The organism is Shewanella sp. S1-58-MNA-CIBAN-0166 (genome assembly GCF_040310085.1).
Classification (GTDB): Bacteria; Pseudomonadota; Gammaproteobacteria; order Enterobacterales; family Shewanellaceae; genus Shewanella.
On the sequence record NZ_JBEOPN010000030.1, the window covers coordinates 1 to 57,671 of the forward strand.

The 57,671-nt window shown below is 40.6% G+C and carries 45 protein-coding genes; 11 read left to right on the top strand and 34 right to left on the bottom strand.

Going from position 1 to position 57,671, the window contains the following annotated elements; genetic code table 11:
* Positions 1-181: 181 nt before the first annotated feature.
* From AAEY99_RS16595 to AAEY99_RS16610, 4 genes are all read right to left on the bottom strand, one after another.
* A complete protein-coding gene (locus tag AAEY99_RS16595; protein WP_259397274.1) occupies positions 182-481 on the bottom strand; it encodes a hypothetical protein in 300 nt (99 codons plus the stop codon).
* Between the two features lie 123 nt (positions 482-604).
* Positions 605-892, bottom strand: a complete 288-nt coding sequence (locus tag AAEY99_RS21820; protein WP_502959508.1) for an immunity protein Imm33 domain-containing protein — start codon at positions 890-892, stop codon at positions 605-607.
* Between the two features lie 33 nt (positions 893-925).
* Positions 926-2,085, bottom strand: a protein-coding gene (locus AAEY99_RS16605) for an IS3 family transposase (protein WP_502959507.1) whose coding sequence is annotated in 2 segments (ribosomal slippage) — positions 926-1,812 and positions 1,812-2,085 — 1,161 coding nt in all. Because the reading frame shifts where the segments join, the coding sequence is not laid out codon by codon here.
* Positions 2,086-2,171: 86 nt separating this feature from the next.
* The gene (locus AAEY99_RS16610) at positions 2,172-2,726 is read right to left on the bottom strand and encodes a hypothetical protein (RefSeq protein WP_351011258.1); all 555 of its coding nucleotides are present in this window, start codon (positions 2,724-2,726) and stop codon (positions 2,172-2,174) included.
* 608 nt (positions 2,727-3,334) lie between these two features.
* Here AAEY99_RS16610 and AAEY99_RS16615 point away from each other — a divergent pair.
* Positions 3,335-3,673, top strand: a complete 339-nt coding sequence (locus tag AAEY99_RS16615) for a cytosolic protein (protein ID WP_351011300.1) — start codon at positions 3,335-3,337, stop codon at positions 3,671-3,673.
* Positions 3,674-4,353: 680 nt separating this feature from the next.
* Here AAEY99_RS16615 and AAEY99_RS16620 read toward each other — a convergent pair.
* The 18 genes from AAEY99_RS16620 to AAEY99_RS16705 form a co-directional block, all read right to left on the bottom strand.
* Positions 4,354-5,124, bottom strand: coding sequence for an SGNH/GDSL hydrolase family protein (locus AAEY99_RS16620; protein WP_351011259.1), 771 nt, complete (start codon positions 5,122-5,124; stop codon positions 4,354-4,356).
* A 102-nt stretch (positions 5,125-5,226) separates the two neighbouring features.
* Entirely contained in the window at positions 5,227-6,135 is a 909-nt protein-coding gene (locus AAEY99_RS16625) for a haloalkane dehalogenase (protein WP_351011261.1), read from the bottom strand.
* A 142-nt stretch (positions 6,136-6,277) separates the two neighbouring features.
* On the bottom strand, positions 6,278-7,450 hold the full coding sequence (locus AAEY99_RS16630) for a vWA domain-containing protein (protein WP_351011263.1): 1,173 nt from the start codon (positions 7,448-7,450) through the stop codon (positions 6,278-6,280).
* A gap of 6 nt (positions 7,451-7,456) precedes the next feature.
* Positions 7,457-8,290, bottom strand: coding sequence for an AAA family ATPase (locus AAEY99_RS16635; protein WP_101087184.1), 834 nt, complete (start codon positions 8,288-8,290; stop codon positions 7,457-7,459).
* A gap of 74 nt (positions 8,291-8,364) precedes the next feature.
* Complete coding sequence (locus AAEY99_RS16640; RefSeq protein ID WP_351011264.1) at positions 8,365-10,479, bottom strand: molybdopterin-dependent oxidoreductase; 2,115 nt, start codon at positions 10,477-10,479, stop codon at positions 8,365-8,367.
* Positions 10,480-10,703: 224 nt separating this feature from the next.
* Positions 10,704-11,702 (bottom strand): NADP-dependent oxidoreductase, encoded by a 999-nt coding sequence (locus tag AAEY99_RS16645; protein ID WP_351011266.1) that lies wholly within the window; start codon positions 11,700-11,702, stop codon positions 10,704-10,706.
* A gap of 84 nt (positions 11,703-11,786) precedes the next feature.
* Complete coding sequence (locus tag AAEY99_RS16650) at positions 11,787-12,851, bottom strand: patatin-like phospholipase family protein (protein WP_351011267.1); 1,065 nt, start codon at positions 12,849-12,851, stop codon at positions 11,787-11,789.
* 54 nt (positions 12,852-12,905) lie between these two features.
* Positions 12,906-14,576 carry an AMP-binding protein gene (locus AAEY99_RS16655; RefSeq protein ID WP_101087180.1) on the bottom strand — a complete coding sequence of 557 codons (1,671 nt, stop codon included), beginning with the start codon at positions 14,574-14,576 and terminating at the stop codon, positions 12,906-12,908.
* 89 nt (positions 14,577-14,665) lie between these two features.
* Positions 14,666-15,847, bottom strand: coding sequence for an acetyl-CoA C-acyltransferase (locus AAEY99_RS16660; RefSeq protein ID WP_101087179.1), 1,182 nt, complete (start codon positions 15,845-15,847; stop codon positions 14,666-14,668).
* Positions 15,848-15,968: 121 nt separating this feature from the next.
* Positions 15,969-16,889, bottom strand: coding sequence for an SDR family NAD(P)-dependent oxidoreductase (locus AAEY99_RS16665; protein ID WP_350978449.1), 921 nt, complete (start codon positions 16,887-16,889; stop codon positions 15,969-15,971).
* Between the two features lie 74 nt (positions 16,890-16,963).
* Positions 16,964-17,425, bottom strand: a complete 462-nt coding sequence (locus tag AAEY99_RS16670; protein ID WP_351011269.1) for a MaoC family dehydratase — start codon at positions 17,423-17,425, stop codon at positions 16,964-16,966.
* A 385-nt stretch (positions 17,426-17,810) separates the two neighbouring features.
* Positions 17,811-19,616 carry an acyl-CoA dehydrogenase gene (locus AAEY99_RS16675; RefSeq protein ID WP_351011271.1) on the bottom strand — a complete coding sequence of 602 codons (1,806 nt, stop codon included), beginning with the start codon at positions 19,614-19,616 and terminating at the stop codon, positions 17,811-17,813.
* Positions 19,617-19,719: 103 nt separating this feature from the next.
* Positions 19,720-20,481, bottom strand: coding sequence for an SDR family NAD(P)-dependent oxidoreductase (locus tag AAEY99_RS16680; protein ID WP_351011273.1), 762 nt, complete (start codon positions 20,479-20,481; stop codon positions 19,720-19,722).
* Between the two features lie 168 nt (positions 20,482-20,649).
* Positions 20,650-21,684 (bottom strand): phosphotransferase family protein, encoded by a 1,035-nt coding sequence (locus AAEY99_RS16685; protein WP_351011274.1) that lies wholly within the window; start codon positions 21,682-21,684, stop codon positions 20,650-20,652.
* Between the two features lie 198 nt (positions 21,685-21,882).
* Complete coding sequence (locus AAEY99_RS16690; RefSeq protein WP_351011276.1) at positions 21,883-23,094, bottom strand: acyl-CoA dehydrogenase family protein; 1,212 nt, start codon at positions 23,092-23,094, stop codon at positions 21,883-21,885.
* A 90-nt stretch (positions 23,095-23,184) separates the two neighbouring features.
* A complete protein-coding gene (locus AAEY99_RS16695; RefSeq protein ID WP_192114953.1) occupies positions 23,185-24,309 on the bottom strand; it encodes an NADH:flavin oxidoreductase in 1,125 nt (374 codons plus the stop codon).
* Between the two features lie 58 nt (positions 24,310-24,367).
* On the bottom strand, positions 24,368-25,138 hold the full coding sequence (locus AAEY99_RS16700) for an SDR family oxidoreductase (RefSeq protein WP_192114954.1): 771 nt from the start codon (positions 25,136-25,138) through the stop codon (positions 24,368-24,370).
* A 54-nt stretch (positions 25,139-25,192) separates the two neighbouring features.
* The gene (locus AAEY99_RS16705) at positions 25,193-25,927 is read right to left on the bottom strand and encodes a histidine phosphatase family protein (protein ID WP_351011278.1); all 735 of its coding nucleotides are present in this window, start codon (positions 25,925-25,927) and stop codon (positions 25,193-25,195) included.
* A gap of 354 nt (positions 25,928-26,281) precedes the next feature.
* On the opposite strand from AAEY99_RS16705, the gene AAEY99_RS16710 reads away from it, so the two are divergent.
* Complete coding sequence (locus AAEY99_RS16710) at positions 26,282-27,196, top strand: LysR family transcriptional regulator (RefSeq protein ID WP_101087170.1); 915 nt, start codon at positions 26,282-26,284, stop codon at positions 27,194-27,196.
* Between the two features lie 185 nt (positions 27,197-27,381).
* Here AAEY99_RS16710 and AAEY99_RS16715 read toward each other — a convergent pair whose 3' ends face one another.
* From AAEY99_RS16715 to AAEY99_RS16725, 3 genes are read right to left on the bottom strand one after another with little or no spacing between them, the layout of a single operon-like run.
* A complete protein-coding gene (locus AAEY99_RS16715; RefSeq protein ID WP_351011280.1) occupies positions 27,382-28,515 on the bottom strand; it encodes an HDOD domain-containing protein in 1,134 nt (377 codons plus the stop codon).
* On the bottom strand, positions 28,512-30,497 hold the full coding sequence (locus AAEY99_RS16720) for an EAL domain-containing response regulator (protein WP_335691949.1): 1,986 nt from the start codon (positions 30,495-30,497) through the stop codon (positions 28,512-28,514). Before AAEY99_RS16720 ends, AAEY99_RS16715 begins: the two co-directional genes overlap by 4 nt.
* A gap of 4 nt (positions 30,498-30,501) precedes the next feature.
* Positions 30,502-31,104, bottom strand: coding sequence for a response regulator (locus tag AAEY99_RS16725; protein WP_101087167.1), 603 nt, complete (start codon positions 31,102-31,104; stop codon positions 30,502-30,504).
* Between the two features lie 100 nt (positions 31,105-31,204).
* Between AAEY99_RS16725 and nosR the strand changes: the two genes are divergently transcribed.
* Both nosR and AAEY99_RS16735 read left to right on the top strand, forming a co-directional pair.
* Positions 31,205-32,539 carry a response regulator c-di-GMP phosphodiesterase, NosR family gene (gene nosR, locus AAEY99_RS16730; RefSeq protein WP_351011282.1) on the top strand — a complete coding sequence of 445 codons (1,335 nt, stop codon included), beginning with the start codon at positions 31,205-31,207 and terminating at the stop codon, positions 32,537-32,539.
* Positions 32,540-32,629: 90 nt separating this feature from the next.
* Entirely contained in the window at positions 32,630-35,734 is a 3,105-nt protein-coding gene (locus AAEY99_RS16735) for an ATP-binding protein (protein WP_351011284.1), read from the top strand.
* Here the strand turns inward: AAEY99_RS16735 and AAEY99_RS16740 are convergent.
* Genes AAEY99_RS16740 through AAEY99_RS16750 form a run of 3 tightly spaced genes read right to left on the bottom strand, consistent with a single transcriptional unit; the run spans position 35,723 to position 37,970 of the window.
* Positions 35,723-37,015 carry a sensor histidine kinase gene (locus AAEY99_RS16740; RefSeq protein WP_351011286.1) on the bottom strand — a complete coding sequence of 431 codons (1,293 nt, stop codon included), beginning with the start codon at positions 37,013-37,015 and terminating at the stop codon, positions 35,723-35,725. The two genes, AAEY99_RS16735 and AAEY99_RS16740, sit on opposite strands and share 12 nt — an antisense overlap.
* A 14-nt stretch (positions 37,016-37,029) precedes the next feature.
* Positions 37,030-37,608 (bottom strand): chemotaxis protein CheC, encoded by a 579-nt coding sequence (locus AAEY99_RS16745; protein WP_101087163.1) that lies wholly within the window; start codon positions 37,606-37,608, stop codon positions 37,030-37,032.
* A complete protein-coding gene (locus AAEY99_RS16750) occupies positions 37,605-37,970 on the bottom strand; it encodes a response regulator (RefSeq protein WP_351011288.1) in 366 nt (121 codons plus the stop codon). Before AAEY99_RS16750 ends, AAEY99_RS16745 begins: the two co-directional genes overlap by 4 nt.
* Positions 37,971-38,155: 185 nt before the next feature.
* Here AAEY99_RS16750 and AAEY99_RS16755 point away from each other — a divergent pair, with 185 nt between their 5' ends.
* Both AAEY99_RS16755 and AAEY99_RS16760 read left to right on the top strand, forming a co-directional pair.
* Positions 38,156-38,701, top strand: coding sequence for a heme NO-binding domain-containing protein (locus AAEY99_RS16755; RefSeq protein WP_162023172.1), 546 nt, complete (start codon positions 38,156-38,158; stop codon positions 38,699-38,701).
* Entirely contained in the window at positions 38,694-39,602 is a 909-nt protein-coding gene (locus tag AAEY99_RS16760) for a sensor histidine kinase (protein WP_351011289.1), read from the top strand. The genes AAEY99_RS16755 and AAEY99_RS16760 overlap by 8 nt, the downstream gene beginning before the upstream one ends.
* A 22-nt stretch (positions 39,603-39,624) precedes the next feature.
* Here the strand turns inward: AAEY99_RS16760 and AAEY99_RS16765 are convergent, their stop codons facing one another.
* On the bottom strand, positions 39,625-40,515 hold the full coding sequence (locus tag AAEY99_RS16765; protein ID WP_182743452.1) for a dienelactone hydrolase family protein: 891 nt from the start codon (positions 40,513-40,515) through the stop codon (positions 39,625-39,627).
* A gap of 192 nt (positions 40,516-40,707) precedes the next feature.
* The gene (locus AAEY99_RS16770) at positions 40,708-41,667 is read right to left on the bottom strand and encodes a helix-turn-helix domain-containing protein (RefSeq protein WP_101087158.1); all 960 of its coding nucleotides are present in this window, start codon (positions 41,665-41,667) and stop codon (positions 40,708-40,710) included.
* A 215-nt stretch (positions 41,668-41,882) separates the two neighbouring features.
* Here AAEY99_RS16770 and AAEY99_RS16775 point away from each other — a divergent pair, with 215 nt between their 5' ends.
* Genes AAEY99_RS16775 through eat form a run of 3 tightly spaced genes read left to right on the top strand, consistent with a single transcriptional unit; the run spans position 41,883 to position 45,632 of the window.
* Complete coding sequence (locus tag AAEY99_RS16775; protein ID WP_101087157.1) at positions 41,883-43,286, top strand: ethanolamine ammonia-lyase subunit EutB; 1,404 nt, start codon at positions 41,883-41,885, stop codon at positions 43,284-43,286.
* Positions 43,286-44,179, top strand: a complete 894-nt coding sequence (gene eutC / locus AAEY99_RS16780) for an ethanolamine ammonia-lyase subunit EutC (protein ID WP_101087156.1) — start codon at positions 43,286-43,288, stop codon at positions 44,177-44,179. The genes AAEY99_RS16775 and eutC overlap by 1 nt, the downstream gene beginning before the upstream one ends.
* Positions 44,180-44,228: 49 nt before the next feature.
* Complete coding sequence (gene eat, locus AAEY99_RS16785) at positions 44,229-45,632, top strand: ethanolamine permease (protein ID WP_351011291.1); 1,404 nt, start codon at positions 44,229-44,231, stop codon at positions 45,630-45,632.
* A gap of 537 nt (positions 45,633-46,169) precedes the next feature.
* On the opposite strand, the gene AAEY99_RS16790 is transcribed toward eat, so the two are convergent.
* The 4 genes from AAEY99_RS16790 to AAEY99_RS16805 form a co-directional block, all read right to left on the bottom strand.
* Positions 46,170-47,072 carry a homocysteine S-methyltransferase family protein gene (locus AAEY99_RS16790; protein WP_351011292.1) on the bottom strand — a complete coding sequence of 301 codons (903 nt, stop codon included), beginning with the start codon at positions 47,070-47,072 and terminating at the stop codon, positions 46,170-46,172.
* A gap of 577 nt (positions 47,073-47,649) precedes the next feature.
* Positions 47,650-50,367: an EAL domain-containing protein gene (locus AAEY99_RS16795; protein WP_351011293.1), complete on the bottom strand. Its 2,718-nt coding sequence runs from the start codon at positions 50,365-50,367 to the stop codon at positions 47,650-47,652.
* Positions 50,368-50,929: 562 nt separating this feature from the next.
* Positions 50,930-51,706, bottom strand: coding sequence for a hypothetical protein (locus AAEY99_RS16800; RefSeq protein WP_351011295.1), 777 nt, complete (start codon positions 51,704-51,706; stop codon positions 50,930-50,932).
* A gap of 255 nt (positions 51,707-51,961) precedes the next feature.
* On the bottom strand, positions 51,962-53,104 hold the full coding sequence (locus tag AAEY99_RS16805; RefSeq protein WP_351011296.1) for a PcfJ domain-containing protein: 1,143 nt from the start codon (positions 53,102-53,104) through the stop codon (positions 51,962-51,964).
* Positions 53,105-53,407: 303 nt separating this feature from the next.
* Between AAEY99_RS16805 and AAEY99_RS16810 the strand changes: the two genes are divergently transcribed.
* Together AAEY99_RS16810 and AAEY99_RS16815 are read left to right on the top strand one after the other, a co-directional pair.
* Positions 53,408-55,009, top strand: coding sequence for an ABC-F family ATPase (locus tag AAEY99_RS16810; protein WP_101087233.1), 1,602 nt, complete (start codon positions 53,408-53,410; stop codon positions 55,007-55,009).
* Positions 55,010-55,300: 291 nt separating this feature from the next.
* A complete protein-coding gene (locus tag AAEY99_RS16815) occupies positions 55,301-57,541 on the top strand; it encodes a peptidase U32 family protein (protein ID WP_351011298.1) in 2,241 nt (746 codons plus the stop codon).
* The last annotated feature ends 130 nt before the right edge of the window (positions 57,542-57,671 follow it).

Consider the following 57,671-nt stretch of genomic DNA (forward strand, 5'->3'; position numbering starts at 1 on the left):
TCTCATAGTTTGTGACATTACTTGTAGGTGTGGAATTGCAGGCTGACAGTAGCAAAGCTAAGACGGTTGCCAATATTGTTTTTCTATCCATGAGCTCGAAGCCCTCCTTTAAAGCTAACGCTTTAAATATGGGCCGCGTGCTGTTTGCGCGTCCCGGCCCAGCTTGCTGGGCGAACATAATTTACTTGTTAGTACGATATGCTGCACCAACGCCTAATGGGTCTATTTCAATCTGAGACGTAAACCTTACGTCTGCTATTTTAACTACACCGTGCTTTACAAACTGGGCTACTATTTCGAAAGCTTCAGAAGCTTTCGCTTCAGTGACATTGATTGAACTTTGATATATCACAACGATGTCGGATTGAATGGTATCTTCAAAGAGTTTACTAAACTTCATCTCGTCCAGTTCTTCACTATCATTAAAAACCCGCACCCAATTACCACAAGGCCCTATTCTGCCGTGTGATAGTTTGTGCATGAGTGTGATAATTTCTCGATTCGTCATTTATCGTACTAACGCCTGCATTTACGGCAGTTTTGTAACGAGGAACGAGCGTAAAAACTGTCCAAGCCACGAAGTGGCTGATGCAACATGCACTTGTTACATGTTGGTGAGCGATGAGTCATGCCATACATCCTCATAATCATCAGCTATTAAAAATCTATACCCTGGGGGTAATGCTAAATATTGTTCTATTTCTGGTAAGTATTCTTTTATATGGCTCACGTGTAGCGGTTTGAAAAATTCAGTTTCTTGGCTCATTTCTTCACCGCACCAAATATACCAACCGCACGTTCCATTCTCTGATTTATGACGTAATCCATTAATTGGGAGTTTGCCTAGCGTCTCGATAGCAAGCCCAAGCTTCTCTGCTTCAGAAGAAGGTATAAAGTGTAATGGTCAAGTATTTCTGGAGAGATTTTAAGCCGCTTTTTTTAACTCATTATATTTTTGATGTGGCGTCTTATAATCTATTGCTGAATGTCTGCGTTTGTAATTGTAGAACTGGATATATTGCTCAACCACACTGACTACAGAACTGTGATTGATAAAGGCTAAATGGTTCAATCTTTCAGTCTTTAAACTCCTAAAGAATCGTTCCATCACGGCATTATCCCAACAATTTCCTCTACGACTCATACTTTGTTCAATGCCTAAGTGCTTTAGCTTTTCTCTGAACACGTTAGCAGAGTACTGGCAACCCTGGTCTGAGTGAAACATCAACTCCTGTGTATTTGGCCTCTGACGTTGTATCGCGTTATTTAATGCCGCTGTCGCTAACGCGGCATTGGGTTGGCTTGATAAGGCATACCCAACGATTTCTTTCGTTCCTAAATCAAGTACGCAGGCTAAATAACTCCATCCTTGGTGTGATTTTATGTAGGTAATGTCACCCACCCAATGAGTGTTATAAGTCGTAGGGTTAAACTGCCGTTTAAGCAAATTGGGTGCGTAAACATGTTCGTCACCAGTGTTAGGATAGTAATGCTTTTTCTTTGGCCTAATCGCTTTTAATCCCAAATTTTTCATTACTGTAGCAATGGCGTAAACCCCGACTTTACACTCTAAATCTAATAAGTCTGCATGTATTCGACGTTTGCCATACGTCGCATTTGAATCAGAGAAGGCTTGCTCTACAAATTGTATCAGAGTCTGTTTTTCAACGCTTTGTGGTATCGGTTTGTAATAAAAACTACTGCAACTGATCTCGAATACGCGGCACAACTCACTCATTCTAAAGCCTGGGTTTGCTTTCTTTACTTCGCGCATCATTTTAAGTTTTGATTGTCTCGAATGAAGAAAGCTGCAGCCTTTTTTAAGATATCATTATCCCTCATTGCTTGTTTTAGTTGGGCTTCTAGCAGTTGAATTCTTCGTTGTTCTTCAGTTAATGCTTTGGCATTTTCTGGTGTTTTACCGGCTAATTCAGCTTGGTACTGCACTTTCCATCGAGACACCGCAGATTTACCCGCACCTGACATATCTTCAATTTGCTTGTTCGTGTAACCCTGTTCGACCATCAGCTTGGCATATTCTAATTTTTGAAGAGAGCTGACAGTGATTTTCGTTTTTCTAATCATGATAAATACCTTTAAGATTTTGCTTATTTTAAGCTATAAATCTCTACAGTTTCATTAGACCATTACAAGTCCTGTTGAATTGCTTGTTAGCATACCTGAGCACGATCATAGATTGCTTCATCGATTTGCTCTGAAAAGGAACAATCCGAGATATATAATGCATAAGGAAACATTGAACTTGCAACAATAAACGGCATGCCTGATTTTTTAGTGATTTCAATTCCTGCATGCAAGGTAGCTTGATTATTTGCATTAGAAGGTATTTCTGAAGCTAACCCCTCACTTTGTACCATTGCACCTAAAGTTTCACCAACCATTTTAGATTTAACTTCTGCATTGGCAGCAACAGTCCATTCTGATTTACTCAATATATTTACACCTAACTCAGGTGAAAAATCTGAACCATCTAATTCAATTTCAGGAGATACAGATAAATTTTGTTCTGAAACGGTTATAGGGAAAACTTCAAACCAATGTGCTACATACTCTTCCTTTATTCGAATAGTTACTGTCTTTCCATTTATTAATATAAATGACACTACCGATGGATATAAGCCACTCTTGTATATTTTTATCTTTTCGATACCGAGGCTCAAAGATAGCAATAATTTTTTTTCTTCTTTGCTGATTTCAAAGTGCATGCTGAACCTTTGGGTATGCTAACAGCTTATTGAAGGGCAAAAAAAATTAAAGTCGCCCTTTTAAGTTATTGATTAATATCATCCTACATTTACTATCTTCTTGATGTAAAGCAGTTTTATTTAACGCCACTGACAAATAAAAGCGAGGTAGCGCGTTAAAAGTGGACTCAATATTCAACAGGAAATAAAAACACTTTTATTTCAATGTATTACAAAATATACAAATTATTTATCGTACTACTTTAGTTTACTTATTAGCCGATTTAACTTAAAAAACACTAAAAAACCATTACAACTGTTTTTGTATACAGTACACACAACATAAAGGTGGGAAATATGGCTTACACAGGATACTTATCCGATATTTATAAGCCAGATACTGATGAAGTGTTAAGCAGTACGATCCCCATCGAAAATTATGGACTTTTTAGTATTTTTCGTCTGGGATGATGTGGCCACAAGTTCATATTTTAAACAAACTTTGGGGCAAAGACGTGTTTCAAGGTGGCCTAGTGAATGACCGTAAATTGCACAGAATTACTAAATCTCTACTATGTTCTGCCCCTGATAATGTTAAAATCTCCGCATCAGAATTACCGAGAAACTCAATGTTTATCCATCATGTTAACGGCATCGACTGGCTAGTGATCACAGCTTTTGAAGAACTGAAAACTATGTTTATCGAAGAAGCAGGTACGATACCCTCTTGCTTCTCTACCGCCAGCGAATTGAACCTGGTTGATCAGGCAAAGCGAACTTATAGATATTTGCCTACTCTCAGCGGCGTAATCACCGATATCGGTATATATCAAAGACAGGGTAACGAAGAAGATTTGGACCCACAGCTTGCCTTCTTAGTTGAAGGGCATGGTCGGGTATTTATCTATCACGGCGGCTTTGTAGCTTTTGTGGATGACGAGCAAACCTTTATTACCCGAATAGACTGAAAATTATTCAGTAAGTTGAAATTGACGAATTGGCATCCCTAGCAAGGAATGGGGCATAAATTAGTCAGCCGGCCATAATTTAAAATGGACGGGTTTAACTATGAACTTGAGGACGTTGAAGACTCTTTATACAAGAATGCGTGATGCTCACATGGCCTTTCTCGCACATCTGACCGATAAGGATATTGGAAATGTCATTAGGATGTAGGGAACATCATTGACCATGTGCTACAAGGCATTCAGGCATCCTGCCTATCAGATGTGAGCTTAGCTTTCGCGGTACAGGTCGTTCTTTGGCATCTGACCCATATGGATATGGGGAATGTCATTATGATGTCGGGAACATCATTGACCTTGCCATCACGACATTCGTGAATCCATTCACATCAGATTCCCATCGGAAGCGTTAGCATTTTCACTCTTTATTACAAGATGGACCGAAGCAGGATTCAAACGAGGCCAAAAGGTTGATTAGCTTCCCTCGCGACCTTTTCGCAGCTGTTGTTTTGTAAATAGAGAAAATGTTGCGGGGCGGCTGGGCCCATTCTTTTATAAAGAGTAAAGAGGGAACAGCCGTTGGTTTCCTCTTGGTCTGGTGTGGGTGAAGCGCCACGACGTTAGTGGCCGCAGGCCATATATCCGACTCATAATAGGCAGCAACACATGAGAAAATACCTATTTTATTCAATAGCTGCAGATTTAATACCACCAACTATTTTTTCTACCACTAACTTTGCCCATGCATTATAAATCGGTGCACCTGGGTGAAACCCATCGGTAGCCATCACTTGGCGCATAAACTCCAGCATAGTGATGTCAGGTTGTGGGTTTTCCAGTGGCAATTTAATTAATCTGAAATCTGTCGGTTGGTCGACTTGTTGATTTAATTTAATAAGTAATCGCTGTAATTGGCGATTAAATTGATTTGCTCGCTGGCCTAAACTCCAACGAAGTGGATGTGGCAATGCAGGAAATAGCCCCAAAGGCGGTAACGCTGTGACCAATATCAATTTGGGCCTGTATCGCTTTGTAATCAGTTCAAATAACGTTTTTTGTTGCAGCAACCACTTCTCGCAACTGATTGATGAGGTAATGTCATTCACCCCTAACGATGTCACGATGACATCATAATGCGTTTGCCCGAGTATGGGATGTGCGTTATCAATATGCTGTTGTAAGGCTTGTAAGGTGGTATATGTAGTCGAGCCTGTTTTAGCAAATAAGCCATAACTAAACTCAAGTTGAGGACTTAATTGCTCAATAACCTGCCCTAACAAAGCATGCTGTTGAAATGCCACTCCAACGCCAGCCGCCGCTGAGTCGCCCAGAATAAGCAAACTCAACGTAGGATTGGGCCCAGTTTGCCCGACACGCTCGCCCTCGGGTTCCGGTAATCTTGGCGTAGTGCGGCGAACCTTAAGCCCCTGAAACACCAACAACGGGGCTAACATGAGTGACACTCCTTGATACAGCATGGTTATCCTTTATTCACTATTAAACGAATCCTAATATTGTCACTCAGCACGGCTTAATCATTAATGTTGAATAGACCCTTAACGATTATCAGCAATAAAGTTGACTACAACGTCGGCCAATACTTCGCCCTTGTCCTCTTGCAAAAAGTGCCCTGCAGCGACGATAGTGGTGTGCTTTTGCCCTTTTGTTCCTGGAATGAGTTTTTGCATCAAGGCATCGCCACCCGCAGTAATCGGATCTGAATCGCTAAACGCGGTTAAAAAAGGCTTTTGCCATTGGCACAATACTTTCCACGCGGCGCGGTTTTTATCTGCAGCAGGATCGTCAGGCGTTATTGGCACTAATAATGGGAATTGACGCGCGCCCTCTTTGTAGCGCTCATCTGGAAACGGCGCATCGTACGCAGCAATAACCTCAGCACGTAAAGTCGATACACAAGCGCTGTTAATTAAGTTGCCCGTTGGGAATATCTCAACGTCTTGTGAGAACTGACGCCATTTTTTAAATGCTTCACCTGGCTCATGGTCACCAGTGGGTAACATGGTGTTGGCACAAACAACCCGTGCAAATCGCTCGCTTTCTTCGGCGGCTAAACGTAAACCGATTAATCCGCCCCAATCCTGACAAACCAAGGTAATGTTAGTGAGATTAAGTTGCAGCATCAGTGATTTAATCCAATCGACATGACGTTGATAAGTATAATCGTTACGGTTTGTCGGTTTATCTGAGCGACCAAAACCAATAAGATCAGGAGCAATAACACGATGACCGGCTTTAACAAGAATGGGGATCATTTTGCGGTACAAAAAGCTCCAGGTCGGCTCACCATGTAATAATAATATTGGTGCGGCATCCTTAGGGCCTTCATCAAGATAATGGACTCTCAGTTCACCACCCTCAGTGTCATCAACGGTTAAGTAATTCGCAGTAAAATGGTAATCAGGTAAATTGGCGAAACAACTGTCGTCGGTGCGTAAAAAATCCATATTAATTCCCTTCCTTATTGTGTTTTCTATCAATATTGTCTGAGTAATGTAACCTCGCGCTAAATAAGCCACATTGCTGACTGTCACTGAACCTTGAATGTTGACGTAACGGCGTCAGTTCATTGCATGCAACGAACTGACATTAACTCAGATCCTTAATCGCCCGTCCTATTCCATCAACCGTTAATGGATACATTTTATTGTTCAGCAACTGTTGAATAATGGAAATAGAATGATGTATTGGCCAGCGATTTTCCGGTTGTGGATTAAGCCATGCCACTTTATTGAAATGCCCCAGCAATCGATTCATGTATTCAATGCCGGGCTTTTCATTCCAATGTTCAACACTGCCGCCTTTAGCGATAATCTCGTAAGGCCCCATGGTCGCATCACCGACAAAAATGACTTTATAATCGGCACCAAATGTTCTGATGATCTCTTCTAAATTAATCACTTTATCAAAGCGGCGGTTATTATCTTGCCAGAGATTTTCGTACACACAGTTATGAAAATAAAAGAATTTTAAATGCTTAAACTCACTGTGCGCCGCAGAAAAAAGCTCTTCACATGTATGAATATAATCATCCATCGAACCGCCAATATCGAAAAACATCAACACTTTAACGGCATTGTGACGTTCCGGTTCCATGTGAACATCTAACATTCCGCCGTTCTTGGCGGTTGAACTGATAGTGGTATTAATATCGAGTTTTTCACTGGCCCCAGTGCGGGCAAATTTTCTGAGTTTTTTAAGTGCCAATTTAATATTTCGAGTACCCAGTTCACGGTCTTGGTCGAAGTTTTTAAACTCGCGCTTATCCCACACTTTCACGGCACTGTTATTACGGTTTTTATCTTGGCCGACTCTAATCCCTTCAGGGTTATAGCCATAAGCACCAAACGGAGATGTGCCGCCTGTACCAACCCATTTATTGCCGCCCGCATGACGTTTTTTCTGTTCTTCTAGACGTTCTTTTAACGCCTTCATTAATTCTTCAAGCCCGCCTAAAGATTTAAGCTTGTCTTTTTCTTCTTGAGAAAGGTGCTTTTCAAACTCCTTTCTTAGCCAATCTTCGGGCAAAATTTTATCAAATACATCAATACTTTCGATGCCTTTAAAATACTCAGCAAAGGCGTTATCGTACTTGTCGTAGTGGATTTCATCTTTAACCATGACAATTTTGGCAAGGTTATAAAACTCTTCCACATCGGCAAACACCACCCCAGCTTTTAGTAACGCAATCAAATCTAATAGCTCACGTAAGCTACAAGGCACTTTGTGCTTTTTTAGGATCAGAAAAAAATCAATAAACACGATGCACTACCTGTTTCTACGGCTCATAAAAGCAAGCTTTTCAATCAATGAAACGTCTTGTTCATTTTTAAGCAATGCGCCAAACAAAGGAATGATGTCTGATTGTTTATTCAGCAAAGTGCTTTGAGAAATATCATCCGATATTAATAACTTAAGCCAATCGATCAATTCAGATGTTGAGGGTTTTTTCTTAATACCGTTGACGTCTCGTAAATCGAAAAACACCTCTAATGCTTGCTGTAACAAGTCTTGCTTAACATTAGGATGATGCACGTCGATAATTTTTGCCATTTCATCTTTGGTGGGAAATTTAATGTAATGGAAAAAGCACCGTCTTAAAAACGCATCTGGTAGCTCTTTTTCGTTGTTAGAGGTAATGATGATAATGGGACGTTGTTTAGCTTTGATAACCTGTTGAGTTTCGTACACATAAAACTCCATTTTATCGAGTTCTTGTAGCAAGTCGTTAGGAAACTCTATGTCCGCTTTATCAATTTCATCAATCAGTAATATCGGTCTTTGTTCTTCTTCAAACGCATGCCATAGCTTACCTTTAACGATGTAGTTACCGATGTCATGTACACGCGCATCACCTAACTGACTGTCACGTAGACGGGACACAGCATCATATTCGTATAAACCTTGTTGCGCCTTGGTGGTCGACTTAATGTGCCATTGATACAGTTTACAATTAAGAGAACGAGCAAGTTCTTCTGCTAACTGGGTTTTACCCGTGCCCGGTTCGCCCTTAATTAATAACGGTTTTTCTAAAGCAATAGCGGCATTTACCGCTAAAGTAAGCTCGTTTGAGGCAATGTAGTTCTGTGTACTTTTAAACATGGTCAACCTTTTCATTTATGTCATTTTGCCGTAGCAAAGCTTTTTCATGTATTTGTTTGGGCATATATCTGGCTTTAAGCCACGTTAATGGCAACCGGCGTGCCATTGAATGCTGCATTTCCTGTTAGCATATCAACTCTAGCGGCATCCGTTAAATCATTAATGCTCACGCCTGGCTGCGCAGATGCCACTGACATGTTAGTGCCTTGCTGATTATGGCCCCACCCTTGCGGCATACTCACAACACCTTGTTGAATATCGTCAGTAATAACAACTTCGATTTCAATTTGGCCAACGGCTGAACGAACAGACACGATTTGCCCCAGTGTTATCCCAAGCTGTTTAGCATCTTCAGAATGCACTTCTAAAGTGCAAGGATTTTTACCTTTAGTTAAGCGCTCGGAGTTTTGTGTCCAGGTGTTATGACTTTTCACTAAACGACGACCGATTAAATCAAATGGATAAGCCTTGTCGCGTGCAGTTGGTGTCATCATCGCGTCTAAACGTGGTAAGTCACCAAGGTACACTTGTGGGAATAAATTAACCTTACCGTCTGCGGTTTTAATGCGTTGTTCAATACAGGGCATTAACGGGCCAAGGTCGATACCATGCGGATTGTCTATTAACTTTTGCAAGCTGATGCCTTGTTCACCATACGGACCATTTTTGAGTTCCATGTCCAGTATCATCTCTGGGGTGACTTTTTGCATTGGGTCATCGGCAGGCAGGTTTAGCATTCTGGCTGAAATCTCTTTTAGAATTTGCCAATCGCTGCGTTGTTCTGGCAGTTTTTCAAATAATGGTGCTGAGTATTTCACCGTGTTTCGCACCGAAAATGAATTAAAGAAAATATCAAAGTGGGAGTTCTCGACTCCTGTAGTGCCCGGTAAAATAATGTCTGCGTATTTGGTAGTTTCATTTAAATAGATATCTACCGACACCATGTATACAAGCCCAGCAAAGGCTTGTGCCAATTTATGACCACTGGGCGCTGACAATACAGGATTGCCCGCGACGGTAATGAGGCTTTTAATCTGCCCTTCACCCTCGGTTTGTATTTCTTCTGCTAAGGTTGCCACCGGGAATTCGCCATTAAAGAATGGCAATTGACGAACACGAGTGTGATGCTGACCAAATGAGCTTTTATGGCCTCGTTTATGATTACGTAATAAATCAAACGCAGGTTGTGGAAACATGGCCCCACCGGCACGGTCAAAGTTGCCAGTAATAATATTGAGTACATTGGTGAGCCATAAACATAAGCCACCGAACGTTTGAGTCGAGGCGCCCATGCGGCTATAACAGACCGCAGATTCGGCCGCCGTCATGTCATCTGCAAGCGTACGAATACTAGCGGCATCAATACCGACAAACTCTGCTACCGCTTCTGGCGAATAGCCTTTGGCAAGCTTAGCTACATCGTCCAATCCTTCAACCATGTTCTCTAAATGGCGTAAATTGACCTTATCATTGGCAAACACACAGTGAATTAATGCCAGTAACAACAGGGCATCTTTTTCAGGTCGAATAAATAGGTGCTGGTCAGCAATGTTAGCGGTGCGGGTTTTGCGCGGATCGACTACAACAATTTTGCCGCCACGCTTTTGAATCGCTTTCATTCGCCCAATGACGTTTGGCGCGGTCATCATGCTGCCGTTCGATACCACCGGATTCGCGCCAATGATCAACATAAAGTCAGTTCTATCAATATCCGGTACCGGAATTAGCATACCTGCACCAAACATAAAGTTAGACGCTACATGATGGGGTAATTGATCAGCCGAAGCTGAGCTAAAGCGATTGACCGTACCTAGTGACTTCATAAAAGGTTTAAGCACTAATGCATTGCCTAAGCTATGGGCGTTAGGGTTACCTAAATAAACTGCTAATGCATTTTTGCCATGTTGCTGTTGAATACTTTTGAACTTAGCGGTGATTTCACTAAATGCGTCATCCCAACTAATGGCTTGCCAACCTGAATCGGTACGTTTGATTGGGGTTTTTAAGCGATCTTTATCCGTATAAAAATCTTCCAGCGCCAATGCTTTAGGGCAGTTGTAACCTTGGCTGAATGGATCCAGCTGATCGCCTTTGATCGACAAAATTTGTTTGTCTTGATATTTTATTTCCAAGCCACACATGGCTTCACAAATATTGCAATTTCTATAATGGGTTTTTATGTCGCTCATATATATCGCCTGACTTGGAAAATGAATGTGAATGTAACTGAACTGCCAACGTTAACTCACCTAATAACTCACCTAATAACTCAGCTAATAACACACCTAATAACGCACCTAATAACACAATGCTGACGGTGCTATTAGGTTTATTTGGCGAGGTTATGTGGTGGCTAAGCTCCGTTATGCCCCATTAATAACTAAGGCTTATCGATTGCTGATAGCCATAACACTTACAGTTTGACGATTAACTTGCCTTTGTTTTTACCAGTAAAAAACAAATTCAATCCAGTCATTGCAGACTCAAGTCCATTTAATACGTGGGCACGATGCTTAATTTGCCCTTTCATCACATAAGGGGTTAATTTTTCGAGCAATGCGGGCACATCACCGAAATGATCTGGCATAGTGAAACCTTGGATAATCAAGCGCTTTTTAATCACTTGGATCCAATTAGGGCCTAAATCAGGTACCTCTTTCGGGTAGTCCGCAATCATGCCGCACACCACAATACGCCCATGGGCATTCATTCTGGCAAACACATGATGCTGAATTGGGCCGCCAGTATTTTCAAAATACACATCAACGCCATCAGGTGTTAACTCGGCAAGCTTTGCTGCAATATCATCGGTTTTGTAATTAACTGCGCCGTCAAAACCAAGCTCATTTACGATCCAATCTGCTTTTTCGTCACTGCCGACAACGCCAATCACTCTTAGTCCGTCTGCTTTAGCAAGCTGCCCCACAATAGAGCCAACAGAACCTGCCGCGCCAGAAACCACAATAGTTTCACCTTTTTGTGGTTTACCTACGTTGAAAAGTCCTTGGGTTGCAGTTAAGCCAGGCAAGGCGAATACCGATAAAATAGCTTCGTCTGGTAATGGCGCGGTGACTTTATTTAACCCTGCACCGTTACTTAAAAAGTATTCTTGCCAGCCCATCATGCCCATTACACGGTCGCCCATGTTAAAATCTGGGTGATTGCTTTCAACAATCTCACCAATGCCAGAACTGCGCATCACATCACCTAACTCAACTGGTGGAATATAGCTTTCGGTGTCTGCGCTCATCCAACCAAACATGGCAGGATCCAGTGACATATGATTCTGTTTTACCAAAAATTGCCCTTGTGCCACTTTCGGCATGTCTTTTTGGACCACTTCGAATAATTCAGGACCGACTGGGCCACCGGTTGGACGGGCGATTAAGTTAATTGCTTTGTATGTGGTCATGTTCAAATCCTTTTTTAATGAGTTAACGTCAACATAGTAATGACGCGTTTTTAATTGATATCCAAAAATGAAATCTTATTGCCGTTAAGCCAGTAACTGCTCAATACTTTTAATGCTGTGAATATTTTGCTGTTGATAAAAATGCTTAAAATGCTCGGCTAGCGTTTCACTTTCCACAAACACCTGCTGCCAATACTCTAAGCGCTGCGTCGGTTTCATTTCGACAAAATCACTACGGTCGGGGATTTTGCTAAACGGCAGTGATGCGACAAATTCAGCGGATGGACACAGGAGCACAGTTTTGTCGTAGTGTTGTAAACGCACTTTGCGAGACAGGTTTTTATCAAACCAACCCGGCTTTAATGTCGAGCTGAAATGTGGATACAGAGTTAAGCCTTCATTTTGAATATTAAAATCAAAATGATAGTCAATAATTCCGCCATCGCGATACATACCTTGAGGGCAATCTGCAATGTCTTTTATGCCTTGCATCACCATAGGAATCGAGCCAGACGCTAATAGCGATGCTTTGATATTACGCTGGCTTAATGCCATAGATGTTGTGGCGATATTGTCAGGATCATAAATCGCCAAATCGCTTTGACCATGTTGAAAGATGTAGCGTTCGTACTGACTGTTAAGCAGAGGTCTGCTGATGGAATTTCTGACAAAACTGTTCAATAAGCCAGCCCCTTGCAGCAGTTTATTTTCTGACGCAACCAGCCCTTTGCATTTAGCCACAATAAAATGGGCTTTAAAGACTTTGTTATTGATAATCTCATCTGCACCGCTGTCACCAAATAACTCATCGAGTAATTCAACTGCTTTAGCTGTAATTTCATCCGGTTGCGGTTTAGTGTCATTAGAATAAACGGTTTCACTGTAATTTTTGGCTAAGCGTTCTATCGCCGCGACAGGGTTATTTTGGGCAAAGCACGCGGCGCGAAAAGCGCCGGCACTTGAACCAATAAGGTTTAAAGGTTGTTGTCTGCCTTTAAAGAATTCCCCAAAAAGGTATTTGTCTAACCCCAGCAAGGTGAACCATTTAGGCCCACCACTGGCACCAAGGAAAGAACTGAATAAATCTGGAGAAAAACCCTGTTGTTGTATCGATTTTAAAGCCGTTTCACCAGCGTATATTTCTAACATATGACTCTTATTATTGGACTGTCGCAATACATGCTGACAGCAGCTCTTGTTATTTTACGCTTGTGACTGATTACGAAGATCTTTACGCAATACTTTACCGACATTGCTTTTAGGCAATTCATTCATAAACTCAATGATTTTAGGGCGTTTATAGTTAGTGAGCATTTTATTGCAGTGATCAAAAATATCTTGTTCTGTTAATGTTGGGTCCTTACGCACAATGTACACTTTGACGCGCTCGCCAGTAATGTCGCAAGACACGCCCACAGCGGCAGCTTCCAATACCCCTTCGTGCGACACAATTACTTCTTCAATTTCGTTAGGGAACACGTTAAAACCAGACACGTTAATCATGTCTTTTTTGCGATCCACAATCTTAAAGAAACCATTCTCGTCCATGGTGGCAATGTCACCGGTGGCTAGCCAACCATCGATTAACACTTCGTCAGTGGCTTTTTGGCGATTGTAATATCCCTTCATCACTTGTGGGCCTTTAACCCACATCTCACCTGGTTCACCTAATGCCACATCTTCACCATCTGCACCGACTAAACGAATATCGGTTGATGATGCCGGTAAACCAATCGAGCCATTATAGCTTTTTTGGTTATAAGGGCTCATTGTCACTAAAGGTGCACATTCCGTTAAACCATAGCCTTCAAGTAAACGGCTTTTAGTGACTCGCTCCCAATGTTCTGCAACTGGTCGCTGAACTGACATTCCGCCACCAAAGCCCATCTTTAATGCACTGAAATCGAGTTGATCAAATCCTGGAGTATTCAATAATCCGTTAAACAAGGTGTTTACACCTGTAATCACAGTAAAGCGATATTTAGCCAGTTCTTTGACAAAGCCGGCCATGTCTCTTGGATTGGTGATTAATAAGTTGGTGCCGCCAAAAGGTAAAAAGGCTAAGCAATTAGAAGTTAACGCGTAGATATGATAAAGCGGTAATGCGGTAATAATCAGCTCTTTACCAATTTCATAGACGTTTTTGGTAACCGCATTTGACTGTTCAAGGTTAGCAACCATATTACGATGAGTTAGCATGGCGCCTTTTGATGGACCTGTAGTGCCGCCAGTATATTGCAAAAAGGCTAAGTCAGAACCGATAACGTCAACTGGTATAAAGGTTTTTTTACTGCCTTTTGCCATGGCGTCATTAAATTTAACCGCATTGGGTAAATCGAACGCTGGCACCAATTTCTTCACGTGCTTAATAGCGCCGTTGACTAATGCGCCTTTAATAAGACCTAATCGGTCACCCACCCCAGTGGTGATAACATGTTTAACATCGGTTTTATCAATGACGGCCTGTAATACATGAGCAAAGTTTTCTAAAATTAATATGCCTTTCGTGCCTGAGTCTTTTAATTGATGTTCTAACTCACGGGCGGTATAGAGTGGATTGACATTCACTACGGTTAATCCCGCAATAAGTGCACCAAATAATGCGATCGGATATTGCAGTGTATTGGGGATCATGATGGCAAACTTATCGCCTTTCACTAAACCTAAGTCTTGCTGTAAATAGGTTGCAAAGTCAGTTGCTTGCTGGGCAAGCTGCGTATAAGTAATGCTAACATCCATGTTGATAAATGCCGTATTCGTGGCATATAACTTGGTATATTTTAAAAACAAATCTGCCAATGAGTTGTATTTATCTGGATCGATTTCAAACTCAACCCCAGGCGGATAACTCTTTTCTAACCAAATCCTTTCCATAATACTATCCCCAATTATTACAAAATTATCAGCAGCCTACATTACCGGCTGCTGTGATTATTATTGTTATTTTTAACCTACACCCAGCTTTACAACACTTCAAATAAACCTGCAGCACCTTGACCGCCACCAATACACATGCTGATCACGACGTATTTAACACCACGACGTTTACCTTCAATTAACGCGTGCATCACCATACGAGTACCGCTCATGCCATAAGGATGACCAATAGAAATTGCGCCCCCGTCGACGTTTAAACGATCATATGGAATGCCCAATTTTTCTGCACAGTAAATGACCTGAACCGCAAACGCTTCATTGATTTCCCACAAACCAATGTCATCAATATTCAAACTATGACGTTCAAGCAACTTAGGAATGGCAAAAATTGGACCTATGCCCATTTCATCTGGCTCACAACCTACAACCACCATGCCTCGGTAAACACCTAACGGCTTAAGACCGCGTTGCTCAGCGAGTTCTCGTTCCATTACCACAACAGCGGCAGCACCGTCAGACAGTTGCGATGCGTTACCGCCAGTAATTGAGCCGTTATCTTTTACCGCTTTTAAACCCGCTAAGCCTTCAATATTGGTTGAAGGACGATTACCTTCATCTTGAGTTAAGGTGACTTGTTCTTTAGTGATATCACTGCTGGCTTTATCCATCACCAATTTTGTACACGTAACAGGCACAATTTCGTCATCAAATTTACCTGCAGCTTGTGCATCAGCAGTGCGTTGTTGCGAGATTAATGCATAAGCATCTTGTGCTTCACGCGAGATGCCATAACGATTAGCAACCACTTCGGCGGTATCAAGCATCGGCATATAAATCGCTGGACGATAAGCTTTAACACTTGGGTCGACCGCTCGGTGCATGTTCATTTTATCGTTTTGAACCAAGCTGATTGAGTCACAACCGCCAGCAACTACCACGTTGGCGCCATCACAAACAATATAATTGGCAGCGATAGCAATAGACATTAACCCTGATGAACATTGACGGTCGACAGTCATACCTGGCACAGACACAGGCAGTTTTGCCGCCATTGCCACTTGACGACCAAAGTTCATCCCTTGGTTACCTTGAGTTAGTGCAGCACCAAAAATACAATCTTCAATTTCATTTGGGTCAATACCCGCACGCTCAACGGCTGCATTAACAGCAACTGCAGCTAATGTTGGAGCAGATAAATCATTAAACGCACCGCGGTACGCCTTACCAATGGGGGTTCTCGCTACAGATACAATGACGGCTTCTCTCATAATAATTCCTTGTTTATATGTCTTCTAAGACATGTATTTAATCAGGTTTTGAGGTTGAGCTAAGTATTAGTCATAATCACAAGAACAGTTAACGAAACAGCTCAACCTACATTAGAATCATTTACTGTTGCTGCGATTTCATAAATGCCATCGCCTTGATCACAAACTTCTCGCCTTGTTGAGCACCAGATTTCAACGCTTTTTGATTATCTTGCGCAGTGAGTTTCTCCCAGTTGTCACGCACCGTTTCTGGGGTTTGTGATGCTTTAGGGATAAAACAACCTTCTGTTTCAAAGATACTGGCACTTGAATAACCACCCGCTCCGGCACATAAAATAAAGCGGTTTGGCGCGTGTTCATCACACAAGGTCAACATCCCCGCAGTTACCGCTTCTGGCGCGAAGGCTTTAACGATTTCTTCAGGCATTAAATCTTCAGTCATACGCGTCCCCGCAGTGGGAGCTAGCGCATTGATGTGGATATTATTTTTTGCACCTTCAAGCACTAAGGTATTCATTAACCCAAGCACGGCCATTTTGGCTGCACCATAATTAGACTGACCAAAATTACCGTACATGCCGCTTGACGATGTGGTCATCACAATACGACCATAATTTTGCTGCTTCATGATTTCCCACACTGCTTTGGTGCAGTTAACCGAGCCCATCACGTGGACATCCATGACTAACTTAAAGTCATCTAAGGTCATTTTAGAAAACGACTTATCGCGCAAAATTCCAGCATTATTGATTAAAATATCAACGCGGCCCCACTTGTCCATGGTTTGTTGCACCATGTCTTGCACTTCCTCAAAATTAGCGACGTTTGCACCATGACTAATGGCTTCACCGCCCATTTCTTCGATTAAACGAACCACATCTTGCGATGCTGAAGAAGATGCGCCGCTTCCATCACGTGCGCCACCTAAATCATTTACCACCACTTTAGCACCACGTCTGGCGAGTTCCAACGCATGAGAGCGACCTAAACCATTACCGGCACCTGTGACTATGGCTACTTGTCCTGCAAAACTGATCGTCATAATGTTTCCTTAACGCTTTTTTTGATTTTTTATTGTTGTTTTGTGTTCATGTGAAGGTGACAAATGATAGAAATCTACTTGACCATTTGCACAGAAATCCACTCAGCCACTAATGCTGGGGTATCAACACCTTCAATTTCAATGGTCACTTCGGTTGATAAACGGAACTGCCCTGGTTTCTTTTCTTCAATCGAAAGAGTTTTAGCGTGTGCTCTAATGCGACTGTTCACGGTAACCGGCTGTAAAAATCTCACTTTATCGAAACCGGCATTCAAGCCCATATAAAAACCGTCAATGATGACGCTAAATTCTTCAGCAAAATGTGACAGCATGGAAAGTGACAGGAAGCCATGGGCAATGGTCGAGCCAAAAGGCGTCGCTTTGGCTTTTTCTTCATCTACGTGAATAAACTGATGATCCAGTGTGCAATCCGCAAACTGATTAATCTGATTTTGAGTTATTTGATACCAGCTTGTTGGCTCGGCTTGGAAGCCAATATAGTTTGTGATGTCGTTACGATTGATGACTGTCGGCATTGTTCCCTTTCCTCTTGTACGTTCAGGTACTGTCCATGAATGAAATTTAAGCGATATCTCATGCTAGTTGGGGTGGACACATTAAACAAATGAATAGTTTTGATACCAAGACATTCGCAATATGAATAGTCTAGCGTGTTGAAAGGAAGTAATACGTCAGGGAGATTATAACAAAAACGCATTACCCAATTAATGAGTAATGCGTTAATAATAAAGGATTTATACTAGCTAGAATTGAGAAATTACCTCGCGAATCAAAATCCAACTATAGGCAAAGTCTGACTGGTAATACTCATCTAGGGAATCGACCTACCTATAAATAACTCAGCTCAGTCAGTGATAACCTATGATGACTATGACCAACTTGTACATCATTCAATTTAGGTTAAAACCAGTCGGCTTGCATGTCAAAACTGGTACTGTCAGTACTCATCAACAGAGATGACCACACCGCAATTTTGGGTAATTCAAAGCGATAGAAATACTGCGATGCCTGTAACTTACCTTTATAGAAAAACTCATCTGCTTGATGCGGTTGCTGTGCTAAGGCTTTGGTAGCAACCATACTTTGCTTAAGCCATAACCACGCAATAATCACATGGCCAAACAACTCTAAGTACTTAACTGAGTTGGCTAAGGCTAAATCGATATTCTTCGTCGCCATGCCGTTGAGTACCGCTTCAGTTGTCAGCGTTAATGTCTCTACCGCTTCGCTTAGCTTCTGGGTATATTCGCTCAAGCTGTCGTATTGTTTGGCTTGCTCAATGGTTTGGACAATTTCATGCAGGGTAGCTTTATAACCCTGCATCTTATTCATCGGCACTTTACGGGTAATCAAATCTAACGATTGTATTCCCGTGGTGCCTTCATGAATCGGATTTAAACGGTTATCACGATAGAACATCTCAACTGGATGCTCATTGATGTAACCATGCCCGCCCATAACTTGAATAGCATAAGAGTTAGCTTTAGGGCCATATTCAGATGGCCAGGTTTTAATGATTGGGGTTAAAAAATCTAACAAGGTATGGGCATGCTCACGTTGTTCAACGGTGTCTGCAGTACGCTCATCATCACTTAATTGAGTCCCATACAACACTAACGCCATTGCCCCTTCGGCATAAGCTTTTTGTGCTAATAACATGCGTTTTACATCAGCATGTTCAATGATGTTGACCATTGGGGATTGCGGGTCTTTACACGAGGGTAGTCGACCCTGCGGACGGTTTTTAGCGTAATCGACTGAATATTGATAACCGGCCACAGCCAATACCGCACCACTGGTACCCACCATAATGCGAGCTTCATTCATCATGTGGAACATGTACTTTAAACCGCAATGTTCTTCACCGACTAAATAACCAATTGAACCATTTTTCTCACCAAAACTCAGTGCAGTAGACGTTTGCGCGCGGCCACCCATTTTATGAAATAGCCCAGCGAGAGCCACTTCATTGTCTTCACCGACGGAACCATCTTGATTAAGCAAAAACTTAGGTACCACAAATAACGAAATACCTTTAACACCTTTTGGTGCGCCTTGAATTCGTGCTAACACCAAATGAACGATATTCTCGCTTAAATCATGGTCGCCGCCTGAGATATAAATTTTATTGCCAGTAATGCGATAAGTACCGTCGTCCGATTTTACCGCTTTGGTAATCAAGTCGCCTAACGCTGAGCCACTGCCCGGTTCCGTCATGGCCATGGTGCCCATAAAACGGCCTTCACGCATGGGTTTAACCCAAGTGTTAATCAGTTCTTGACTGCCATGTGCTTGCAACAAGTTGGCGTTGGCTGTGGTTAACATGTTGTAACCCATACCCACACCGCCAGCCACACTCAAAAATGAGGCTGCTGCACTGGCGATAATCGGCGGTAATTGCATACCACCCAAATCATAATCAGCTGTTGCAGCACCAATACCAGACTCATTAACCGCATCTATCGCGGTTTTAAGCTCTGGGATGATATGCACTTTTTTACCATCAAATGTTGGTTGATGAGTATCAAGTTTTTGACGGATAGGAAGAAAGTATTTTTCTGCGATCGCTTTAGCCGTGGTGACGACTTCATTGAAGGTCTGGCGATCGTGATCTTGATAACGCGCTCGGCTCGTTAACGCTTCACTGTCAAACAGTTCGTAAAGCATAAATTCAAGATCGCGTTCATTCATTAACGTTGCAGGCATAATAGTCTCTTCTTATCTTGTTACTGAGCAGATGTCATGACATCTGCTCACAATGTATTGTTAAATGGATAGTGACAAATATTTGCTGACTGCCCACTGAGGCTTAAAACGCTGACACGCCGCCATCAACCGCAATGCATTGTCCTGTCATATAGGTGTTGGCGGGTGATAACATCATTAACATCACCGCGACGATTTCTTTTGGCTCACCTAAACGATTCATTGGCGCGCCACGGGCCATTTTCTTTTGCTTTTCTTCGTCAGCAAAGTTGGTCACCATCGGCGTTAGGGTAAAGAATGGGCATATTGCATTAATACGAATATTCTCGCGGCCGTATTCAACTGCACCCGTCTTGGTTAAACCAATAACAGCATGTTTTGCCATAGAATAAGCACTGCCTCGAGCAGCGCCACCTAAACCGGCCATTGAACTGACATTGAGAATGGCGCCCTCGCCTTGTTTAAGCATTTGTTGTATTTGATGACGCATGCCAAATTGCACACCTTTGACGTTGACAGCAAATTGGCGGTCCATAATGGACTCATCAATGTGATGCAGCGGCATAAACTCGTGCGCGATACCGGCATTATTGACGCCAATATCCACTCGACCAAAATATTCAATCGCGGTATCGACCATCGCTTTACAAGATTCATTTTTGGACACATCGCATTTCATTGCGACCACTTCAGCACCGGTCGCGGCAATAGCATCTGCCACTTGATGCACGCCAGCTTCGTTAATGTCACTGATGACTAACTTAGCGCCACGTTTGGCTAACTCTTCGGCCAATAATTTACCAAAACCTTGTGCTGCGCCCGTAATAACGGCGACTTTGCCCGTAAAGTCTAATAATGGATCCATGCGAGTAACTCCTGTAATTGATGGTCTTATTGTTATATTGAGTGTCTGTTTATCAATTTTTTATCATTTGTTTTTAGCTGAAATCTTAAGTATTAAGTATTAAGTATTAAAGATTAAAATGAGTGTTAACGTCGCGTTATCACGGTAGATGTCGTTGATAGAACGCTATTATTTCTCTTGTGCGACAACCTGCAACGCCATTTGTGCAAGCGGTTCAACGAACGATCCTACTTTATTAGCATGTTCATTTGATGCATTGCCTTCTGCAGCGCGTTTTGCCACTCCTTGGGCAATTGCCGCTAAACGGAAGAAACTAAACGCAAGATAAAACACCCATTTTTCAATCCGTTCAATGCCCATGCGGTGGCAATATAAATCGACATATTCTTGTTCAGTCGGAATGCCTAAGCTGCCACGGTCGACGTCTTTTAAACCATCAATACTGCCCATTCCTGCTGGCATACGTAATTGCATGCATTGATAAGCAAGGTCGGCATATGGATGACCTAATGTCGATAATTCCCAGTCGAGCAACGCAATAACCTGTGGTTTATCTTTGGCAAACATCATGTTGTCTAATCTAAAGTCGCCATGGACTAAACACACACGGCCATCATCTTCGGGTAAATTATCTTCAAGCCACTGACTTAGCTGGTCCATCGCGGGTATTTTTTTAAGCTCGGTCAACCGATACTGTGATGTCCAGCGAGTTAATTGACGCTCAAAATAATTTCCTGCTTTACCATAATCAGTTAAGCCAACCGCATTCACATCAACACTGTGCAATGCAGCTAATACTCGGTTCATTTCGTTATACATGGCTGAGCGGCGCTCATTGGTGCCAATCTCAGCTAACGATGCGCTCCAATAAACGGTGCCATCGCAATATTCCATTAAGTAAAACATCGAACCGATAACAGAGATGTCTTCACACAGATGGAATACTTTTGCGACCGGAACTTCGCTGTCTTTTAATGCATTAAGAACCCGATATTCGCGATCTACCGCATGAGCAGACTTTAATAACTTGCCTGAAGGTTGACGGCGTAATACATACACACCCGATTTTGCGGTGACTTTAAATGTTGGATTAGACTGACCGCCGGCAAACTTTTCTAAGGTAATCGGGCCTTCAAAACCCTCAACTTGATTTTCTAAGTAAGCAGTCAGCTGTTGATTATTAATTGATAATACTTGGGGCATTTAGCAATACTCTTGTTGTTATTCTTAGTCATTAGATTGCAGTCATTGGATCGCAGTCATTAAAATTAGTCAGCTTGAATCAGTGTTTACGATCCAATTTTATGACTCAATGATTGCCATCTGATTGGTGACACGGCATTCAGATTGAAACGCAGTAATGCGTTTCAATCTGTTGCTCAATGTCTGCAACGTATCGAATTACTCTGCAATCTTTTTCACTAAATCACGGCCTAACTGCATCATATGCACTTGGTCTGGACCATCGGCTAAACGCAAAGTACGTTGTCCAGCCCATGCGTGTGCTAAGAAGGTGTCTTGACTCACACCCACAGCACCATGGCATTGAATAGCACGGTCAATCACATCAAGTGACATATTCGGCGCGACAATTTTGATCATGGCAATCAGTTCTTTGGCGGCTTTATTGCCGTCGGTATCCATTTTTTGCGCCGCTTTTAAGGTCATTAAGCGGGCTTGTTCAATCTGGCAGGCAGATTTAGCAATGTCTTCACGAACCGACTGTTGCTTGATCATCGGTTGACCAAACACAATACGTTCACCAACGCGTTTACACATTAAATCTAATGCGCGCTGAGCGATACCAACTGAACGCATGCAGTGATGAATACGTCCAGGGCCAAGGCGGCCTTGGGCAATTTCAAAACCTTTACCTTCAGCAACAATAATATTTTCAACCGGTACGCGGACATTGGTAAACGTCACTTCGCCGTGACCTTCGGGAGCGTCGTTATAACCAAACACTTTCATTGGCCGCACTAACGTCACGCCCGGGGTGTTCATTGGCACAAGCACTTGTGATTGTTGAATGTAACGATTGCTGTTGGTTGGGTCTGTTTTGCCCATCACAATCATAATTTCGCATTGCTTACGACACGCGCCACTGATGTAAAACTTGCGGCCATTAATGACATACTCGTCACCATCACGTTCAATGCTTAACTCAATATTAGTCGCATCACTTGAGGCAACTTCTGGTTCTGTCATCGCAAATGCGGATCGAATTTTGCCTTCCAGCAATGGCTCTAGCCATTGTTTTTTCTGGGCTTCATTACCGTATTTAGCCAATACTTCCATGTTGCCGGTATCGGGTGCCGCACAGTTAAACACTTCTGACGCCCACATCACTTTGCCCATAATTTCAGCCAGTGGTGCATATTCTAAATTGGTCAATCCTGCACTGTATTTGCCGTACGCCACAGGCAGAAATAAATTCCACAATCCTTGTGCTTTCGCTTTGGCTTTTAATTCTTCCATTAACGGAGGCGTTGACCAAGGATCAAGCTCTACCTGTCGGTGCATTTCTTCTTCAACCGGAAACACGTTCAAATCCATAAAATCGGTTACACGTTTGATTAATGCTTGAACTTTTTCACTGTATTCAAAATTCATGTTCTACCCTTCTATTGGTCATTACGGTGTAATAGCAGTGCTAGAGTGAGGCTTAATATTTCAATTAAGACTCAAGCAGATCAGCAAACGTTAACTGAGTGACGTTAATGATTTTTTGTTAAACGGTTTAATCTCCGCGATGGCTTTGTGTTTAATTTTATTGACCCACTGCGGATCGACTAACAAGGCTCGGCCAACTGCGACTAAATCAAATTCGTCATTATTTAAACGCACTAATAACTCATCAATGCCAGTTGGATTAGACGTGCCAGATAAATCGGCATTGCCTTCACCAATAAAGTCAGCGTCTAACCCTACATTGCCAACGGTAATGACGGGCTTATTAGTGAGCTTTTTGGTCCAACCTGCTAAGTTAAGATCTGAACCTTCAAACTCGGGTACCCAGAATCGGCGTGTACTGGCATGAAAAATATCGACGCCAGCATCGCTTAGCAAACCTAAAAAGGTGGCTAACTCTTCAGGGGTTTGACACAGTTTTGCACTGTAATCTTGTTGTTTCCACTGTGAAAAGCGGAAGATAATCGTAAACTCCTCACCCACTGCGGCGCGAATGGCTTTAACAATTTCAACGCCAAAGCGAGTTCGATTTTCTAACGAACCACCGTATTGGTCATCACGTTGGTTAGTGCCTTCCCAAAAGAACTGATCCACTAAGTAACCGTGCGCGCCGTGTACTTCAATGGCATCAAAGCCAATGTTTTTGGCATCTAATGCGGCTTGTGCAAAAGAGGCAACCACTTCATTAATATCATCCTGGGTCATTGCGACGCCGTTTTTAGCACCGGGTTTATATAAACCTGATGGGCTATAGGCTGGTGCTTCTTTATCTGGTCCAATTCCAGGTTTTCTTACTGAACCCACATGCCAAAGCTGTGGAGCAATTTTGCCACCTGCGGCGTGCACTTCATCCACTACGTGTTTCCAGCCTGCTAATGCTGCTTCGCCAAAAATTGCAGGTACATTTTCATAACCGTTGGCCGCTTTATGAGAAATAAAGGTGCCTTCGGTGATAATTAATCCCACGTCACCCTCAGCACGTCTGCGGTAATATGCTGCAACATCTTTATTAGGAACATAGTTTGGTGAAAACGCACGTGTCATTGGTGCCATAACGGTTTTGTTTTTGAGTGACAGCGATTTAGTGTTAAATGATTCAAATAACTTATCGATGCTGGTATTTTTGTCACTGTTCATGTGGATGTCCTAGCGTGTTATAGTTTTTTATCTATTTTTTCTTATACTAATCAATCTATTACCCAATCAGATAACCGCCGTCGACATTGATGGCGGTACCTGTGGTGTAACTTGATGCGTTAGATGCGAGATACAACACAGTGCCGGCCATTTCATCTGGCTGAGCCACACGCTTCATAGGCACGTGGTGCATCATTTGTTTCAAAATGGCTGGGTTATCAACTAACGCAGAAGCAAACTTGGTATCTGTTCCGCCGGGTAATAGAGCATTCACGCGGATATTGAATTGGGCACATTCTTTAGCGAATGCTTGTGTCATTGAAATAACAGCCGCTTTAGTAATAGAGTAAATACCTTGGAAATCTCCTGGGATAACACCATTAACAGACGCCACGTTAATGATTGAACCACCGCCACTGTCTTTCATTAATTTTGCGCCTTTAGTCGACATAAAGAAGTAACCACGAATGTTAACGTCGACGGTTTTTTGAAAGGCGATTAAGTCTGTATCAATAATGTGACCAAAATATGGGTTAGCCGCAGCGTTATTGACCAGAATATCTAGTTTGCCATGTTGCTCTGTAATGGCTGCAAAAATAGCATCAATTTGATCCATGTCGCCAATGTGACACGCGATGGCTTGTGCACTGCCGCCGGCTTTAACAATCTCATCAACCACTATCTGGCAAGCTTCAATTTTTCGACTTGATACAATCACATGAGCACCGTACTGAGCTAATAGTTTGGCAACACTTTCGCCAATACCACGACTTGCACCAGTCACTAAGGCAACCTTCCCTGTTAAATCAAACAAATTGACATTGTTCATGTTTTTTCCTTTATATTTTTGATTAATGGTTCAAAGCGCTAAAGAGCCTCGTGATTACCTAAAGGTTACCCAGTCGTCGCCAGCCTGCTCTAAGTGACTGTAGTTATTAAAATAATCAACACTCAACATGTTTTCAGAAAATAACAGTTTAGTGACACCTGTATTTCTAGCCTGCTGATTCAAGGCTAATGTTTGCTGATCGTTTAATTGTAAAATGTGTTGCACGATTGTTGAAATAGTCCCTCCTGAAGTAAACACTAAAATGTCTTTTGATTTTTTTGTGTTATTTCCAGCGGTAGTAATCTCACGCTTTTTTGCTAATTCTTGTTCAATAATATTGTGCAGAGCCCGAATACAACGCGCTTTAAATTGTGGCCAACTCTCTTTGTATTCATGATCTTTATCACCAGCAATCCAACGACTGAGTGCTTGAGAAAATTCTTTTTGTAGCGTTTTATTCGGTTCATTACGTTGACTAATTTCTAGACTCATTTCTGCAAAGTTTTGCCACTGGTCATTGTACTTTTTTAAAATATCTACATGGTCAAATTCATTAAAGCCAGAATGGATAATCATGGGTGTTGATTCACCTTGGTATCCTTTTACAAAGCTGGTTAACGTTTGGCCATGACGCAATAAATCACCACTATAAAACTTGCTGGGGATAGCCCTAGCGCGCCAGTACTGACCTAATATTGTCGCTTGCTGGCTACCTTTATCTGACAGTTGATCGTAATCAGTGCTTCCAAAAGATGCCTGCCCGTGTCGAATCAAATAAATTGCTGCCATATTAGGTCTCTAACTGATTAAAATGATGGTTCAATACAAAAGTAAAAAATTAACTCACTGTTTAACTCATTGTTTAGATTGTCGTTAATCTAGGTTTAACAACCTTGAAAGCAATATTGAATTATTTTCGAATATCTGTAGTAGATGTTAATAATGAATACTTTTAGCGTATATTTAGCTATTTTTTGTACTGCACCGAATCTACTTGACTATGCTAATAGCAACATCTAAATTGAACAAATGAATAGTTCTAATACCCTACTATTTATAATTTAAATAGTAGATGTTAGATCAAAAATAGCAGATATGAGTTGAGGTGCTCTCAACGTACACCGTGAGATCACTGGAGTGAGTATGAAAATTGATTTGAATTTGTTTGTGGTTTTCGATGCGATTTATTGTGAAGGAAACATAACCAAAGCAGCGTCAGTGCTAAATTTATCGCAACCAGCAGTGAGTCATTCATTAGGTAAATTACGCACTCATTTTGATGATGCTTTGTTTATCAGGCAAGGCAATGAAATGCGGCCAACACCGGTGGCAAAGAATGTCATTGATGACGTGCGCGAAGCATTACATCAACTACAGGTGTGTTTAGTACAATCGCGGCAGTTTGAACCCTTAACCTCACGTAAGAGTTTTTCACTGTCATTACATGGCTCGTTAGAACCCTACTATTTACCGATATTGCAGCAAAGTTTGTCGTTAGAGTCTCCGGCAATCAATTTACGCAGTAATAAAAGGGTCAGACGAACGGAACTCGAAAACAAACTTGCCAGCGGTGATATTGATTTGGCAATTGATACCCTAATCCCTGTCAGCAATAACATTATGCACACCCAATTAGAAGTAGACCAACTGGTTGTTGTTGCTCGTAAAAACCACCCAGCTATTACACCAGAACTTGATTTAGATACTTACCTTCGGTTAGATCACGTGCTAGTTTCATCTCGCTCAACGGGCCCTAGCTTGGAAGATTTTGAACTTTCTCGCATTGGTTTGCATCGTAAAATCTCATTACGTTGCCAGCATGCTTTATCAGCGTGCCAAGTCATCTTAAATAACGATATGTTGCTCACATTACCTAAAACCGCCGCAGCTATGTATAGCAAGATGCTTGATATTGCTATTTACCCTATGCCAGTGGAATTACCTGATATTGGCGTGCATTTATATTGGCATGTTAACGTCGACAAAGAACCGGCTAACAAATGGCTTAGAAACAAAATGATTATTGCGGCAACAAATACTCGCATAGAGAAAAATTGACATTCATATAGGTAATGATTGAGCTTAAATGCCAACTATATTTTTTCACGCAATATATAAGGGCATGCCCCTTATATATTGCCGTTTAATTAACACTGCAGGTAATTATCCATCAAACTGTGTTCTTGCAGTAAATTGATATGTTCACCTAATAAACCTAAATACTGTTCAATCAATTTTATACACTAAGAGTTGCTGATCCATTGCCTAATATCGACATCGACAACTAAATTTAACAGCTCATTTTTTGACGGTTCATCGAGTTGATGAGTTAATGATAAATTGACAACATACAAAATTAATCCCAGAGTATTCACGTTTAATCCTGTGGCATTAAAATCCGGTTTATCTTGCATTAAAATCAGTTCACATAGATCAAGTGGGTAACCCCAAAGTGTCAAGATATAAACCGTCAATACAGTCGCATCTGCAAGCATGGTATGAGTGTCATCTGAATCAAAATCAACATGCTCGTTTGTTTCAGACATTAGCACTAAATGACCAATACCACTGAGTAAAGCAGCTATAAAAACAACATCTTGCTGCTCAATGCTAAATCCCATCGACTTACTTAACTGACGACATAATCGAGAATAATTAAATGACCATTCATTAATTTTTTTATGTGCTTTTTCTGGCACTCTTAAGGCTAATGCTTGATCAACGACCATACTAACAACGATCGTTTCAGTCATTTTAAGACCTAAACGTTTTATGGCCTCTTCCAAACTCACAGTCTTGCGGCTGTAGCCTAAGAAAGCTGAGTTTGCAATTTGTATCAGCTTGGCAGCGATAACACTTTCCTGGTGAATTATGTCCGCGGCATGAGAGATATCAACTTCTTCATTGGCGAACATAGACTGAATTTGTCTCGCGATATCTGGTAATGCAAAAAAGTACCCGATACGACCCAGTTTATTTCGTAAAGGTTGTTCTATATCTAGGGTATTTAAGTGTTCTAATGAGCAAAAAACATCATTTATGTCTTGTTGTGTAAAAGGTTTTTTCAACACAAAATGGGCAATTTCTGTTACTTTAGACACAACATCCTCGGCGGTGTCACCGGTTAATAACACCCGTAATGCCGACGGCATTATTTGAGAAACCTGTTTTAGCAGCTCATCACCATTAATATCTGGCATTAAGTAATCACAAATCACGGTATCGACAATGGCCCCATCAGGCAAAGCCTGCTGCCAATGAAGTGGATCACTGCATAAATAAAATTGCCAATGTGGTTTGAGACGACTTGCGACTCTATTTAGCGCTTTAAGCATAAAAATATCGTCATCAATAAACAGTACAGTTAATGTTTTCATAAATCACCCATTAATCTGGCAACTGAAAAATTAGGATCAGAAATTAAAGAAATAAACTGCTCCTCTATTTGAGGGCGAGCAATAACATATCCTTGGATAATGTCACAATTCAGCCGTTCAAGAATTGGAATTTGGTCAAAATACTCTACTCCTTCAACCACCACTTTCATACCTAAATCATGGGCCATACGAGTAATGTTAGCGATCATGCTTTGAGTGTTTAAATTACTCGCAATGTCGATGATTAAAGACCGATCTATTTTAAGCACATCGATTGGCAATTTTGATAAATAAGACAAAGATGAATAGCCCGTACCGAAATCATCAATCGCAATACTGATCCCTGCTTTTTTAAGTCTAGCCAGTTTCTCTGCACTTTCTTCAATATTATCAACCAACCATGACTCTGTTAATTCAAATTCGAGAATTGACATGTCGATATCGAAACCTTTCAATAACGCTTCGACTCTTGGTATAAAATCGGGTTCAGATAATTGCTTTCCAGAGATATTAACAGCAACATGATCGAGAACGATTCCGTTTTTAAGCCAATTTGAAATCGCTAAACAGGTTTTTTCAATTACCCAGTAGCCTATTTCAATAATTTGCCCTTCTTGCTCCGCTATTGGAATAAATACGTCTGGAGAGACCATTCCTAACTCTGGACTATTCCAGCGTAACAGTACTTCACAACTAGCAATTTTACGTAATCTTAAATCGTACTTAGGTTGAAAGTTTAAAAATAACTCTTGATTTTCAATGGCATGATATAAGGCTTTACTTGTAAATAATTGTTTGCGTTTCTGCTCGATGATAGAGTCGTCAAAACGCATGTAAAAATGAGAGTTTCCATTACTATGCAGTCTGTTACTGACCAATGCATTACTGAATAACTGCTGTGCACTCGCGCCATCGCTTGGAGCAATGCAATAGCTAATCGTAAATTCAATGCGTACGGTTTTTTCAGCATATTTTTTGTCAGTAAACGATGAAAAAATATTATCTAGTTGACTGTGTAATTCAATCTCCGATACATAGTTAGCAACAAGAATCACAAAATATTCATTCGGTAATACAGATATTCGGTGATTAAACCTTTCACATTCCATTATTAATGTTGTGTGTATCTCATTAAATAATGCAACAGAATCAATATCGCCTAGCATATCAGCCCAATAGCCATAATTTTTTAGATGTATAGCCACCAAAGCAAATGATTTATCTGTCTCAAGTAATGTTTGCGCAGTGCTTAATAAACTTGTTTGATCGATTAGCGTTTTTGACTCACAAAGGACATTATTATCAACGTCTGATGCCATTGAAATGGAAAAAAATCTAGAATTATCGGTCACATGCTTAAGGCTAAACATAACACTTTCGCCTTGAGTCGTTTGTAATGTCGGGGTTTCAACGTTAGGGCTAAATAAATAGTCAATGCAACGATCAGTACAATACGGAAACAGATCATTTAATAATGTATTTTCGTTTCTTATTGCAAGTATCTTTTTAGATAAGCCATTGAACCTACCTATTTGACCATGTGGAAAAAGCTCGATTACAGCTTCATCACTGCTGGCGAGTAGATCGGCAATAATACTTCTTTGTTGTTTACTGTGGTATTGACAAAAGGCCTTCTCGACCTCAATAACAAGTGCATTGTCGTCCCATGGTTTTTGTAAAAAACGAAATACAGTACGAGAGTTAAGCAGCGTTAATATAGAATTAAAATCAGACGAACCACTAAGCACCATACACACCGTATTAGGTTGCATAGATTTTATTGCTAGCAGTAAATCAGACCCATTCATCATAGGCATACGATAATCTGAAATAACGACAGGACATGCTTCTTTAGACATGATCTCTAAGGCTTCTTTACCGTTATCAGCAATAAATACTTGATAACCTACACGCGTGAACAATCTTTTTAACGCTCGTAATATGGACTGTTCATCATCAACAATGAGTAGCTTTTGCTTCATAATTTTACCCATTAATTAAAAGACTGTTGACTAAAGATCGCAGCTTGTCGTTATCAAACGGTTTTGATAATACCGCATCAGCACCTAAATCTAAGGCCTTTTGCAATTCATGTTCAGATAATCCAGACAACACAAGAATTTTTAATTCCGCTAATTCTGGCTGTTGACGAATGAATTGCAATACTTCAAAACCATCTAAACTAGGCATTGCAAGGTCAAGTGTAATCAAATCAGGTTTATCACTGAGTAATTTAACACCCGCGTGAAATCCATCTGCGGCAAAAGAGAAATAATAACCGCTTGATGATAAAACTCGGCGTATTGCATTTCTAATTTCAGTTTCATCATCAATAATTAAAATACGTTTTGGTGATGCAGAACCTGAGTCGGAATCAGTCTCTATATCCTCACAGTAACTCATTAATTCTTCAGGCATTGGCATTTTTTGTTGTTGTAAAAACAAAATAAAATCGTCCAGTAGCACTCGGTAATTACCCCTACCCGGCAATTTATGTCCTTTTAACCGACCTTGCGAAATCCAACGACTAACAGTCCTATGATGCACATCACAATACTGCGCAATGACACTGGGTCGTAACGTTTTCATACTTTATCACTCATCATAAAACTTGATTAGTTGTCATTTATAGCATAACTTAATCAATGAGACAAATGAGACATTGAAGACATCGGAAATTTAGGAACATATGAAACAATTAGAAACTGCAGATTTACCTATAATTTTATGTGTAGACGATGAGACCAGTATTTTAAAGTCTTTACAACGTGTATTTTTTTCATCAAATGTTCAACTATTACAAGCGTCTAGTGGTAAACAAGCACTAGAAATAATGCAACAACACAAAGTGAACCTGATCATTTCTGATATGCGAATGCCGAATATGACAGGCGCAGAGTTTCTTGCACAAGCAGCCGTAATGCAGCCTGACAGTTATCGTATTTTGATGACTGGATACTCGGATATTCAATCTACTGTTGCGGCCATTAATATCGGTAAAATTCATCGTTATATTCAAAAGCCTTGGGATAATACTGAACTACTTGCACAAGTTAATGAGGGGCTAGAGACTTATCGCCTAATTAAAAAAAATAAAGAACTGACAAAGAAAATTGCAGTTCAAAATAAACAACTAAAACAATTGAATACCAATCTAGAAGACACGGTACAGCAACGAACCCAACAACTAAAACAAAGTTTACAACAATATAAAACCTTGGCCAATAATCGAGGTAATGAACAGAAAGCCACATTAGAGGTGCTTTATAATTTAATTAGTATCAATCCGGAAATAAACGGTCAGTTTGCACTTAAAATCAGTGAAACCTGCAATAACATCGCTAACCTATTAGGCATCACTCCACCTGGAGTCGAAATTATTACTAAGGCAGGATTATATTCCGAGCTAGGCAAATTAGGGTTACCTTCTTATTGCCTGAATAAGCCATATGATGAACTGACTAGTGCTGACCAAAAACATTTTATGCGTCATCCTCAATTAGCAGAAGAAATTTTAACACCTGCCGTTCATTTATCTGTAATGAGTGAAATTATTGCTAGTCAATATGAACAATATAATGGTACCGGAGAGCCATTACAGACAGCGGGCAAAAATATTCACATAGGATCGCGAATTTTATCCGTTGCTAGAGATTTTTGGCATGAATTTCTGCCTAAAAAAAATATTCAAGAGCCGACAAAAGAACAAGTATATAAACTGATAATGCTTCAACAAGGTATTTTATACGACCCAAAAGTGGTTGAAGCATTGGGTAAGTTAATATTTAGTAATGAAAATAATAAAGAAAACATTCATTATTCTGAAGAAGAGTTCTCAAATGGCATACACATAGGAGAAATATCTATTGGTATGCGACTTAGTCAAAATCTCTATAATCGTAAGCATATGCTATTACTACCAAAGGGACATGTCTTTTGTACTAAAACAATCAATAACTTACAGAGTTATGAAAAGAGACACAAAGAAACGTTACTGATAAAAGCAGAGAAAGTTGAAAAGTGACCTGATCAGGCAGAACAAAAGAATGTATAACTCGATAATCGCATCTACATTGTTACTATTTATCCACATATGTTTTAACGGTGAATTATTATGAAAAACATGTTAATAAAACTGTTTTTCTCAAAGGCATTTTCTACAAGACGCATGTGGTTCTTTATCTACGCCACATCACTTGGCTTGATTGCTAATACCATGGCAATTGACATTCCCATTGTTGTGCCGTTTCTTGTGGGTAATATTGCGTTTTCAATTATACTATTTCGATTAGGTTTCACTTGGTCGTTATTATCGTTAATCATTGTTTGCTTACCACTAGAAAGCCCATTAGTTATTAGTAATTGCGTTTTACAATTAATGTTTCTTATGTGGCTTAGGCTCAATCTTAAGCAGTCTTTATGGCCTATATTTTGTGTATATTCCATATCAATCTTTGCCCTTGATTACCTATTGGGTAATGATTCTTTAAAAAGTACAACGATGTTATGGATCATTGCCACCATGTTACATTGCTGTATTTTTGCCCTGTGTACCAAAACCGCATTGATGCTTAATACCATCACCATCACCCCATTAAATCAAAAACAGCAAAGTTTGCGTCTTCAACTGAGTCACCGAATTGGACTATACAGTGCAGTGCCATGCACAATATTGATTGCATTTATTTTGCAAGCAGCAATCGGACTGCATTTATCATCGCAACTACAATTTTATCAAGATGAGCAAAATGTGTTTGTGTCAAAAATACAGCGGCATATAGAACGATATATCAGTAATACTGAGCTCGTTGCCAGCTTAGGACATAAAAATATAGATACACATACTCTACAAACACTTAACGGCCAGGAACCTGAATTTATCTCGACATTGGTGACCGATAAAAATGGCATCGTGACGCAATTTTACAAAGCTGGTGTATCGAAACTACCGATTAACAATGTGTCTGTTACTGACCGCAGTTATTTCAGTCAACCCAAAACAATTAATACCAGCTTTGTGAGTGAGAGTTTTAAAGGTAGAGCCCTCGGAGAAGACCTGCTTTTTGCCGTGAGTGCACCTATTTATCTAAACGGTATTTTTGATGGCGTGGTCGAAGTTTCGGTCGTTCTAGACACTCTCACCAAAACATTAGCGTTTACTGATAACATCAGTCCAAACACGATTATACTTGATCGACAGTCAAAAAAGATATGGGGAAGCAATCACTTAGGGGAATTAGGCGATGTTTGGAATGAACACGCAATATTTGAACCATATCATCCTTCATTACTGCAACAGTTGTTTTTTAACACGGCAAAATCCATTGTTTTCACAACAGATGCTCGTTACATACTAGTAAAAAGCCAATTAGACAAATTAAATTGGTCAACAATACATTATCAAGAAACAACCCCTTTTATTGTTCGCTATTTAATTTATCTTAGTATCGCAATGTTATCTTCATTATTAGTATTGAAATATATCACTGCATTATCAGGTCGTTTAGTGCATAACTATACTGAAACACTCGAAAAAATTACAGAATTCACACATCAATTAGGCACTGATAAACGAATCAATCAACCGCTGCATTTTAACTATTCGGCGCGAGAATTTGAGATACTGACTCAAAGTATAAACAACCTTAATGAACGTGTTATTAATTCAAGAGAAGCAATGATGAATTCAATGGCTGAAGTCAAAGCGTTGAACAATCAATTAGAAGACAGAGTGAAAGAAAGAACATTACAACTAGAACAAGAGCGCGACAGAGCAAATCAATTAGCTGCTATCAAGACTCGATTTTTAGCGAATATGAGCCATGAGATACGCACACCTATCACTATCATAAAAGGATTCACAGAAGAGTTACTTAACCACACAAATGGTGAAACCCAGCAAGTGTTGAACCGTATTCAGCAAAATACCTTACATCTACAAAATGTTATTAACGACATCTTAGATACCGCTAAAATTGATGAAGGTAAAATGACGTTTGATTTACAGCCTATCGGCCTTAGAGACTTTCTAGTGAATTCAATTGATAGTTCATCACAAATTGCTAAATCTAAAGGCCTATCAATACAGTGCGCAATAGAGGACATTTCTGACTTATATGTCCTGGTTGATCCCTTTAGGCTACAACAAATTATACTTAATTTACTCAGTAATGCCGTTAAATTTACAGCCAATGGCACGATTATACTAAAAGCACATAAATCACCTGATAATACTTGTACTGTTCAAATCATAGATGAAGGTATTGGAATGAGTGATGAACAACAGCTCACTCTATTTGCAGCATTTAAGCAAGCAGACGTAAGCATAAGCCGGGATTATGGTGGCACTGGCCTAGGATTGTATATCAGTAAACAACTCGCTGATGCCATGGGGTTATTATTAACCGTGAAAAGTAAATTGGGTCAAGGATCCACTTTCACACTAACGTTGCCTACTACCAATACAAGACCCATTAGTAAGCCACTAGAACACGTTAATTCGACAACATTTACTCAACGAGTATTAGGCGGCACACTGCTTATTGTTGATGATGTAGAGGATATACGCCAACTCATTGCTGTTTATGTCAAACCGTTAAAAATGAAAATATTATTTGCTGAAAATGGTAAGCAGGCTGTTGATATCGTCGACAAAGATCAGCCAGATATTATTATCATGGATCAACAAATGCCCATTATGGACGGATACCAGGCTGCCCAAATGTTAAGAAACAGGCACTTTACCAAACCCATTATTTCATTAAGTGCGGACGTATTTAAAGAAGAACACTCACCGAATACCGTCTCGCCTTTCAATGAAGTATTGAACAAACCCATTGATAAAACGCAATTATTGCAAACCATCACTCGATGTTTTGACAAGCATCAAACCAAAGCATCAAAACCAGATAACGACGATGTAAAAACACAAGACGAGTTAGACATGTTAAATGAAATTAAAAACTTACGCCTAGAGTATCTAGATAGTTTACGAGCAATTCCCGACCAACTCATCTTACTTACATCAAGTTCAGATCACGATCAAGTTAAGAATTTATTTCACAAAATTAAAGGAACCAGTGCTTGCTTAGGATTAGATAATGTCAGCGAATCAGCAAAACAAGCCGAAATAGGCTTAAAGGCTGGAGAAAACCTACATGACGTATGTAAAAAATTCAATTCTAGTTTAAATAAATTAATTACAGATTCAGATGCTTAGATGTGTTTTATCAATTTCACCTGGGGGTAATAAGGGTAAAATGATGGTAAAAGTCGTGCCAACATTCACAGACGAACTAACCGATATCTTACCGTTATGTTTTTGAATGATACTGTAGGACAAGGACAGGCCTAAACCAGTGCCCTGACCTACGGGTTTGGTCGTATAAAAAGGCTCAAATATTTTACGTATCGCGCTGTCGCCAATACCAATGCCGGTATCTTTTATCTCAATAGTGACCTCAGTATCATCGCCGCGCACTGAGATATAAATGTGGCCTTTATTTTCAATCGCTTGTGCCGCATTGACCAATATATTAAGAAATACCTGATTCAATTGCATTGGCTGGCATAACAATAGAGGTACAGACTCTTGATAATCGCGATGAATTTCGATTTTGTGTTTAAATTGGCTATTGGCAATTTTTAAGGTGCTTTCGATGCCATCAATGACATTACAGTTTTCCCATTCACTGCTATCAACATGAGAAAATGCTTTCAAGCTTCTGACTATATCGGTTACCCGTTCAATACCTTCGATAGATTCACTGACTAAATCTGGCATATCGTCGCGTAAAAAAGGATATTGCATGCGTTGTTGCATGTCTTGTTGAAGATTAATAAAAGTTTGATTTTTGGTTTTATCAATCACTTTTTCATAAAAACTAACCAGTTTTAGTAGCTTACTCGAGTAATCTTGTAAAATTTGTAAATTTGAAAAGATGAAGCCAATCGGATTATTAATTTCATGCGCGACACCAGCGGCTAATTGTCCAATTGCAGCCATTTTCTCAGATTGCAATAATTGATTCTGTGCAGCTTCAAGTTTATTGTTTAACTCTAGCAAAACAGAATGTTCTTGCGCCAGTTGTTGAGTTAATCCTTTTTGGCCTTGATAATAACTGGCAAGTTCAGTCACATCTTGCACAATCATACACACTGTTTTAACCGTATTATTAGACACATCCAATGGTAGAAACTCAATATTTTGATACATCAAGGTTTCTTCACCCGTAATTGGACGGCTACTGCCAAACACAAAAACGTGCGGCTTGTGTTCCCAATAAGAAAAACTGGCATTATTTAATATAAAGACACTGTTGATTTTTTTCTTTAAATACGTAGCTTGGTCTGGAAACATCTCTAATAAATTCAGCCCTCTAACATCATCGCTGCTAATCTTGAGGCGATCGGCAAAAAAGTCATTCCAATACTCAATCTCAAACTGATCATTCAGCACACAAACACCTAATGGAAGTTTTGCTGTTAGATTCTGTAACATGGACTCTGTTGCCATCATGACTCCAATAACTCATTTAATTTGGTTAAAACAATCGAAATTGAGTCAGCTTCTAAACAAATCATGATTTTAGAATCAAATCGACTAGATTCTATTTTAAATTCAACTTCCATTAATAATGTGTTGCCCCAGCGATAATGACCCGCAGAAAGAAGTGTTGGGTCAAATACTGTTGGCATACTTAATTTTGTATTCAGTGTTAATTGTTGTGCAAAACCATTTAAGCAGGCCCCTGCAAGAATATTAGATAATTCCAGTAATAACTCTTCTTGGGTAATGTTAGACAATGGCAATTCGTAATCCATCAATTCAGCAATGGCTTCACAGCCCTGTTTGGATTGCAGGGAAAGTACTTCCCCTTTCACTGTACCCAGAAAAGACTGCCTGGTATGCCACATGGTGTCTAAGTTGATCATCTCAACAAACTCTGTAGGGGTAACTGACGATATTTGAGGGATAGAAAGTGTAATCTTAGCGCCAATCAGTCTCGCAAGAGAATTGGCTGCTTGCCCCATAGAAATGTTCATTAGCTCCTGCAAAGCATCACGCTGTTCTTCACTTAAATAGTCATTCATATTAACCCCACGTCAGATAAAGCCTGCGATAATTGCTCTGCTTGTAGCGGTTTATGTAAAAAGCGAAATGCCCCAAGTCGATCGACTAATTTTTTAGCTTCGGGTTGAATATCCGCGCTAATCACAATAACAACTGTTTTAGCATGATTTTCCTGTAAATAGCTTAGGACACCAAATCCGTCCAGTTCGGGCATAGTTAAATCCAAAAAAAGCACTTCTGCTTTGCCTGCTTCAACCGCTTCAATTGCCTCTTTGCCATTTTTGGCTTCGGTGATTTCAACATCCCAATCAACAGGGAGTGCACGCCTAACTACTTTTCTTGACATCATCGAATCATCTGCAATGGTTACAGGTATAGGCATTATAATCTCCAGGTTGTCTCATTTGTCCTTTAGATTATGATGTAGTCTTACAGAAAGTCAAAATTTAATAGAGTATTTTTTATAAACAGTGGTGTTAATTCATTTTAGTTGACATAATCAGCAGAAGACAAATAAGACACAACTTTCCATTAACAAATTAAGCATCTATTACTATTGAGGTTTTTATGAAAGGTATCATTTTTAACGTACTTGAAGACATGATAGTTGAACAATGTGGTATGGGTGTATGGAATGACTTAATGGAAAAACATGCGCCTGCGGACAGAGTATATGTTTCGGCTATCAACTATCCAGAAAATGAGTTATTTGCCATCGCCACAGAAGTCTCCGAGATTTTAGGTCTTCCTTTACAAGATGTCATAAAAGCCTTTGGCCAATTTTTATTTTCAGGCTTGGCTGCAAACCATACTGCCGTTGTTGAACGTTTCACAGACTTTACGTCACTCGTTATGGGCATTCATAATATCATCCACGTAGAAGTGAATAAGCTTTACGATGAGCCCTCATTACCTACCATCATGTCGACAATGATCGATGACCATAATATTGAACTCAAATACTATTCTCCGCGTAAATTATGTTTTTGTGCTGAAGGGCTTATCTTTGGTGCAGCTGATTATTATCATCAAAATATTAGCATCAAACATGACACCTGCATGCATCAAGGTGCTGAACAGTGCATCTTAAATATAGAGTTAAAAAATGATTGATAAATCTAACCCATATTACATTGCCTACCATCGAGAAAAGAAAGCCCGAGTTGAAGTTGAGCAATTGTTAGAAGATTACACTAGACAAGTGTATGAAAAAAATATGTTGTTAGAACAGCAGATTAAACAAATTAAAAATCAACAGCAGTCACTGATACAACAAGAGAAATTAGCCTTATTGGGGACTCTCGCTGCTGGTGTAGCTCATGAAATCAATAACCCATTAGCGTTTGTGATCAGTAATGTCACCACATTAAACAGTTATGTGAACGACTTAATTGAGGTAATCCCTAAAGAACAGTTAAGTCAAAGCGACCAAAATACTATCCATTTTATTACAGAAGACTTACCAGAGCTTATCACCGATAACGATCAAGGTTTTTTTCGCATTAAAGATATTGTTAAAAATCTGCTGTTCTTTGCCAGAACAGACTCCGAAGAATTAACAGAAATTGATTTGTCTGGTGCCATTGATATGGCAGTCAAGTTATTAGGCCCAAAACTAAAAAATATTCAAGTTAAACAAGAACTTTGCAAGGTACCTAAAATTCGATTTAATTCAGGAGAGCTTAACCAAGTGCTGGTCAATATCTTGGTTAATGCCATTCAAGCCTGTGAACAGCCAGCAAATAATAGCGCGATCATCACCATCAAACTGGCGCAGCATGACGGTATGATTCAACTCAATATTATCGATAATGGTTGTGGTATGTCTCCTGAAGTGCAACAAAGAATGTTTGATGCTTTTTATACTAACAAGCCTGTAGGCACTGGCACAGGTATAGGAATGTCGATTGTGTTGCAGATATTAAAACAACACAATGCGACGATTGATGTACAGTCTGAATTAGACAAAGGTACCATCATAAAAATTGGCTTTAATTTATCTGCACCTATATAGAAAATAAATTATAAATAAGTACTTAGCCAATATTTTTATTAAAAAAATCAACAGTCCGCTGCCATGCTAATTCCGCATTAATTTCATCATATCTGCTGGTAGAATCGTTATGAAATCCGTGATGGGCTTTTTTATACATGTGCATGGTATAGGGTACCTTAAATGCTTTTAAATCTTGCTCGTACTCGGGCCAAGTATTGTTAACCCTTTCATCTAACTCGCCTAATTGAATTAATAATGGCGCTTTAATATTTTGTCTTAATTCTTTTGCTGCTGGAGTGCCATAAAATGGAACACCGGCTTGAATCAAATTTGAATCAACTGCCGCGAGATAATTAACAATATAGCCGCCAAAACAAAATCCCACCGCACCTAAGTTACCATTACTGCGTTGATGCGTTTTCAAAAACTGGGCGGCCGCAACAAAGTCTTGTTCAATTTTACTGCGGTCTAATGATTGCTGCATTGCCCGGCCTTCATCATCATTACCAGGATAACCGCCTAGTGAAAAAAGTGCATCAGGAGCAAAAGCAATAAACCCCGCTTTCGCTAAACGGCGAGCAACATCTTCAATATATGGATTTAAACCACGATTTTCATGAACGACTAATACAACGGGCAATAACCCTGTTTTACTTGTGGGCTCGACTAAATAGCCCTGGCCTTTGCCATAACCTAAAGGAGAATCAAATTGAGTGTAAGTGGCTTTAATGTCGGCATCATTAAATGACACTTGCTCAGCTAGCGCATAATTAGGCAATAATGCCGAAGTCAGCACACTCATTGAATAACCTAATGCCACTAACGAGCCTAATTTAGTCATAAATGTCCGACGGTCCATGCCACCATGAGCATAGGAGTCATACCAATCAAAGGCTTGTTGCGGAATATTATCGACGGATTTGTGCTGCATAAGTTCCCTCTTCTGATCAAATGTAATTACGCTAATTGATGGTTATTAATATTAGTTGATAACAGTTAATGTTACCTGAAGATAATGTATTCACCATCGTCACCCGATTTTATACGCTTAATTAGCCGCTTAAGTTCAACTGATTTGGTGCGCCTAATTATCACAATTTAAGACTCTATCAATTGTGATGAGTCATGGTTGAGCTGGTTGATATCGCTTAAGCGTATGTGATGGATTTTCTCCAAAGAGTTGTGTGTAATCTTTGGTAAATTGGCCAGCATGCCAAAAGCCCCAATTGGCCGCAATCACCGAAATAGGCGTATCTTGGTCGGGTTGTTTCAGTTGACGCCTCACATTATTTAAGCGTGTAAGACGCAAAAAGCGCAATGGATTAATGCCTAAAATACTCTCAAAACTATACTGCAAGGTTCTTCGGCTCACAAAAGTAAGCTCACAAAGCTGGGTTATCGTCACCGCTTGTTGAGGATAATCATGCAAGAATTCTTTTACTTTCTCTACCACGGCTAAACGATGTTGATAGCTAGGCGCCACCACTTGTTTTGATGATTCCTGGGTTAATAAATTCAGCGCTAAAGTGCTTAACATATCTTGCTGTAACGCAGTATGTAAGCCTAATTCACCTTGGTTAATCAGTGATTCAATCATAAAACGGGTTTGGTTAAGTTGCATTGGATTAGTACTTAATCGCTCCGCCCCTTGCGACGTTAAACTCTTAAGTGACAAACCTTGTATCTCAGCCATAGTAAATAAGATCTGTTTATTAATAACCAAACCATAAATAGTAAACTGTTCTGGGGTCATTAACTCAAAATCACAATCACTGCTACGACACATAAACTGATGAGTATCAACTGGTAAACCATTGATTTTACTTTGGTCTGAAAAACGTGGAATGCCTAACCAGATTGATTCAGGCGCAATATTGCATTGCTGTCTTAGTGCACGCTGAGTAAATTCTTTAAATAAATGCGCCTCAGGATAGTCAAGCCCTTCTATACAACCATAAAAACTGCCGTTACTGACTTGATCATAAACTTGCTGCCATTGAGTTAAATTATGCGCCTGCTCATCAATATCGTTGGTTGTGACCACGCTCTTTTGTGGTGCGCACTGATTAATATGGTGCTCCATCTGTCACGTCCTCTTGATATAACACTGTTAACCCAAACTCTAACCCTGAAGACAAAGCACTTTATCTAGCTGAAATTAATCACAAAAAATGACTTTGCCAAAACTTGATAGCCACTTGGTACGATTTAAGCTCGTGTAAACTTATAAATTAATTGATTAACGATTACAGGAGCAAAACCTGTACCAAAGTTCAATCGTTAACCTCGAGGTCATTAATGAGTCAATCGTATCGCTACACCTTAGGTAGCCAAACATATCAATTTCGACATCTTGCAGACCTAATGGCTAAAGCAACGCCACAGCGATCCGGTGATCGCTTAGCCGGAGTGATGGCTCAATCAGCGAAAGAACGAGCTGTTGCGCAAATGACACTTGCAGATGTGCCATTAAAAACCTTCCTTAACGAAGCGCTTATTCCATATGAAACAGACGAAGTTACACGATTAATTTTAGACGAACATGACACTCGTGCATTTGCTTATATTAGCCATTTAACGGTTGGCGATTTTCGTAACTGGCTACTTAGCGACTACGTAACACCACAGGTTTTAGCCGCAGTAAAAATGGGCATCACACCTGAAATGGCAGCGGCTGTGAGCAAAATTATGCGTAATCAAGATCTTATTCTTGTGGCTAAAAAATGTCATGTCACTAGCGCATTTAGAAATACCATTGGCTTGCCCGGTCATTTATCGACCCGCTTGCAACCTAACCACCCTACCGATGATGTCAATGGGATTGCAGCTTCAATACTTGACGGTTTGTTGTATGGCAATGGCGATGCTGTGATTGGCATTAATCCAGCAACAGACAACGTAGCGCAAGCCATAAAACTAATGAAATTGATGGATGACGTGATCCAAAAATATGACATTCCAACACAGAGCTGCGTCTTAACCCACGTCACTAACACCATTGAATGTATAGAAGCCGGCGCACCGGTTGATTTGGTGTTTCAATCAATTGGTGGCACCGAAGCCACAAACAGCAGTTTTGGGTTTAATTTAAATACCTTAGCAGAAGCACAAGATGCAGCATTAAGTCTAAAGCGTGGCACCGTTGGCAATAACGTAATGTATTTTGAAACCGGCCAAGGCAGCTCGTTGTCTGCTAATGCTCACCATGGATTAGACCAACAAACCTGCGAAGCCAGGGCCTATGCTGTCGCGCGCAAGTTTAATCCGCTACTGGTGAATACAGTGGTTGGCTTTATTGGTCCTGAATATTTATTTGATGGTAAAGAAATTACTCGGGCCGGATTAGAAGATCATTTTTGCGCAAAACTACTTGGTGTACCTATGGGTTGTGATGTGTGTTACACCAACCATGCCGAAGCCGATCAAAACGATATGGATAATCTTCTCACCTTATTGGGGGTTGCCGGTTGCTCGTTTGTGATGGGGATACCAGGTTCAGACGACATCATGCTTAATTATCAAACCACTTCTTTTCATGATGCTTTATATGTTCGTCGTGTATTGGGCTCTCGCCCAGCGCCAGAATTTGAACACTGGTTAAGCAAAATGAACATTATGAAAAATTCGGCAGATTTTGTGTTGTCCAACACGGTACCCAATGCATTTGCTAAACCACTGTATGCACTACAAGGAGACTATTAATGGACTCCAATTGTGTAGATAAACAGAACAACCTTGTCGATTCAATTCAATCACATCATCAACATGGCAATGTAGTCTCCAATCCATGGCGCGACCTTCGCCGTTTTACTGATGCACGAATTGGCCTTGGTAGAGCCGGAATTAGCTTGCCCACATCAGAGTTATTAGCGTTCCAATTATCACACGCGCAAGCTCGCGACGCGGTGAATTTACCGCTAAATATCGATGCTCTGGCAATTGATCTAAGCAATATCTTATTACTGGATAATGTGACTTATCCTATGACAGTTAACAGTCAGGTTGATGATCGTATCACCTATTTACAAAGACCTGACCTTGGCAGAAAACTTGCTGAAAGCGGCCGCAAAACCTTACTACATCACATGAACAGTCAAGGTCAAGCTGCCGACACTCAATACGACCTTGCCATAGTAGTGGTCGATGGTTTGTCATCATTAGCGGTACAAAACAACGCCAAGCCATTTATCAACGAGTTATTAAGTCAACTACATCAGCAACACTCTGGATGGAATATCGCCCCCATCACCATAGTAGAACAAGGTCGAGTTGCCATAGGTGATGATATTGGCCAGCTGTTAAATGCCCAAGTGGTGATGGTGCTTATCGGCGAACGCCCGGGACTCAGCTCACCAGACAGTCTTGGCTTATATCTCACTTGGGCGCCTAAAACGGGGCTTAATGATGCCTGCAGAAATTGTATTTCAAACATTCGCCCTGCTGGCTTGCCCTATACCGAAGCAGCCAAACGGGCTGTTTATCTATTAACACAAGCTAAAAAACTCAAACTAACAGGAGTGAATTTAAAAGATCGCACTCAAGACGATGTGATTGAACACCAACAACAAACTCAAAACTTTTTAATTGCTGAATAACCCTAAATACATTCTACATAAAAATGTAAATACCACCGGAGAAACAATCATGTCTGAAAACAACAAAGAGTATCTTGCCAAAAGGCAACTTAAAAGCGGTACCGCTGGATGGGTTTTATTGGCAGGATTAGGCGTGTCGTACGTTATTTCTGGTGATTTCGCAGGTTGGAACTTCGGCATAGCCGAAGCTGGCTGGGGAGGATTTGCCATTGCAGCTGTACTGATGGCAATCATGTATTTAGCGTTAGTCTTGTCCTTAGCGGAAATGTCAGCAGCAATACCCGCTGCAGGTGGCGGCTATAGCTTTGCTCGCCAAGCAATGGGACCGGCTAGAGGATATTTAACCGGACTGGCGGTGTTAATCGAGTATGCTCTAGCCCCTGCTGCTATTGTTATTTTTATTGGCTCTGCGGTACAGGAGTTACTGGGATTTAACGGCCCTTGGGTGTATGCACTGTTTTATATCGTCTTTGTCGGTATTCATCTCGCGGGTGTTGGAGAAGCACTAAAAGTCATGATGGTGATCAGTGGTTTAGCTGTTGTAGCCATTATTGCCACTGCAGTGGTGTTGATTGGCAACTTTGATGCTACCCGACTTTATGATGTTGCTGTTACTGATGCAGCAGGTGCTAGTGAGTTTTTACCATTAGGATGGTACGGTGTTTGGGCTGCTCTGCCCTTTGCCATGTGGTTATTTTTAGCTGTAGAAGGTGTTCCATTAGCAGCAGAAGAAGCCAAAGATCCGGCCAAAGATGTGCCTAAAGGTATTATTGGTGCAATGATATTTTTATTGTTTACTGCGCTGCTGGTTGTAGTATTAGTCCCTGGCGCTGGCGGTGCTGCGGCAATGGGCGCAAGTGCTGTACCACTCGTTGATGCATTAAATGTGACCGGTAATCATACCTTAGCGACTATGGTAAATATTTTAGGTTTAGCTGGTCTAGTGGCCTCATTTTTCTCAATTATTTATGGTTATAGCCGTTTGGTATTTGCGTTATCACGTGCAGGCTATATTCCGCGTTCACTGTCAATTACAACCTCACGCAAAGTCCCTGCCCGCGCATTAATAGTCCCGGCAATATTCGGTTTTATTGCATCACTCAGCGGCGAAGGTGATTTATTGCTTGCTATGGCCGTTGTGGGCGCAACAGTATCTTATGCATTAATGGCATTAAGCCATATATTATTACGCATAAAACAGCCTGAATTAGTCCGTCCATACAAAACACCGGGTGGTGTCGTAACATCAGGTATTGCATTAGTCCTGTCTTTAATAGCATTAACCGGAGTGTATGCGTTTGACCCACGGGCATTCTTATTCACAATAGGTTTATTTGTCATTGGCGCTGCATACTACTTTGGCTACAGCTCAACTAGGTTGGTAGCAAAAAATGCTGATGAAGAGTTTGCGATGTTGGCTGCGGCTGAATCAGAACTAGTCATGGAAAACTAATCAAACAACGCTTAATGCGATCTGGTTGTGATAACAGATCGCATAATATCAAAAACGTATACTTCATCTAACCAATATAATTAACTGATTTAATGATCAACTCTAACGATCTCGAGTTAAATTTTGCACTAGCCATGCTGTCAGTTCAGACACATTAATGCAGGGTGCATTTACAAGCATTTTGTAAGATTAGCACTATGGTTAACTGAACGGCCACAACGCTGGAATCAAACTCAGAAGAGTATCGCCAGCAAGAAATCTCACTGCACAGCTGAGGCGTACGTCCTTCCTAAGCTATCGCCTACTGTAGATAAACAACATAAACCTGTTCCATAAAGTAGCAAAAATACCAACAACTACTCGCCTCCAGCAGCATAAAGTAGCCATGATCAGTAATCAGTAATCACAGTCCACTGGTCATTAGTCATTAGTCATTAGCCATTAATCATTAGTCATTAGTCATTAATGCCACTATTGGCATCAACCCATTTCCTTGCTTGCTCAGAAACCGATTATTGTTATCTTTCGTCCAAACGCTTAGCGCAGACGATGGGTCAGTGCTTCAATATGTTCTGGACCAATCCCACAACAACCGCCAATGAGTGATGCCCCCACGGCACGCCAGCGTTCTGCCCATGTTAGATAATCAAGTGGCCCAAGATCGTTACGGATCTCATCTAAACCATCATTGGCCGTAGCATCTTTTGCTTGCGGAGGAAAAGCATTCGCATAAGCCCCCAATCGGATGTCATTTCGGCCAAGCTTATCCAGACAGTCAGAGGCTACCTTTAGTGCAGCCTCAATGACTTCAGGCTGACAACAATTAAACAAAATGGCATCTACACCTACTTCTATTAGTCTCTCTATGGCATACACGACGGATTCACCAGATCGTAATCTAGGTTCATTTGTGACTATTTCATCCTCAAGCGTAAAAGCGACCCAAAACGGTTTACCGTCATTTGGCAGTAACCTTTTAATCGCAAGCGGTTCAGCGATAAGACTCACTGTTTCGACCAGCCACAGATCCACATTGGGTGACATAGCTCGTATCAGCGGAGTAGCGAGCTCACTGACTTTATCAGCATCGAACAAATCGGCCCGATATGAGCCAAACAATGGTGGCAATGAGCCCGCAACTAACACAGAACTCCCCTGCTCGTCGGCCACATCGCGTGCCAACTTACTCGCAAGTGCGGCCAATGTTTCCCCTTCTGCTGCAAAACACTCGGCTCCAATATGAAACGGCACCAAGGCATAACTATTGGTTGTAATAACTCGAGCGCCACTATCGACATAAGCACGGTGCACTTGAGCCACTGTTTGTGGTGCTTCTATTAAAGCCAGAGCGGACCATTCAGGTTGACGAAATGGAGCACCTCGGCTTGCCAATTCGCGTCCCATACCGCCATCAAGCACCCACAATTCCTGCTTATCCATTATTAATGACTCCATAATATTAAGATGTCTCTACAAATCTTTATCCCGAGTGATGCTGAAATAGATCTCAATGGCACAGTCGAGTACACGAATAAATCGACCAAAAAAATCAGACGTCCAGATGGCTAAAGTGTAAAGGTATAAATGGGATACTGCAATCAACCACATCGAAAATATCGAATAATTTTGTTATTGATATCGACTCATTCTAAAAGCCTAAACGGGGTATTAAATCGATATTAAATACGGCTTAGCTTAACCAACACCATTAAATCATGTCTAATATTGATTAACCTGAGCTCAGGATAACAAATCAATGTCCGCAGCAGCTTAGATGAATGATGCTTGAATAGAATTGGATAATTTAAATCGGTATAAAAACTATCAAATAAAGTGTGAAGTACAACCAGATAGCATTACTCACTTAGGTTGTTGGAATTGTCATGATGAAATTGTTAGCAGTAAGATGAGTCTTTATTTGGACATTTTTGTCGTTGTTTAAATTAGTAAAGCTCAATAGTCTAATGTCGATTAGCACGACTGAGCGAGATACATATTAATGCTGACTAGTAGCGCTCTATTCGATTGTTAAAGCGTATTTATGATAAACATCATCAATGTTCATCGGTTTTGAAAAATAATACCCTTGCGCCACATCACATTGATGTTCAATCAAAAAATCTAATTGTTCTTGTAATTCTACCCCCTCAGCCGTGACGCATTTACCTAATGAATGAGCCATGTTTATCACCGCTTTTACCACGGCTTGATCTTCGGCTGAATGAATCAGATTGGAGATAAATGACTGATCAATTTTTAACATGTTGGCAGGTAGTGATTTAAGATAAGCAAGTGACGAATAGCCGGTACCAAAGTCGTCGATAGCGACATGAATATCAGCTTCGATCAGTTTCTGTAAAATCTCAATTGATTGCTCAGGAATGGCCATCAACGCGGTTTCGGTGATTTCAAACTTAAGCCACTTAGGTTCGGCGCCAGTATCTGTAATAACAGTCAGTAAATCGTCAGCTAAATTTATATTTATCAGTTCCAGTGCCGACAAGTTAACTGAGACCCTCTTAAAGTCAAAACCTTGCTCATGCCATTTCACTAACTGTTGGCATACCGTTTTGAGCATCCAACGACTTAATTCAAAGATTAAACCAGTATTTTCGGCAATAGGGATAAATTCCGCCGGAGAGATAAGCCCAAAGTCTGGATGGTCCCAACGCATCAACGCTTCAAATCCACCTAAGCCTTGGCTTGGTAAAAGGATTAAAGGCTGATATACCGCAAACAATTGATAATGTTCAATAACAGGTTCAGCTAACGCTTTACGTAACCCCTGCTCGATAATAAGACGGCGTTTATTATGTATCGCTTGTTGTTTGTTACAAAATGCCACCCCAAACGGTCTTTTTTTCGCTTCATACAAAGCTGAATCTGCTTGGTTCAATATCGCTTCAGCATCTTTGCCATCTTCAGGAAAAAGACTAATACCCACACGGCAACCTAAAATAATGGTTTGTTCTAAAAACTCAAAATGTTGTTGAAACACTTCAACTAATTCAGTCGCAATGGCATTTGCTTCATCGGCAGCTTTATTGGGTAATGCAATACAAAATTTATCACCGCCAAAACGTGACACTGTGAAGGTTCCATTTAGCGTAGTACTAATGCGTGTAGCCGCCTGCTGTAGAATATAGTCGCCAGCACTATGTCCAAAGTTATCATTAATAATTTTAAAACGAGTAAGATCTAAAAATAGTAATGCCAGCGGCTGTTGATTTTGCAGACATATTTGAATATTCTCGTCGAGTAAAATCTTAAAAAAATAACGGTTAATTAAGCCCGTTAAGTCGTCATAGTGCGACAGCTGATACAACATATCTTGTTGCTGTTTACGCGATGTCACATCGTGGGCAATACCTTCGCAACCAATGCATTCACCTTCATCATCATACATAGGTCGTTCAAGCACCTCAAAGGTATGAATAACGCCATTCGTATCAAATATTTCTATCTCAAATGGCGCTAATTTCTCTCCATTAATAATGCGCTGGATATATCCTGAGATCAGTTGGTTTTTCGGATTGTCAGTTAACAATTTATAATAATATTCGCCAAATCCAGTAATAGTGAGTCCTAAAATATGAGTCACAGAAGGACTGACATATTGTACAAAACCATCGGTATCGTGCTGATAAAAAATGTATTCATCTTCTAACGACTCAACCAAACCACGGTATCTATTTTCGCTAATGGTAAGCTGAAGCGTCCGTTCCAAGACGTTTTTTTCAAGATTATTTTTTAATTCGTTTAATGCCATATTGGCATTTGCAGTATTAATATTAGCAATGGTTAAGGCTTGATTATTCCGTCTAGCTTGCAAAATCCACACACTAAGCAACAAAATTAATACACCTGCCACCGCCGCAAACTCAATCAAATCTTGGTTATCTTTCGGCAGCGTAATATTTGCCCCCCAAGCTTCATTAATGGCAATTTTTTCAGTAGAGCTCAACGAGCTCAACCCTTTCTGCATAATACTGGCTAAAATGGGAAAGTCTTGTCTGACTGCAATGGATTCATTAGCATTGTTTTTTTCGTAAAAGGCGAAGAATTTCAAATCAGAAAATGAGTACTTTAACTGGTAATAATTTGCTGCAGCTAAAAAGGTGATTGCAGCATCGGCTTGATTAGCCTGCACAGCTTCCATTGCTTCACGCATGTTATCAACCACAAATGGCGTTACGCTGGGGAACTCTTTAATAAGTTTATCGGAATATTGATAATCCTTCACTATCGCAATGGTTTTATTAGCAATATGACTGCGGTTATTAATTTGATGGTTATTATTTTTACCAATAATCACCAGCGATTTATAAACAATTGGACTAGTGAACAAAAATTGGTTTTCGCGCTCAGGTGTGTTGACCATGGTTAACACCATATCAATCTCTTTTTGCTGCAGATTTTTGACGATATCTGGCCAGCGATGTTCATCATTTATGACAAACTCTATGCCTAACTTTTGCCCAATCAACAACAAAGTATCAACTGCCATTCCAACAATTTGATCGTTTTCATTGATATAAGTATAAGGAGGGAAATAACCATCCACACCCACACGGATTGGTTGATGTTCGCTCAGCCATTGTTGCTCATGTTCAGTAAGGGTTATTGGCCTAACAGCGGTCATCTCGACAACATCAGCACGTGTAAAGTTAGCGAATGACAACAATAACAATATACAAAAAAAGACGTTTACATACGCATAGGGTTTATTTGGCATTATTATTTTATTCCTGGTGCTTATATAGCCAATGCTAAAACTAACACCGGTAAAATGTAATGAATTAATGAACTGCTTAGGGGAGCGTACCATATATAAAATAATAACGAGCATACTTAAGCATTAAATAAATTTTTTCAATTACTTAGCCATGAATAACGCGATTGTTTTAATCAACATTTTTAATCAATTTAATGAATCTATTTATACAAAAAAGATTATCAATATACAAACTTTAATGAGTATTTTATTCAATAATCTTTAGTAAACTGCATGTTTGCGATCAGGTACTAAAGCAGGCTTTGTAAGCCTCGCTAGGGAGTGTAAACGGTCAGTCAGCCAACCATTCGTTGTCCTGTTATCGGTGTGATACTTGCGATAGACAAACTGCAGTCGTCGGTAACTGCTCCTGCGTTACTCTAGCTCCTGCATCCATGCAGTCGTCGGTAACTGCTCCTGCGTTACTCTATCTCCTGCATCCATGCAGTCGTCGTTTAGGACTGCTATTAGTGTTTTGCCTTGAGGTTTACCCGTTATCGCTAAGTAATAACAGCACAGTCGATTATTGACTCCAGCTTAACTCACTAAACGACAACGACATCTTGCCTAATCCTTGATATTCAATCTGCAGTGGTTTATCCATGTCGACTTTAAGCACACCGCAATATGAACCAGTAATAATGGCCTGCCCGGCAGTAATCTCAACGCCGCGAGCGGTTAAAAAGTTCACTAACCAGTACAAAGGTGATGCAGGTAAATGGCACGGATGACATCCGTCATAGGTATTGGTAGTGTGTTGTTGAGTGACCAATATTTGAATTTTGCTAGCCATTAATGCCTTAGCTTTGTCAATTTCAGGGCCTAAATACAACCCCTGGTTACTGAGTCCGTCAGCCAATTTTTCAACAAATGTGGCTGGATAATCTCGGCTAAATCGTTGTTGAATTAACTCCAATGCCATATGAGTAGCGCTAATTTGCTGATTAATTTCGGCTTCAGAGTAATGACGATGAGCTTCGAAGGTTTGACCAACAACAAAAGCGATTTCAGGCTCAATCAGGGCTAGCTGCGCCGATGATAAAATGGCACAATCATGTTGATTAACAATGGTATCCGCCAAAATAGGTGCAACAATCAAATCGCCATTGTCTCGCGGCGTTAAACATTTCCAGCCAGTAACATTATGTTGATTCAAGGCAATCATCGCAACTTGGATTTCAAGTGCCGTTTCAATACTGTCTATATGCTGTTCAGGTAGTAAATTTGACTCAGGATTAACACAATGCCTCTGTGAAAAAAGATGTTTGGCAATGTCGTTTATATGCGTTTGTTGAACCATTACGGTTTCCTATTGCGATAGTGAGTTCTTTAACAAGCGAAGTTTTAGTCGCGAGTAAGTGATTATTATAAATACATCTTCGGTTAGTATTAACGCCACACATTATTCACAGCTGTATCGATGTTAGTGGCGTTAATGCTAGTCGCGTTAAAGTTAGTGGCATTAGTGTTAGTTGCGTTAATGCTAGTTGCGTTTCAGCTGATGACACCGCACAAACAACCGCAGTATCAAAGCTAGCATAAAGTAACGCTCACGTTATCCAACTTTGCGTTGCTTTAATTGTGCTTTAGTTTGCTCAAACCACTGATAAACAATCTCGCGTGTTTGCTCCGATGGCATTGAATTAGACGCACCTCTAATCTGGTCGATTTCGCACATCAGCGGCTGGGTTTTAGTGATTTTGATGCCAATAGTCATTCGCTCAGGCTTAGCCATTTTAAACGCACAATAATGTCCGTTGGCAATGCTTTGATGATAAATAGCAATACAGTGACCTTGTTCGCGACCTTCTGCGACGAGCTCATCATAACGGCTAATAGCCTTAATTTGGCCATTGGCTGTAAGCAATTGAGGATAGGCGAAATCAGCATTTTGCGGGCGAGTTTTAACAAGCTCCATTTCATTGCGTTCAACCACCCAGCGATCATGTAACTGGCGTAAATCACTAATCGACGACAATTGACTAACCCGTTGCAGCGGATCGAAAATCCCTAATGTCATTCCCATGTGTAACGTGTCATTAAGGTACGCCATTAATTGGCTGCGACCTTGTTGCTGATTAAACGCCAAATCGAGCCCGAGCGGAGTGCCAGTAAAAAATGGGTACATGTGATCAACACTCAAAGCATTTAAGTTAATCTGTTGATAATGTTTAAACCGACTAAAGTGACAAAAACGGACATCTAACTGACGTTTAACATGCAGTAAATCGGCTTCTCGTTGATAGGTTAAGGTTAACTTATCAATAAACTTAAGCGCTGCTTTACTGCTGTGATAGCCTAGGACCGATAGAATTTGGCGCTGTCCAAGTAAGCAAAATGCCAACGCTTGTTGATTATCGACACAGCATTGCTCGCAAATAAGCAATAACAGCACCGGTCTGCTGAGTAATATTTGTAATGCGGGTTCACAATTAGCAGCCAACCACAGCATTTGGTATTGATGCTCAGCAAAGGGCGCGGTTATGTCCAATAACGGTGCCGGAATAGACGTCAACCAGGCTTGACCTGCTTCGGTTTGAGTCACTAAATCAAGACCTAGCCCTAACCCGCCTTCAAGTTGCTCATTAGATTGATGATTAAACGTTCTAAAACCAGCTAAGCCATCATGCCAGCCATGTAATTCAACATCATAATCAAAACCCAAATCACGCATAGGGATGGTTAATGCAGCGGTCATGTCGACTCCTAAAACAACCAAATCAATAATGTAGCTGATATTGAAACTAATATGGCATCAGTTTCTATTGCAAACGATTCAACCGCGCAGATATCAGCCAATTTACTCAGTTCAATGCTTTCCAAGCCCAGCGTTAACGCCATTGTCTGCTATATAAGCAGATTATAAATCGACAACTTAGCACTAACCTGTATAATCCGCGGCCTATTTACTTACATATACTCATGTCTGTCTTATTCACACGTGGCTGTTGTCTTGCCTATTGTTGATAAATATTCAGTAGTACACAGTTGGAACATTGCTTTGATTTCTACCGCTAATATCACCATGCAGTTTGGCCCTGAGCCATTATTTGAAAACATCTCGGCTCAATTTGGTCACGGTAACCGTTACGGTTTAATCGGCGCAAATGGCTGTGGTAAATCCACGTTCATGAAAATTTTGAGTGGTGCTTTGGCTCCAACATCAGGAAACGTGTCGATTACACCAGGCTTTAAAGTCGGTACGCTTAGTCAAGATCAATTCGCGTTTGAACAATATAGTGTTGTCGACGCAGTGATCATGGGTGATGTCGGACTGTGGAAAGTCAAACAAGAACGCGACAGCATTTACGCCAAAGCTGAAATGACCGATGAAGACGGCATGCGAGTAGGCGACCTAGAAAGTCAGTTCGCGGAAATGGACGGCTACACAGCTGAAAGTCGTGCGGGTGAAATTCTGCTAGAAGCCGGTATTGAAGAGTCATTTCACTTTGGTTTAATGCAACAGGTTGCTCCAGGTTGGAAACTGCGCGTGCTATTAGCACAAGCTTTATTCGCTAACCCAGACATTTTGTTACTCGACGAACCTACCAACAACTTGGATATTCATACCATTAGTTGGTTGGCCACAGAGCTAAACAAACGTAAATGCACCATGATCATCATTTCGCACGACAGACACTTCTTAAACTCTGTTTGTACCCACATGGCTGATATCGATTACGGCGAATTACGTGTTTACCCAGGTAATTACGAATATTTCTTAGCTCAATCAGGCTTAATTCGCGAGCAACTGTTAGCGGGCAATGCCAAGAAAAGTGCTGAAATTGACGAGCTGCAAGACTTCGTTAACCGTTTTGGTGCTAACGCATCTAAAGCAAAACAAGCTAGCTCACGCGCTAAAAAGATGGACAAAATTAAGTTAGATGATGTTAAGTCATCTAGCCGTATTACCCCATCAATTCGTTTTGCAGAAAGCAAAAAGCTGCATCGCCAAGCACTCGTGCTTGAAGAGTTGTCTCACGGATTCGACGAAGTGTTATTCGAACACGGCGACCTTATTCTTGAAGCGGGTTCTAAACTGGCGATTATTGGCGAAAACGGTGTGGGTAAAACTACCCTATTACGCTGCTTAGTGAATCAATTACAACACAATCACGGCCGTATTAAATGGTCTGAAAATGCTGCAATTGGTTACTGCCCACAAGACAGCACCGCAGATTTTGATAATGACATGACTTTATTTGATTGGATGTCATTATGGCGCACACCAAAGCACAATGATTTAATGGTTCGCGGCATGTTAGGTCGTCTATTATTTTCTGATGACGACGCCAACAAAAAAGTCCGCAACTGTTCAGGTGGTGAGAAAAACCGCTTGTTATTCGGTAAGTTAATGATGATGGATATTAACGTACTGGTAATGGACGAGCCAACCAACCACATGGACATGGAAGCGATTGAAGCGCTAAACCAAGCCTTGAAATTATTTGAAGGCACATTGATATTTGTCAGCCATGACCGTGAGTTTGTGTCATCTTTGGCAACACGCATTATTGATGTAAAAGGCAAAAGATTGATAAACTTCCAAGGTACATTTGATGAATACCTTGCAAGCCAAGCTGAAGCAGAAGCCAGAGGCTAACATCTTTTTTGGGCATGTATTACTCAATGTCCATTAACGGATAACATCGTTAAAGTAAGGTCTTCATGTTGCATAATGTTGCAATGACGAAGACCTTTTTTGTTTAATTCATCATAGAGATGAAAGCTAAGCAGTTAGCAAAGCAATACAAAGGGCTGTTTGAGCGACGTTTGTTATCCCGAGTTCAGGTTATTTATATTCGAAAAGCCTAATCAATAGTAATCCGTTGCAGATACACGTAAAATCGACCTGTAAAATTAATAACCAACGACATAAAATAGCGAAAATATCATGAATAGAAAAATCGAATTATTGGCACCCGGTGGAGATGTCGATGCGATCAAAGCTGCGATTATAGCCGGTGCAAATGCCGTTTATTGTGGCCTAGATACCTTCAACGCCCGTAACCGAGCGGCCAACCTGTCATTCGATGACTTAATTGGTGTTATCGCGCTTGCTCACCAATATCAGTGTGAAGTGTTTCTCACCATGAACATCGTTATTTTAGAAAACGAAGTTCCGACATTGGTTAAATTGCTCAATCAGTTAGTGAATACGGGTATCGACGGCATTATTGTCCAGGATTTAGGCCTGTTTAATCTAGTGACTAAACATTTTCCAAGCCTAGCAATTCACGCTTCTACCCAGCTGACAACTCATAACGAAGGTCAAATTGGCTTCTTAGCCAAAATCGGTGCCACTCGTGTCAATTTATCTCGCGAGCTAAACCTTGGCGAAATTAAAAGCCTTACCACCCTCGCCCACGATCACGAAGTGCTTACCGAAGTATTTGTTCACGGCGCTTTATGCATCGCATTCTCGGGTCAATGTTATTCAAGCTCAGTCAGTGTTGGTAATTCTGGCAACCGTGGCCGCTGCAGCCAGGCATGTCGTGATGAATACGAAGTCACAGCAGCCGGTAACAAGTTTCCGCTGAATCTAAAAGACAACTCAGCTTACTTTGATTTACCAGAATTAGTTGATGCAGGTGTCGACTCGCTCAAAATTGAAGGCCGCATTAAAGGTGCACAATATGTCCATACCGTGGTGGACAGCTGGCGCAAACAGATCGACAAATTTATCGAAACAGGCAAGCTATTAGCCGATGACTCGAACTTACATAAAGTGTTCAACCGTGATTTTACCAACTCGTTTTTAAAGGGTAACCTCACCAAAGACATGTTTATCGATAATCCACGCGATAACAGCTTTAAACATGCTAACGACAAAAGTAACGCGATATCAGTGGTTCAAATTCAAGAAGCCCAACAAACACTGTCGTCAGAAAAAGACGCCATTGTGCAATTGGTTGCCGAAAAAATTAATCACCTGAGCATTGCCAAGCCTACGCTAGCACTGGCATTTTCTGGTCAAGTCAATCAACCATTGTCGGTCACTGTGACCACGCCAGATCAACACTTTGTGATTGAATCATCTATCTCTCTAACCCAAGCAACAGAATCACGGGTTGATGAAGCCGCAATTGAAAAACGCTTTAAAAGCTTAAAAGGCAGTGGTTACTTGTTACAGGCATTTAATTATGACGACTTGCAGACTGATTTAAGCCTGCCGTTTAGCCAGTTAACTCAGCTTAAAAACCAACTGTTATTACAGCTAACACAAAGAGAATACATAGGCGCAGTAACCTTACCCAAGTTACCTAAACATCCTAAAGTGACCGACACACCGACATTGTCTTTGCTTATTAGTGATGAAAAAGACGTCAACTTGTGTGATGTTACCGATGCCGATATTTACTTTAAGCTGCCAGAAAGCTTTAAGAAAAACGACAACAAGTATATTGATATCTTTTTACGTAACCCAAGGTTAATCCCGTGGTTTCCGGCTGTGCTTATCGGCAAAGATTACATCGAAGCGGTAAGAGTGTTAGAAGTAGTAAAGCCTAAGCGTATTGTCACAAATAATACTGGCGTTGCGTTTAAAGCCTATGAAATGGACATCGAGTGGATTGCGGGGCCATTTTTAAACACCACTAACTCGTATGCCTTGCTAACATTACAAGAGCAATTGAATTGTGCTGGTGCGTTTATTTCGAACGAGATCAATCGTAACCAAATTAAAAACATCGCCAGACCAGAAAACTTCAAACTGCTTTACAGCATCTATCACCCTATTTTGATGATGACCAGCAGACAATGCTTTTTCCAACAAACGGTAGGCTGTAATAAGCCCAGCATTGAAGACGGTTGCATGCTCAAGTGTGAAAAAGCCACTACCATCACTAATGTGAAAGGTATTTCGTTTGCAGTAGACAAACAAAAAGGCGGTTACCCGAGCATCTATAACCACGAGCAGTTTTTAAACATCGAAGCCGTTGAAGATCTATCACACTTATTTGATGAGTTCTTTATCGACCTCACCAACATAGGATCTGGCTCAAAAGCGGAAATCGATAAAACTCAGCTGGTTGCCCACTTCGAAAACGTCCTTAAAGGCGTCACCGAATCTAAAGTAGAGCTAAATCAACTGGTGACCATTTCTACTAACGCCCAGTATCAGCAAGGTTTGTAATAAAATTTGTTAATGACTCAATCAATAGAATATGTAAATGGTTAACTCAATAACCTCAACTCGGGATAGAGATGAGAATATAGTTACTCTGTATTGATTGTCCATCATAGAAACAACAAGGGTCGCATTA

Bases quoted from the DNA above. Each gene is read 5' to 3' on its own strand.
- AAEY99_RS16595 (WP_259397274.1), bottom strand. From the start codon at position 481: ATGCACAAACTATCACACGGCAGAATAGGGCCTTGTGGTAATTGGGTG.
- AAEY99_RS16610 (WP_351011258.1), bottom strand. From the start codon at position 2,726: ATGCACTTTGAAATCAGCAAAGAAGAAAAAAAATTATTGCTATCTTTG.
- AAEY99_RS16615 (WP_351011300.1), top strand. From the start codon at position 3,335: ATGTTTATCCATCATGTTAACGGCATCGACTGGCTAGTGATCACAGCT.
- AAEY99_RS16620 (WP_351011259.1), bottom strand. From the start codon at position 5,124: ATGTTAGCCCCGTTGTTGGTGTTTCAGGGGCTTAAGGTTCGCCGCACT.
- AAEY99_RS16625 (WP_351011261.1), bottom strand. From the start codon at position 6,135: ATGGATTTTTTACGCACCGACGACAGTTGTTTCGCCAATTTACCTGAT.
- AAEY99_RS16635 (WP_101087184.1), bottom strand. From the start codon at position 8,290: ATGTTTAAAAGTACACAGAACTACATTGCCTCAAACGAGCTTACTTTA.
- AAEY99_RS16640 (WP_351011264.1), bottom strand. From the start codon at position 10,479: ATGAGCGACATAAAAACCCATTATAGAAATTGCAATATTTGTGAAGCC.
- AAEY99_RS16645 (WP_351011266.1), bottom strand. From the start codon at position 11,702: ATGACCACATACAAAGCAATTAACTTAATCGCCCGTCCAACCGGTGGC.
- AAEY99_RS16650 (WP_351011267.1), bottom strand. From the start codon at position 12,851: ATGTTAGAAATATACGCTGGTGAAACGGCTTTAAAATCGATACAACAA.
- AAEY99_RS16655 (WP_101087180.1), bottom strand. From the start codon at position 14,576: ATGGAAAGGATTTGGTTAGAAAAGAGTTATCCGCCTGGGGTTGAGTTT.
- AAEY99_RS16660 (WP_101087179.1), bottom strand. From the start codon at position 15,847: ATGAGAGAAGCCGTCATTGTATCTGTAGCGAGAACCCCCATTGGTAAG.
- AAEY99_RS16665 (WP_350978449.1), bottom strand. From the start codon at position 16,889: ATGACGATCAGTTTTGCAGGACAAGTAGCCATAGTCACAGGTGCCGGT.
- AAEY99_RS16670 (WP_351011269.1), bottom strand. From the start codon at position 17,425: ATGCCGACAGTCATCAATCGTAACGACATCACAAACTATATTGGCTTC.
- AAEY99_RS16675 (WP_351011271.1), bottom strand. From the start codon at position 19,616: ATGCCTGCAACGTTAATGAATGAACGCGATCTTGAATTTATGCTTTAC.
- AAEY99_RS16680 (WP_351011273.1), bottom strand. From the start codon at position 20,481: ATGGATCCATTATTAGACTTTACGGGCAAAGTCGCCGTTATTACGGGC.
- AAEY99_RS16685 (WP_351011274.1), bottom strand. From the start codon at position 21,684: ATGCCCCAAGTATTATCAATTAATAATCAACAGCTGACTGCTTACTTA.
- AAEY99_RS16690 (WP_351011276.1), bottom strand. From the start codon at position 23,094: ATGAATTTTGAATACAGTGAAAAAGTTCAAGCATTAATCAAACGTGTA.
- AAEY99_RS16695 (WP_192114953.1), bottom strand. From the start codon at position 24,309: ATGAACAGTGACAAAAATACCAGCATCGATAAGTTATTTGAATCATTT.
- AAEY99_RS16700 (WP_192114954.1), bottom strand. From the start codon at position 25,138: ATGAACAATGTCAATTTGTTTGATTTAACAGGGAAGGTTGCCTTAGTG.
- AAEY99_RS16705 (WP_351011278.1), bottom strand. From the start codon at position 25,927: ATGGCAGCAATTTATTTGATTCGACACGGGCAGGCATCTTTTGGAAGC.
- AAEY99_RS16710 (WP_101087170.1), top strand. From the start codon at position 26,282: ATGAAAATTGATTTGAATTTGTTTGTGGTTTTCGATGCGATTTATTGT.
- AAEY99_RS16715 (WP_351011280.1), bottom strand. From the start codon at position 28,515: ATGAAAACATTAACTGTACTGTTTATTGATGACGATATTTTTATGCTT.
- AAEY99_RS16720 (WP_335691949.1), bottom strand. From the start codon at position 30,497: ATGAAGCAAAAGCTACTCATTGTTGATGATGAACAGTCCATATTACGA.
- AAEY99_RS16725 (WP_101087167.1), bottom strand. From the start codon at position 31,104: ATGAAAACGTTACGACCCAGTGTCATTGCGCAGTATTGTGATGTGCAT.
- nosR (WP_351011282.1), top strand. From the start codon at position 31,205: ATGAAACAATTAGAAACTGCAGATTTACCTATAATTTTATGTGTAGAC.
- AAEY99_RS16735 (WP_351011284.1), top strand. From the start codon at position 32,630: ATGAAAAACATGTTAATAAAACTGTTTTTCTCAAAGGCATTTTCTACA.
- AAEY99_RS16740 (WP_351011286.1), bottom strand. From the start codon at position 37,015: ATGTTACAGAATCTAACAGCAAAACTTCCATTAGGTGTTTGTGTGCTG.
- AAEY99_RS16745 (WP_101087163.1), bottom strand. From the start codon at position 37,608: ATGAATGACTATTTAAGTGAAGAACAGCGTGATGCTTTGCAGGAGCTA.
- AAEY99_RS16750 (WP_351011288.1), bottom strand. From the start codon at position 37,970: ATGCCTATACCTGTAACCATTGCAGATGATTCGATGATGTCAAGAAAA.
- AAEY99_RS16755 (WP_162023172.1), top strand. From the start codon at position 38,156: ATGAAAGGTATCATTTTTAACGTACTTGAAGACATGATAGTTGAACAA.
- AAEY99_RS16760 (WP_351011289.1), top strand. From the start codon at position 38,694: ATGATTGATAAATCTAACCCATATTACATTGCCTACCATCGAGAAAAG.
- AAEY99_RS16765 (WP_182743452.1), bottom strand. From the start codon at position 40,515: ATGCAGCACAAATCCGTCGATAATATTCCGCAACAAGCCTTTGATTGG.
- AAEY99_RS16770 (WP_101087158.1), bottom strand. From the start codon at position 41,667: ATGGAGCACCATATTAATCAGTGCGCACCACAAAAGAGCGTGGTCACA.
- AAEY99_RS16775 (WP_101087157.1), top strand. From the start codon at position 41,883: ATGAGTCAATCGTATCGCTACACCTTAGGTAGCCAAACATATCAATTT.
- eutC (WP_101087156.1), top strand. From the start codon at position 43,286: ATGGACTCCAATTGTGTAGATAAACAGAACAACCTTGTCGATTCAATT.
- eat (WP_351011291.1), top strand. From the start codon at position 44,229: ATGTCTGAAAACAACAAAGAGTATCTTGCCAAAAGGCAACTTAAAAGC.
- AAEY99_RS16790 (WP_351011292.1), bottom strand. From the start codon at position 47,072: ATGGATAAGCAGGAATTGTGGGTGCTTGATGGCGGTATGGGACGCGAA.
- AAEY99_RS16795 (WP_351011293.1), bottom strand. From the start codon at position 50,367: ATGCCAAATAAACCCTATGCGTATGTAAACGTCTTTTTTTGTATATTG.
- AAEY99_RS16800 (WP_351011295.1), bottom strand. From the start codon at position 51,706: ATGGTTCAACAAACGCATATAAACGACATTGCCAAACATCTTTTTTCA.
- AAEY99_RS16805 (WP_351011296.1), bottom strand. From the start codon at position 53,104: ATGACCGCTGCATTAACCATCCCTATGCGTGATTTGGGTTTTGATTAT.
- AAEY99_RS16815 (WP_351011298.1), top strand. From the start codon at position 55,301: ATGAATAGAAAAATCGAATTATTGGCACCCGGTGGAGATGTCGATGCG.